Source organism: Falsirhodobacter halotolerans (assembly GCF_022899245.1).
In the GTDB taxonomy this organism is placed as follows: domain Bacteria; phylum Pseudomonadota; class Alphaproteobacteria; order Rhodobacterales; family Rhodobacteraceae; genus Falsirhodobacter; species Falsirhodobacter halotolerans.
On record NZ_JALJAZ010000001.1, the window covers coordinates 2,062,714 to 2,117,892 of the forward strand.

Here is a 55,179-nt window from a genome sequence, read left to right on the forward strand (position 1 = left end):
GGCCAGCACCTCTGCCCCGCCAGCCAGCAGCGCGCGGGCGGTGGCCAAGCCCGAACGGCCAAGGCCCAGAACCGCGATCCGTTGCCCCTGAACCCCCTGAACCGGAATCATCAGCGCACCTTCAGCGTGGCCAGACCGATCAGCGCCAGGATCAGCGAGATGATCCAGAACCGGATGACGATCTGCGGCTCGGCCCAGCCCTTCTTCTCGAAATGATGGTGGATCGGGGCCATCAGGAACACGCGCCGTCCGGTCTTCTTGAAATACAGCACCTGAATGATGACGCTCAACGCCTCCACCACGAACAGGCCGCCGACGATGGCCAGCACGATCTCATGCTTGATGCAGACGGCCATAGCGCCCAAGGCGCCGCCCAGCGCAAGGCTGCCCGTATCGCCCATGAACACCGCCGCCGGGGGTGCGTTGTACCACAGGAACCCAAGGCCCCCGCCGACCAGCGCCGAGACGAAGATCAGCAGCTCTCCCGTTCCCGGCACGTAATGGATGCCCAGATAATCGGTGAAGTCCACCCGCCCCACGGCATAGGCGATGGCCCCCAAGGTGGCCGAGGCGATCATCACCGGCATGATCGCCAGCCCGTCCAGCCCGTCCGTCAGGTTCACGGCATTCGCCGCCCCCACGATCACGATCATCCCGAACGGCACGAAGAAAATCCCCAGATCGATCAGCGTGCTGACGAAGGGCAGCGCCAGATTGTTCGTCAGCCCCGGCGGATGGAAGCTGGCCGCCGCAAAGGACGCGATGAAGGCGATCAGGATCCCGAGGCCCATCCGCACCTTGCCCGACACGCCCGCGACCGTGTGCTTGGTCACCTTGGCGTAATCGTCCGCAAAGCCGATCAGGCCGAAGCCCAGCGTCACCAGCAGCACGATCCAGACATAGGGGTTGGACAGTTGCGCCCACAGCAGCGTGGAGATCACAAGCGAGGTCAGGATCAAAAGCCCCCCCATCGTCGGCGTTCCGGCCTTTGAGAAGTGGGTCGTCGGCCCGTCCGAGCGGATAGGCTGGCCCCGCTTCTGCTTCACCCGCAGGAAATTGATCAGCGGACGTCCGAAGACGAAGCCGAAGATCAGCGCGGTGAAGAACGCGCCCCCCGCCCGGAAGGTGATATACCGGAACAGGTTGAAGACGTCGCCACCGTCCGAAAGTTGCGAGAGAAGGTAGAGCATCCGAATTCCCTATTCCGAAGCGGCAGGGCCTTGCCCCAGTTTGCGCAGGGCGTCAACCACAAGGCTGACCTTGATCCCCTTCGACCCCTTGACCAGCACGATATCGCCCGCATCGACCAGCGATCGGGCCTCCCGCGCCAGATCGGCGGCATTTTCCACCCATTCGCCCTTCTGGCGGCGGGGCAGCGCGTCGTACAGGGCGCGCATACGTGGACCCACGCAATGGACCAGCGCAAAGGCGGCAAGGTTCGCATCCTTGGCGATGTCGGCATGGAATGCGGTTTCCAGCGCCCCAAGCTCCAGCATGTCGCCCAGAATGGCGATGCGGCGGCCGTTGCCGATGCGCCCGATCCCGTGTTCGGGCTGCATCTGCGCCACAAGGTCCAGGCTTGCGGCCATCGAGGCGGGGTTGGCGTTGAACGCGTCGTCCACCAGATCGAACCGCGCCCCGTCGATGGGGTCGAGCACGATTGCCTCGCGCGTGCCACGGCCCGAGGGCGGGGCCCAATGGCCCAGATCGGCCAGCACCAGTGCCATGTCCAGACCTTCGGCCCGCGCCAAGGCCACCACCGCCAGCGCGTTCCGCGCAAAATGCCGCCCGGGCGAGGCAATCTTGTAGACGAACGTCTCCGCCCCGTGTTCGGCCTTCACCACGGTCGCGATTTCGGACTGGCGGATCTCGGTGGCGCGCAGGTCGCCCGCCGTCTCGCCAAAGGTCAGGACATGAGCCCCCGCCGCCGCGCGCAGGATCGGCGTGACCGCCAGATCGGCGGGGAAGATGGCGATGCCGCCCTCCACCAGCCCCTCGAAGATCGCGGCCTTTTCCTGCGCGATGGCCTCCACCCCGTCGAAGGCCGCAAGATGGGCGGGCGCGACGGTGGTGACGATCGCCGCATGGGGGGCGGCCAATCGAGCCAGCGGCGCGATCTCTCCGGGGTGGTTCATGCCGATCTCGATGATGGCGAAATCGGTGTCCGCCGGCATCCGCGCCAGCGTCAGCGGCACGCCCCAATGGTTGTTGTAACTCGCCTCCGCCGCGTGGATGCGCCCCTGCGAGGCCAGCGCCGCGCGCAGCATCTCCTTGGTGGAGGTCTTGCCGACCGATCCGGTCACCGCGATCACCCGCGCGCCCGTCCGCGCCCGCGCCGCAGCCCCCAGCCGTTCCAGCGCAGCCAGCACATCCGGCACGACCAGCAACGGCGCATCGGCGGCCACGCCCTCGGGCCGGTGGGTGACCAGCGCCGCCGCCGCCCCCTTGTCCAGCGCCTGGGCAACGAAATCATGCCCGTCCCGTTCGGCCTTCAGCGCGACGAACAGATCGCCGGGGCGCAGCGTGCGCGTGTCGATGGACACGCCCGTCGCCACCCAGGTTCCCGTCACGCCGCCCGTGGCCGCCGCCGCATCCGCCGAAGTCCACAAGCTCATATCACGCCATCCAGTGCCGCCACGGCCACCGAGGCCTGTTCCACATCGTCGAACGGGAACACATCGCCCCCGACGACCTGCCCCGTCTCGTGCCCCTTGCCCGCGATCAGCAGCGCGTCGCCCGGCCCCAGGGCGTCCACACCGCGCAGGATCGCCTCGGCCCGGTCGCCCACGTTCATGGCATCGGGACATCCCGCCATCACCTGCGCGCGGATCGCCGCAGGGTCTTCGCTGCGCGGGTTGTCGTCGGTCACGAAAACCACATCCGCATTCTGGGCCGCCGCAGCCCCCATCAGCGGGCGCTTCGTCCGGTCGCGGTCGCCGCCCGCGCCCATCACGATGACGATCCGGCCCAGCACATGCGGGCGCAGCGCGCGCAGCGCGGTCGCGATGGCGTCGGGCGTATGGGCGTAATCCACAAAGACCGCCGCCCCGTTCGCGCGGGTCGCGGCCTTTTCCATCCGGCCCCGCACCCCGGTCAGGGCGGGCAGCACGGCAAACACCTCCCGCGCGGGGGCGCCGGCCCCGATCGCAAGGCCCGCCGCCAGCATCACATTCGCCGCCTGAAAGCCGCCGATCAGGTTCAGCCGCACCTGATGCGCCACGTCCTTCCACATCAGCCGCAGGTCCTGCCCCGTCGCATCGAACCGCTGCGCCATGATCCGCAGGTCGGCCTTGTCCGACACGCCCACCCCCATCGTGGCGATCCCGCGTTCGGCGGACAGACGTGCCAGCTCCGCCCCGCGCGGATCGTCCAGATTGATGACCGCCACGCCATCGGGCGGCAAAAGGCGGGTGAACAGCCCCGCCTTGGCGGCGAAATAGTCCTCAAGCCCCGCGTGGTAATCCAGATGATCCTGCGTCAGGTTCGTGAACCCCGCCGCCTTCAGATGCACCCCGTCCAACCGCCGCTGGTCCAACCCGTGGGAGGACGCCTCCATCGCCGCATGGGTCACGCCCGCCGTCGCGGCTTCGGCCAGCATCCGGTGCAGGGTCACGGGTTCGGGCGTGGTGTGGGGCGACGGCGCGGTCCACGCCCCCTCCACCCCCGTGGTGCCGATGTTGATCGCGGCGAGATCCAGCGCCTGCCAGATCTGTCGGGTGAAACTCGCGACGGACGTCTTGCCGTTCGTTCCCGTCACCGCCACCACATGCGCCGGCTGACGACCGAACCACAGCGCCGCCGCACCGGCCAGCGACTGGCGCGGATCCTCGGCCACGATCACCGCCGCATCCACCGCCCCCAGTCGCGCCGCGCCCTCGGCGTCGGTCAGGATCGCGGCGGCCCCCAGCGTCAGGGCCGCCTCCGCGAATTCGATGCCGTGAATGATGCTGCCCGGAAGGGCCGCGAACAGGAAGCCGTCGCGCGCCTGCCGGCTGTCGACTGTGATGCCGGTGATCCGCGCCTCGCGCCCACCCCGTGCGGTCAGGCCAAGATCGGCCAGCGATGTATTGCGTCGCGCCATGAAACCTCCGTCATTCGCCGACCGAGGCCATCTGGTCGCCCCGCGTGTCGTCTTGATCGCGCCGTTCGCCTTCGGGCGCAACCGGGCGCAGGCCCATCAGGGGGGCCACACGGCGGATAACCTCCGCCGCGACGGGCACGGCCGTCCACCCGGCGGACCGGCGCGGCTGGGACAGGGTATTGTCGGACGGTTCGTCCAGCGTGACGATCAACACGTATTGCGGCGCGTCCGTGGGGAAAATGGACGCGAAGGTGTTCACCACACGATCGTTGTAATAGCCGCCGCGCGGGTTCGGCTTGTCCGCCGTTCCGGTCTTGCCGCCCACCGCATAGCCCGGAATGCGGGCATAGCTGGCGGTGCCCAGCGTCACCACTTCGCGCAGCATCTGCAGCGAATCGCGGGCGGTGCTCTCGCTCATCACCCGTTCGCCCACGGCGGGGCCGTCACGGCGCAAAAGCGTGGGCGTCACGCGGATGCCGCCGTTGGCAATGGCGGCATAGGCGGTGGCCAGGTTCATCGGGCTGGCCGCGATCCCGTGGCCATAGCTGGTGGTGATCGTCACGATCTCGGGCCAGCGGACGGGCACGATGGGCCGCGCGCCCGGCGCCTCCACCAATTCGATGGGCGACGGGTCGAACAGGCCCAGACGTCGCATGAAGGTCTTCTGCCGCTCGGCCCCCACCTCCAGCGCGATGCGCGCCGTGCCGACGTTGGAGGAATGCTGGATCACCTCGGACACGGTCTGGATGCCGTAGTTCTTGTTCTGGAATTCGCGGATGCGGTGCTTGCCCCAGATCAGCGGTGCGTTGCCGTCGATGATCGTGTCCTTGCTGACCAGACCCAGTTCGATGGCGTTCGCGGCGGTGAATATCTTGAAGGTGGAGCCCAGCTCGTACACGCCCTGCACCGCGCGATTGAACAGCGGGCTGTCGCCCGGATCGCCGGTCAGCACCGGGGCAGGCCGGTCGTTCGGATCGAAATCGGGCAAGGAGACCAGCGACACGATCTCGCCCGTGTGGACGTTCATCAGGATGCCGGCCGCCCCCTTGGCGTTCATCATCCGCATCCCGGCGTCCAGCACGCTGGTCATCGCCTGCTGCACCGTCACGTCGATCGACAGTTGCAAGGGTTCGGTATGGGCCGGATCGCGCAGGCGGTCGTCCAGCGCGCGTTCGATCCCCGCCGTGCCGATCACCTCGGCCGAGGAGACGCCTTCGGCCCCGAAGGTCGATCCGCCCAGGATGTGCGAGGCCAGATGCCCGTTGGGATAAAGCCGCATCTGGCGCGCACCGAACAGCAGGCCCGGATCGCCGATGTCATGCACCGCCTGCATCTGTTCGGGCGACAGCTTGCGCCGGATCCACATGAACTTCCGCCCGTCGGTGAAACGGGCGCGCAGGTCGGCCTCGTTCATGTCGGGAAAGAGTTCGGCCAACTGGCGCGCCACGCGGGCCGGGTCGATCATGTCCTGCGGGTGGGCATAGAGGGCATAGGTCGACAGGTTCGTCGCCAGCACCCGCCCCTCGCGGTCGGTGATGTCGGCGCGATTGGCCGAAATCTCGGACCCCGGAAGGGCCAGGCGCGGCTCGGTCGGTTCGGTGGAGGCAAGGCTGCCCATCCGCACCCCGATCACGGTGAACACCATAAAGAACGCAAGGCCCATGAACAAAAGCCGCCCTTCGGCGCGCGTGCGGGCCTTGTCGCGCTGCGATTCGTGCCGCAGGCGCAGGTTCTCCCGTTCGATCGTGTCGGGGTTTTCGCCGCGCTGGCGGGCCTGAAGAATACGGGCCAAGGGGCGGAGGGGCACTCGGATCATGGGATCAACTCGTCCTGGGCGGCGTTGGGGTCGATGGTGAGCCCGAACAACGGTTCGGGCGGATAGGTGACTTGCTGCGGGGTGCCGAACTGTTCGGCCTGAAACGGCAGAAGCTGCAGCCGGTCGAAGTTCGCGTTCACCAACTGCTGCAACCGTTCGGGGCGGTTCTGATACGCCCATTCCGCCTTCTGGATGTCCAGCGTGGCGCGCAGGTTCGCGATCTGGCGGTTCAGGCCCGACACGTTCTTCAGAAGTTCCTGCGTGGCGTAATTCTCGCGATACGCCCAGAAAGCGGCGACCAGAACGGCCAGAAACGAGGCGATGTAGATCAGCGGCCGCATCAGCGCCCGCCCTTGGTGGGCAGGCGCGGCACGGCCAGCGCATCGGGATCGACCGTGCCCGCGGGCGCGTCGGTGCGCCGCGCCACGCGCAGCTTGGCCGACCGTGACCGGGGGTTCAGCGCCAGTTCCTCGTCATCGGGGCCGACCGCGCGCTTGGTCACCAGCGTGAAGCGCGGGGCGTCCACCACCTGCGCGGGGGCATAGCGGCTGCCGCCGCCTTCGGTCTTCGCGCGGGACTGCATGAACCGCTTGACGATCCGATCCTCCAGCGAATGGAAGGTGACGACGGCCAGCTGCCCATCCGGGGCCAGCGCGCGTTCCGCCGCCTCCAACCCTTGCACAAGCTGAGAGAACTCGGCGTTCACGGCGATGCGGAGGGCCTGAAAGCTGCGGGTGGCGGGATGGCTCTGCCCCGGCTTCGGACGCGGCAGGCAGGCGGCGACAATCTCGGCCAGGGCCAGCGTGGTGCGGATCGGCGCGGTCTTGCGGGCGCGCACGATCGCCCCCGCGATGCGGCGCGAGGCACGCTCTTCGCCGTAATGATACAGGATGTCGGCCAGCGCCGCATCGTCCAGCGTGTTCACCAGATCGGCGGCGGAGGGGCCGTCCGCCCCCATCCGCATGTCCAAGGGCCCGTCGCGCAGGAAGGAAAACCCGCGTTCGGCCATGTCCAGCTGCATCGAGGATACGCCCAGATCCAGCACGACACCGTCCAGAGGCCGCCCCGCATGACGGTCGAGCTCGGAGAAGGTCCCCTGCACCAGCGTCAGACGGTCGCCCCAATCCTGCCGGGCGGCCATCTCCACCGCCAAGGGATCGCGATCGACGCCGATGACGTGATCGGCGCCCGCATCCAGCAGACCGCGCGCGTATCCGCCCGCGCCGAACGTGCCGTCCAACCAGACGCCGCGCACCGGGGCCACCGCCTCAAGCAGCGGTTTCAGCAGGACGGGAATATGGGGGGTGGCCTCCATCGGATCACTCCTTCGGGGGCAGCAGGGTCAGCATGTCGCGGCCATCGGCCAGCAGGGCCATGTCCTCGGCCTCCTGGGCCGCCAGATTGGCCTCGAACGCGTCGCGTTTCCAGATCTGGAACGTGTCGAGTGCGCCGGCGAACACCGCCTCCACCGAACCCTTGATCTCATCCGCCGCCATGCCAAGCTTTTCCCGCACCCGGGTGGGCAGGACGATGCGGCCATCGTCGTCGATCTCGACCGTGACGGACAGGGTGATGAAGTTCCGCTCCAGCACGCGGCGTTCGACGCTGCCGCGCGGCAGGCTGGCGATGGCCTCTTCCAGGCGGGCCATTTCGGCCATGGTGTAGCATTCGACGAATTTGCGACGTTCGTCGCCATAGACCATGATGAAACGGGTGCGTTGGCCTTCGGCGGGATCGCCCGCGTCCAGAACACGGCGAAAGGCCACGGGGATCAGCGCCCGCGCCTTTGCGTCAACCTTCTGGTTGAACTCGCCTCTGAACGCCTCTGCCACGGTCCTGCCGCTTCCTGCTTACGGTCCGGGGGGGATCCCCGAACGTAAAAGGCGGATCGAGCGGCTGCCACTGCCCGATCCGCCGGTCTGTCCCATCGTATTGGGTGTCCAGCTGCGCGCGCCCACCTGGGGGATGTCTGCTCGGCCGCGCGCCGGATCTGTTATGTGGACGAGGGTGTGCCTGTATGAAACCTGAAAGGTCTGCGCCTGTCGGGGTCTTAGCGCCCCTGATCACGTGTTCCCTCGTCGTCGTGGGATATGGATGACATGGGATAAGGTGGGACGTAAAGGAAAAAGATGGGAGCGCGGCCCGGGCATCGGCGCATCTTCGCGCGCCTTGATCTTGCGCCCCTGCGGAATACGCCGTGGCCGCCGCACATATATCGAAATGCGGGCAATCAACCCCACCATATGTAGTATCCCACCGCATCCCGATGCGTTTGATTCAAACCCGACAGAACCCTGAGGATATCCCTACTCCGCCGATCCTTGCGGCACATCTGCAACAGATCGGCCGGGTCTCAGGCGAATCGCGGGACCGTGAAGCGGGCGTGATCCGGGCGGTTTCCCAGATCATCCCGTCTTTCCCACCTTGTCCCGTCAGGCAAGGTCGCGGGCGACCAGAGCGGCGGCCAGATCGGCATAGGCGCGGGCGATCTCGCCCTCCCCCGCCGCCACGGGAACGCCCGAATCCCCGGCCAGCCGCACCGACAGGTCCAGCGGCAGCGCGCCCAGAAACGGCAAATCCAGCCGCGCGGCCTCTGCCTGCACGCCCCCTTGCCCGAAGATATGCGATTCGTGGCCGCAGCACGGGCAGACGAACGAGGACATATTCTCCACCAATCCCAGAACCGGCGTTCCCAGACGCTTGAACATGTCCAGCGCCTTGCGCGCATCCAGAAGCGCCACGTCCTGCGGGGTGGACACGACGATCGCGCCGGTCAGCTCGGTCTTCTGGCACAGGGTCAGCTGCACATCGCCCGTCCCCGGCGGCAGGTCGATCAGCAGGATATCCAGCTCCCCCCACTCCACCTGATGCAGAAGCTGCTGCATCGCGCCCATCAGCATCGGCCCGCGCCAGACGATCGCCTCCGCCTCCGGCACCATCAGGCCCAGCGACATCATCGTGACGCCATGCGCCCGCGGCGGGATGATCGTCTTGCCGTCGGGGGATCCGGGGCGCTTGGACACGCCCATCATGCGCGGCTGCGAGGGCCCGTAGATGTCGGCGTCCAGCAGGCCGACGCGCCGTCCCTGCCGCGCCAGCGCCACGGCCAGGTTCGAGGACACGGTGGACTTGCCCACCCCGCCCTTGCCCGACCCCACGACCACGATCCGCGCCACGCCCGGCACCGGCTGCGGGCCCGCCTGCGGCGTCGGGTGACGCCCGATCTTCAGGCTTGGCGCCGCCTGCGGGGCCACCAGCGCCACCGAGACGGCGGTGACGCCCGGCATCGCCTCCACCGCCGCCTGCGCGGCGGTGCGCAGCGGCTCCATCACCTGCGCGGCTTCGGCGGACGGGGCCTCGATCACGAATCGCACGGACCCCCCATCGACCCCAAGCGCGCGGATCATGTCGCGCGACCGCAACGTGCCCCCCGGCACGGCGATCCCATCCAGAACGGCCAGAACGGCCTCGCGGGTAACGGTCATGACAGCCTCCTTGCTTGCCCCACAGGTCGGGCAGATCGCCGCAAAGCACAAGTGCCCACCCCGGATCGTTCGCACGCCGCCCTGAAATCGGGCAAGTCGCCCCGGAATAGGCATGCAGTCCTGACCTAGCCATGCGGCAAGCGCATGGCGGTATTGCCAAGAACCCGGATTGTGCCGGACGGCGGTTCGCACCAAATTGTCCTCAACAGCGCGAACCAAGGAATGGGCCAAGGCCAGCGCGGTTGATAACATGATGTGAGGTCGAGATGGCACAAGCAGTTTATGGCGTTGAAAATGCTGGCGTTCGCGTTGAAGGCGGGTTCCTGTCCATGATCAAGACCGCGCTGCACCGTCGCGCCGTCTATCGTCAGACGGTGGCCGAGCTGAACGCCCTCTCCACGCGCGATCTTGCCGATCTGGGAATGTCCCGGTCGAGCATCCGTGAAGTGGCATTTCAGGCCGCTTATAGTAAGTAAGGTCTGACGCCGGACATACCGGCACAGGTTTCGGGGCCACGGCCCCAACGATGTACGGACGGCCCCTCCTCCTCCCTGGGCCGATCGGACCCGCGGCGACCCTCTCCTCCTCCCTGGGGTCGCCGCACCAGTTTCGTCCCGGCGGCCCCTCCTCCCTGGCCGCTGCGGGCAAAAGGCGATGTCTCTCCCTCCTCCCTGGGGCATCGTCACCCTCTTCGGTCACCCCTCCTCCTCCCTGGGTGGCCGCAAGACTGGAACGTTGCCGCTCCTCCTCCCAAGGCGGCGTTCCACAGGCTCCGCGGCTCCCCCTCCTCCCTTGGGGTCGCGTGACGCGAAAAAGACGGCGACGCCCCTCCTCCTCCCTGGGCGTCGCCGTTTTTTTATGTCCGAATGTCAGGTTTTCGAGCGGCCGAAGGCGCAGCCCGGATCAGAAGGGCACGTCGTCCGCCTGATCCGCCGCCACGACATAGCTGGCGACGACCTTTTTCAGCCCCGCCTTTTCAAAGGCCACGTCCAGCTTGTCGCCCTCCACCCCCTGCACCAGGCCGTAGCCGAACTTGGTGTTGAACACGCGATCCCCGACCGCGAACTTCGCCACGGCCGTCATGTCGATCACCACGCCCCGCGCCTCGCGCGGCTGGTTCACGGGGCGTGAGGTCGCCCGGTCCTGCATCCGCTTCCAGCCGGGGGAGTTGTAGACATCGGCGCTGGCCACCCGCTGATCCATCGCGGTGGCCGCAGCCCCAAACCCGCCGCCATACAGGCCAGGCGGGGTCAGCACGTCCACATGCTCCTCGGGCAATTCGTCGATGAACCGCGACGGCAGGGCGGATTGCCACTGACCATAGACGCGGCGGTTGGCGGCAAAGGATATGGTGCACAGCGTCTCGGCCCGCGTGATGCCGACATAGGCCAACCGCCGCTCCTCCTCCAAGCCCTTCAGCCCCGATTCGTCCATCGCGCGCTGCGAGGGGAACAGGCCATCCTCCCACCCCGGCAGAAAGACCGCCGGAAATTCCAGCCCCTTGGCCGCGTGCAGGGTCATGATCGACACCTTCTGCTCCGCCTCTCCCTGTTCGTTGTCCATGATCAGCGCGACGTGTTCGAGGAAGCCCTGAAGGTTCTCGAACCCCTCCAGCGCCTTCACCAGTTCCTTGAGGTTTTCCAGCCGCCCCGGCGCTTCGGGCGTCTTGTCGTTCTGCCACATGGCGGTATAGCCGGATTCGTCCAGAATCACCTCGGCCAGTTCGATATGGTTGCGCCCTCGCTGAATGTCGGCATGCCAACGGTCGATCCCGTCGATGAATTGCCGCAGCTGCGCCGCGCCCTTCCCGCCGATCCCCTTGGCCGCAAGCAGCGCCCGCGCGCCCTCCAGCAGCGGCACATCGGCTTCGCGCGCGGTGCGCTGGATGGTCTGCTGCGCCTTGTCGCCCAAGCCGCGCTTGGGGGTATTCACCACCCGCTCGAAGGCCAGATCATCCTCGGGCGAGATGACCAGCCGGAAATAGGCCATCGCGTCCCGGATCTCCAACCGCTCATAGAATCGGGGGCCGCCGATCACGCGATAGGGCAGACCGATGGTCAGGAACCGATCCTCGAACGCGCGCATCTGATGGGACGCGCGGACCAGAATCGCCATGTCGTCCAAGCCTGTGCCCTTACGGGACAGGCGCTCGATCTCCTCACCGATCCAGCGGGCCTCCTCCTCGCCATCCCAGTGGCCGATCAGGCGCACCTTTTCGCCGCCCGTCGCATCGGTCCACAGCGTCTTGCCCAGACGCCCCGCATTGGTGGCGATCACGCCGGAGGCCGCACCCAGGATATGTTCGGTGGAGCGGTAGTTCTGCTCCAGCCGGATGACCTTCGCGCCGGGGAAATCCTTTTCGAAACGAAGGATGTTGCCGACCTCGGCCCCGCGCCAGCCATAGATCGACTGGTCGTCATCCCCCACGCAGCAGATGTTCTTGTGCTGCTGCGCCAGAAGCCGCAGCCACAGATACTGCGCCGCGTTGGTGTCCTGATATTCGTCCACCAGAATATAGGGCAGCCAGCGCTGATATTGCGCCAGCACGTCGGGATGGTCCTGAAAGATCGTCAGCACATGCAGCAGCAGATCGCCGAAATCCACGGCATTCAGATTTTTCAGCCGGTCCTGATACTGCTCATAGATTTCCGTCCCACGGTGGTTGAAGGCCCCCGCCTCGACCGCGGGGACGCGGCGCGGCGTCCAGGCGCGGTTCTTCCAGCCGTCGATGATTCCCGCCATCATCCGCGCGGGCCAGCGCTTTTCGTCGATGTTCGCGGCAACGATCAACTGCTTCAGCAGGCGGATCTGGTCGTCGGTGTCCAGAATGGTGAAATTCGATTTCAGGCCCACCAGCTCGGCATGGCGGCGCAAGATCTTGACGCTGATTGAATGGAAGGTGCCCATCCAGGGCATCCCCTCGATCCCGCCGAGCATCCGGCTGACGCGGTCCTTCATCTCGCGCGCGGCCTTGTTGGTGAAGGTCACGGCCAGAATCTCGTTCGGGCGCGCTCGTCCCGTGGTCAGCAGGTGAACGATTCGCGAGGTGAGGGCCTTGGTCTTGCCCGTCCCCGCCCCCGCCAGCATCAGGACGGGGCCGTCCAACGCCTCCACCGCCGCGCGCTGCGCGGGATTCAGGTCGTCCAGATAGGGGGCAGGCCGCGCGGCCATCGCGCGACGGCTGAGCGGCACGGCGGCCTCGAACGCGTCATCATCGTCAATCATGCCATGAGGTTAGCGCCCTTGCGCGGCAAAGGAAAGCGTTCCCAATCTGTTCCTGACAGTTTTTCTTTTGCAAACCCGACCATTTTCCTTGCCGCAAATCCCCAAGTGAAACAGTCAACCATATGTTTTTATTGGATTATTTTCTTGACCCTGCCGGGCGGCCGATCTAGAACTATTCCAAGGAAGGCCGAACGCCTCCGCCACATTATGGAAGGACCTCGGATATGAGCCATCACAACCATTGCGCCGATTGCGCGTTCTTCGAAGATCACGCTGCCAATGCCCAGGCCGTTGCGAACGATGCCGGCCTGTGCCGCTTCAATCCGCCGGTGACCCAGCCTTCGGCCGATGCCAAGGGGTTCTGGCCGGTCGTGGGCGCCAACGACTGGTGCGGCCACTTCTCCACCCAAGCGGCGGAATAAGCGCGCCAGCCCGCCATGGGGCCCCGGCCCCTAGCCAGCCCGCAAGCCCAAAGGGCGGTGCCACGCGCACCGCCCTTTTCTTTTGGTTCGCCCTGATTTTTTCCCTTGCGTCCGCCGAAGCAACGGCCTAAATCCCGCCCATCCAGACGGTGCGGGCGTAGCTCAGGGGTAGAGCATAACCTTGCCAAGGTTAGGGTCGGGCGTTCGAATCGCCTCGCCCGCTCCAACTGGATAAATGGAGTGCGGGCGTAGCTCAGGGGTAGAGCATAACCTTGCCAAGGTTAGGGTCGGGCGTTCGAATCGCCTCGCCCGCTCCAGACATCATCGACATTGCGAAAACCGGATCACCGCCCTATAAGGCGCGGAGATCATGGGACATTGCAATGCGCCACGCCGACATCACCCGCAAAACCGCTGAAACCGACATCACCCTGTCCGTCAATCTGGACGGCACGGGCGTCTATGACGTGAAAACCGGCGTCGGGTTCTTCGACCATATGCTGGACCAGTTGTCGCGCCATTCGCTGATCGACATCACCCTGCGGGCCACGGGCGATACGCATATCGACGATCACCACACGGTGGAGGATTGCGGCATCGCCCTGGGTCAGGCGCTGGCACACGCCTTGGGCGACAAGCGTGGCATCCGGCGGTATGGCAGCTTTCACCTCGCGATGGACGACGCGCTGGTGCGGTGCGCGCTGGATCTGTCCGCGCGCCCCTATCTGATCTGGAACGTGCCCTTCCCGACCGAGAAGATCGGCACCTTCGACACCGAACTGGTGCGCGAATTCTTTCAGGCGCTGTCCACCCATGGCGGCATCACGCTGCATGTGGACATGATCCACGGGATCAACAGCCATCACATCGCCGAGGCGGCGTTCAAGGCCGTCGCCCGCGCCCTGCGCGAGGCGGTGGAGCCGGACCCCCGCGCGACCGGAATCCCCTCCACCAAGGGGGCGCTGTGATGCTGACGGTTCTGGTCGATTACGACAGCGGAAACCTGCATTCAGCGGAAAAGGCGTTCCAGCGGATGGCGGCGGATGTGGGCGGGACGGTGATCGTCACCGACCGGCCCGAGGATGTCGCCCGCGCTGACCGTATCGTCCTGCCGGGCGACGGGGCGTTTCCGGCCTGCCGCCGCGCGCTTGGCGAACGCGGCGGCCTGTTCGAAGCGATCGAGGAGGCGGTGACCGCCCGCGCCCGCCCCTTTCTGGGCATCTGCGTGGGGATGCAGATGATGGCGACCTGGGGCCGCGAATACGACGACACCCGCGGCTTCGGCTGGATTGGGGGCGAGGTTGCGCGCATTACGCCCGACGACGCCGCGCTGAAGGTGCCGCATATGGGCTGGAACGATCTGGTGATCGATCATCCGCATCCGGTGCTGGAAGGGATCTCCTCCGGCGATCACGCCTATTTCGTTCATTCCTACCACTTCCGCGTCGCCGATCAGGCCGAACGGCTGGCGCATGTGGATTATGGCACGCCCGTGACGGCGATCATCGGGCGGGACAACATGGTGGGGACGCAGTTCCACCCGGAGAAATCGCAAGCCACCGGCCTGCGCCTGATCGCGAACTTCCTGCGCTGGCGCCCTTAATCCAGCCGCAGCCACGTTCCGGCGGATCGGCAGATGGCAAGGATGCAGCCCCCCACATCCAGCCGGTCCCCATCAAGGATCAGCCGCGCGGCATAGCTGTCGCCTGTTTCGGGGTTCACGATCCGCCCCTTGGAATAGCGCGCGCCTTCCGGCACCACGTCCCGAAACACCTGCGTCCCGCTGTGCGGCCCCTGCACCGCCGTGCCGCAGAACCCCGCCCCGCAGGCCGCGATCCGCACCTGCCCCGTCACCCCGTTGCGGTCGGGCTGGGTCTGCCACACCCCTTCGATCGGGTCGGCCATGGCCGGAGAGGCCAGCAGCAGAAGCGCCAAAAGTCGGATCATCGGATCTCCTTCCATTTGCGCCCCGCGCCCCGCCGCGCTAGGACGGCAGGGACAATCACCGGAGCGCCGCCATGATCCTCTATCCCGCCATCGACCTCAAGGACGGTCAATGCGTCCGCCTGCTGCGCGGAGAGATGGAGGAAGCGACCGTCTTCGGCGACGATCCGGCGGCGCAGGCGCTGGCCTTTCAGGAGGCGGGATGCGAATGGATCCACCTTGTCGATCTGAACGGCGCCTTTGCCGGCCATCCGGTGAACGCGGACGCGGTGGAGGCGATCCTGTCCCGCGTGACCGTTCCCTGCCAGCTGGGCGGCGGCATCCGTGACATGGACACCATCGCCATGTGGATCGAAAAGGGCCTGTCGCGCGTGATCCTCGGGACCGTCGCGGTGGAAAACCCCGCGCTGGTGCGCGAGGCCGCGCTGGTGTTTCCCGACCGCATCGCCGTGGGAATCGATGCCCGTCAGGGCCGCGTGGCCACGAAAGGCTGGGCGACCGAAACCGACGTCATGGCAACCGACCTTGCCAAATCCTTCGAGGACGCGGGCGTCTGCGCCATCATCTATACCGACATCGACCGCGACGGCGCGATGGCCGGCCCGAACATCGAGGCGACCGAAGCCTTGGCCCGCGCGGTGTCGATCCCCGTCATCGCCTCGGGCGGGGTGTCGCGGATGGGCGATCTGACGGCCCTGCGCGACACCGGCGTCATCGCGGGCGCAATTTCGGGCCGGGCGCTCTATGACGGCGCGATCGACCTTGCGGCAGCCTTGGCGGCCCTGAAATGCTGAAGACCCGCATCATTCCCTGTCTGGACGTGGCCGATGGCCGCGTGGTCAAGGGCGTCAACTTCGTTGATCTGATCGACGCGGGCGATCCGGTCGAAGCCGCCCGCGCCTATGACGCCGCAGGCGCGGATGAGCTGTGTTTTCTCGACATTCACGCCACGCATGAAAACCGCGGCACGATGTTCGATCTGGTGACACGCACAGCCGAGCAGTGCTTCATGCCGCTGACCGTGGGCGGCGGCGTCCGCACGCCCGAGGATGTGCGCGCCCTGCTGCTGGCGGGGGCGGACAAGGTGTCCTTCAACTCGGCCGCCGTGGCCGATCCCGACGTGGTCGCCCGCGCGGCCGATCGGTTCGGCAGCCAGTGCATCGTGGTCGCCATCGACGCCAAGACCGTGGCCGATGGACGGTGGGAGATTTTCACCCATGGCGGGCGCAAACCGACCGGCATCGACGCCGTGGACTTTGCGCGCACCGTCGCCGCCAAGGGGGCGGGAGAGATCCTCCTCACCTCCATGGACCGCGACGGCACGCGCGCCGGGTTCAACCTGCCGCTGACCCGCGCGATTTCTGATGCGGTGAGCGTTCCCGTCATCGCCTCGGGCGGGGTGGGCACGCTGGACCATCTGGTGGAAGGTGTGACGGAGGGCGGCGCATCCGCCGTGCTGGCCGCGTCGATCTTCCATTTCGGCACCCACACCATCGGCGAGGCCAAGGCCCATATGGCCGCCGCCGGCATTCCCATGAGGATGTCATGACCGCGCTGACCCGCCTTGATGCCACGATCCAGGGCCGCAAGGGGGCCGATCCCGACACGTCCTGGACCGCGAAGCTGCTGGCCAAAGGCCCCGAAAAATGCGCCGAGAAGTTCGGCGAGGAGGCGGTGGAAGCGATCATCGAAGCGGTGAAGGGCGACCGCGACCGGCTGACCTCCGAGGCCGCCGATGTTCTCTATCACCTGCTGGTGATGCTGGCCGCGCGGGACGTGACGCTGGACGACGTGCTGGCGGAACTGGAACGGCGCGAAGGCACCTCCGGCATCACCGAGAAAGCGCGCCGATAAGGCGCGGGATCTCGATCGCGGGGCAGCGGTTTTCGATCACCCCAAGCCCGTGGCGTTCGGCCAGCGCGCGCGCCTCCGCATTCTCGATCCCCAGCTGCATCCAGATGGTTCGGATTCCCGGCACCTGCACGGCCTGCTCCACGATGGGCAGAACGTCGTCCGACCGGCGGAAGATGTCGACCATGTCCACAGGTTCCTCCAACGCGGTCAGATCGGGGATCACGCGTTCGCCCAAGGCCATCTGCCCCGCCTGCCCCGGATTGACGGGGATCACGCGATACCCCTGATTTTTCAGATAGGCCGCCACCCGGTGGCTTGCCCGATCCGGGTTGGCGGACCAGCCGACCACCGCCACGCTGCGCGTGGACAAAAGAACGGATCGGATCAGGTCTTCGTCCATGAGGCACCTTTACATACAGCAGACAAAAAAACGCCCGGTCACAGGGGACCGGGCGCGAGTTACGGAACGAGGGACAGTGAAGTCAGGAAACGGGGGTTCCGGCCCCGTCCTCCTCAACAACATAGCAAATCGAATTTTGTTTCATAGTCACTTCGCGATTCTGTGATTTTTTCGCAGATTTATTTCGCCATGAGTCAATCACGTGTGTCACCGGCATCGAAAAATGTGCTTTTTCGGCCACTCAGCCCCGCGCAGCCGTGGCATAAAGCGCAATGGCCGCCGCATTTGAAACATTCAACGATCCCACGCTGTCGCGGAACGGGATGCGCACAAGGCGATCGCACGTCTCGCGCGTCTTGTCGCGCAGGCCCGGACCTTCCGCCCCCATGACAAGGGCGACGGGGCGATCCCCCACCTCGGCCAGCGCCTCGCCGATGGTCGCCTCCGCTTCGCCGTCCAGCCCCAGAAGGGTGAAGCCCATGCCGCGCAGGTCTTCCATCGCGTCCGCCAGGTTCTGCACCCGAAGATAGGGCTGCCGTTCCAGCGCGCCCGAAGCCGTCTTGGCCAGTGCCCCGGTTTCCGGCGCCGAATGACGGTGCGGAGCCACGACGGCCCGCGCCCCGAACACCTCGGCCGAGCGCAGGACCGCGCCCACATTGTGCGGGTCGGTCACACGGTCCAGCAGCACGACCAGCGGCGCCCCCTCGCCCCCGGCGCAAACCTCGGCCAGCGACCCCCAGTGCAGGGGCTTCACTTCCAGCGCAGCCCCCTGATGCACGGATTCGGGGTCGATCGGCACGTCGAACTTGCGCGGATCGACGATTTCCGGCTCCAGCCCGGCGGCGGTCACGGCCTCCTCCAGGCGGTCGAACGCGTTCTTGGTCAGGACCAGCCGCAACTTCTGCCGCGCCGGGTTCATCAGCGCGTCGCGCACCGCGTGAATGCCGAACAGCCACACCGTTTCCGCGGCTGAGGCCCGGCGCGCGCGTTCCTTGTCGATCACCCAGGAGGGTTTCTTGCTCATTCTCGCACCTCGATTGCAGGGGGGGACAATCGCCCCGACGCCCTCCGCGCGCAAGTGGAACTTTCCCGCTTGACGCCCCCCAAGGGGATATATATGTCCCGCCCTCAGTGGGCGACGTGCTGCAAGGTGCGGCAGCGGACTGTAACTCCGCCGAGGCGACTCATGCCTGGTTCGATTCCAGGGTCGCCCACCATCTTCCTGAAAACCCATGGTTTCCGAAGGGCCTGCCGCAGCAGGCCCCCCGTGTCATGCCCGCGGATCGTCCTCAGTCTGCCGCGCCATGTAGTTGGCGAACAGCGCCCCCGAAATATTGTGCCACACGCTGAAGATGGCGCTCGGCACCGCCGCCAGGGGCGAGAAGAAGGCCGTGGCCAGCGCCGCCCCCAGCCCCGAATTCTGCATCCCCACCTCGATCGCGATGGCCTTGCGTTTGGCCAGGCTGAGGCCGAAGGCCCGCGCGGCAAAAAAGCCGACCATGTATCCCAGCCCGTTATGCAGCACGACCACGGCAAAGATCGTCAGGCCCGACTGGACGATCGCCCCCTTGGACGCCCCCACCACCGCCGCGACGATCAGCACGATGCCCGTCACGCTGACCAAAGGCAGCGCCGGAATCGCCGCCCGCACGAAGGAGGGCAGCAGCTTCTGCGCCAGAAAGCCCAAGGCCAGCGGCAGCAGGACGACCTTGACGATCGACAGGAACATCGCGCCCGCGTTCACGGGAAGATACTCGCTGGCCAGCATCAGGACGAGGAACGGCGTCACAAGGGGCGCCAGCAGCGTCGTGACGCTGGTGCAGGCCACCGACAGCGCGACGTCCCCTTTGGACAAATAGGTCATGACGTTGCTGGACGTGCCGCCGGGGCAACACCCGACCAGGATGACCCCCGCCGCCACTTCGGGCGGCATCGGGATCAGCCTGGTCAGCAGCACCGCCAGCAGCGGCATGATCAGGAACTGCGACAGCACGCCCACACCCACATCGAACGGACGCCGCGCCACCTCGCGGAAATCATCGGCCGAGATGGTCAGCCCCATCCCGAACATGATGATCCCCAAAAGCGTGACGATCCATGGCGTCAGCTGGCGGAACGTGTCGGGCAGAAGAAAGCCCAGAACCGCGAACAGAACCACCCAGAACGCAAATGTCTTACCCACGAACGCCGATATCTTGGCAATTGACGACATATCTCCCCCCATATGCGCAACACTATTACGCGGCCATAGCGGGGCGGGGGAATGAGATCAAGGCGTGATCACGGACAAGGGCACGTCACCCGCCCGCCACAGCACCCCGCCCCGGGGCATCTGCGCTGTTTGTGCGGCCCCCGCAACACCCTATAAGGGATACAGAATCACCCGACCCGGAGGCGTGACATGGCGCGTCAGAAGTTCAACATCCTCGCCATCGGTCAGGCCGGACGGCTGGAGCATGAGGCGATCATCCTCGCCACCTCGCTCCGTCTGGCCGACCCGAGCTTTCCCGGAACGCTGTTCATCGCCGAACCCCAGCCCGGCCCCCTGTGGCCCGAAGACCCGCGGATGAGCCGCCAGACCCGCGCATGTCTTGAGGATCTGGGGGCCGAGATCCTGCCCTTCGACAATCAGGTCTTCGGCGCCGCCTATCCCAACGGCAACAAGATCGAGGCCCTGTCCGCTCTGCCCGACAAGCCTTTCCTGTTTCTGGACACCGACACGATCGTCACCGGCAGCTTTTCCAAGGTGAAATTCGACTTCAAACGCCCCTCCGCCTCGATGAAGCGGGAAAACACCTGGCCGGTGGAGGAACTGTATGGCCCGACCGTGGGCCAGACGTGGCAGGCGCTTTACGACCATTTCGGCATCCCCTTCCCCCCCACCGAAGATCCCGACGAGCCGCCCGATTACTGGCAACGCTATCTCTATTTCAACGCGGGCTGGTTCTTTCACAAAAGCCCCAAGGCGTTCGGCGCGAAGTTTCTGGAAATCGCCACGACCCTGTGGCGCGACCGCCCGGACCCCGTGGCCTTGCAGACGTTGGAACCGTGGCTGGATCAGGTGGCCCTGCCGCTGGTGATCGCGTCCTTGGGCGGGGGACGTCCGGGGCCGGAACTGGCGGGACTGGACGGCGATGTCACCTGCCACTGGCGCGTCCTGCCGCTGATGTTCGCGCGCGAAAGCGACGCGGCGGTGGACATGATGAAACGCGTCGCCGCCCAGAAGGACATTCGCCCGCGCCTGCAGAAATACGGCGCGGCGCGCAAGATGCTGTACGAAGGGGCGGGCGACAAGGTGCGCGCCATGTTCGACCGCGACGACCTGCCCCGCAAGGAGCAGGCCATCCGCAACCGCATCAAGCGCGAAGGGTTGTGGGCGCGGTAACCGCCGCGATCAGTTGCCGGGGCCGCCTTCCCGCTTCATCTCGTCGATCTCGAACACGATGGTCACCTGCGCATCGCGGGTGATCTCGCCCGCCGAAACGGGGGTCGAGGCCGCCTCCGCCGCCATGCGATACATCGGCATCGGCACCGACACGTTGCCCCCTTCGCTGATCCGCTCGATATTGCCCAGACGGACGCCGGCCGCCTCGGTCATCAGCTGCGCCCGCTCCACCGCGTCGGCCACGGCGCGCTTGCGGGCTTCGTCCATCGCGGGTTTCGGGTCGGCCAGATCGAAGGCGATCCCGTTCAGCGTGTTGGCCCCGTCGGCCACGGCGGCATCCAGCACACCGCCCAGACCGTCCAGCTGGCGCACCTTGACGGTGACCATGTTCTCGGCGGTGTAGCCGTCGATCCGGCGGGCCTGGTTTTCACCCTCGGCCCAGTTGGGGTTGAGTTGCAGGCCGGTGGTCTGCACATCCGCCTCGGCAATTCCGGCACCGGTCAGACGCTCCATCACGCGGGTCAGTTCGGCGGCATTCGCCTCCATCGCCGCCTGGGCGGTGTCGCCTTGGGAGGTGACGCCCAGGGTGACCGTCGCCATGTCGGGCGCGATGGACACCTGTCCCTGCCCCGTCACCTCGATCTTGCCATCGGCCAGGGCGGCCATCGGCAATGTCAGGGCCGTTCCCAATACGCAGGCTTTCAACAGTTTCATGGATCCTCCTTGGCATTCCAGACGCAGACTCGCGATATATAGCGTAAATTTGCCAGCGGTCGGGGTTCTCCTTCCTTTCGGCGGAAAGCTGCTTTAGAGTTTTGGCAAAACGGGGGCTAACCCCGATCCCCAGAGCAGTGTGTCCCCTCCGATGATCCCAGGTTTCGCCCTTCTGTTCCATGACGATGCCGTCGCCCTCCTGCAGCGGACCGAGGCGGGGTGGTCCCCGCTGGGCCAGGCCGCGCCCGATGACGCCGATGCGCTCGCCTCCTTGCGCGAACAGGCCGAGGCGCTTGCGCCGGACGGGGTCACGACGGTCATCGTTCTGCCCAATTCGCAGGTCCTCTACACCTCCGCCCCCCTGCATGAGGGGGAGGAAGACGCCCAGATCCTCGCCGCGCTGGATGGGCTGACCCCCTACGATGTGGGCGATCTGGCCCATGACTGGGTGCGCGACGGTGCCCGCGCGGCGCTGGCCGTCGTCGCCCGCGAAACCCTGGACGAGGCGGAGGGCTTTGCCACCGACCACGGCTTCAACCCCATCGGCTTTGCCGCCCGCGCCCCCGAAGGTCGCCAGCCGGAACAGCCGTGGTTCGGCGCGACCATGGTCGCCACCCGGTTTCTGGGGGACGAGGCCGCGAACCCCGCCTTCCCGATCCTGCCCAGCCCCGCCCCCACGGCCGAGGTGGCCCCCGCCTTCGTCGAAGACGGCTATGCCGAGCCGGAGATCGAGACCCCCACCGCGCCTTGGGATGACACCCCGGCGTGGGATGAGAACCCGCAGACCATCCATGATGAGGCGGCGGCCACCAACGCCCTGCCCGAACAGGACACGCCCGAGGAGCACGCCGATCCGGCCCCCGTGACCGAGCCGGACCCGGTCTGGGCCCCCGAGCCTGAACGCGAGCCTGAGCCTGAGCCTGAGCCTGAGCCTGAGCCTGAGCCTGAGCCTGAGCCTGAGCCTGAGCCTGAGCCTGAGCCTGAGCCTGAGCCTGAGCCGATCGTGGCCGCACCCGTGGTGCAAGCACCAAATCCCGTGCCCGCGCAGAAATCTGCCGCCGATGCGGCCACGCCGTTGGTCGGCGCGCCGGTCTTCGATCACCCGTCGTTCCAGCCCGCCCCGGCGGTCCCGACCCTGCGGGCCGAGCGTCCGGCTGCCGCGCCCAAACCGATCAAACAGGACCCCGGCATTGGGCGGCAGGAGCCGTCGCTGAGCCGTCCCGCCACCGTGGGGGCCTCCACACCCGAGGATCTGACGCCACCACCGCTGCGGGTCATGCAGAATCGTCCGACGCCCAGGAAAACGGCGACGGAGGCACCTCCGCCCCCGAAATCGCGCCGTCCCCGCTATCTCGGTCTGATCCTCACTGCGCTTCTTCTGCTGGTTCTGGGGATCGTGGCGGCGGTGTCGGCCTATTCCGACCGGCAGCCGCCTGCGGTGTCGGCGCTGGCTCCCCCCGCCTCCTATGCCGCGGTCCAATCCCTGCTGACCCCGCAGGCACCCCGTGACGGCGCCTATCGGGCGACGCTTGCCCTGCTGACGCCCGCGGCGCCGGCGACGACCGTCGCCGAAGCGGCCCCGGAGAAGGTTGTGCCCCCGGTGATCGCCAGCGTCGAGCCGCCTGTCGCGGAGACCGTCGCTGCGGTCCCGACCCCCGCCCCTGTTCCGACCCCCGAAGCCGTCGCGGCGGATGATGCGGTTGCGTCGTCGCCCCCCGGAGAAGCTGTGGCAACCGCCGCTCCTGCCCCAGAAACCTCCGCCCCCGAAGCCCCCGCGCCCGCAACCGTCGTCGCGGATGCGCCCGAAGCGGTCCCCGCCCCCCCCGCCATCCCCGCGCGCCGCCCCGAATCTCGCCCCGAGACGGCGGCTGCGGTGATCGCCGAGGTGGCGCTGCCCGATACGCGGCCGCAGGCCCGCCCCGCCGCGCCCGAAGCTCCGGCCGCACCGGCCGAGCCGACGGTGGAGGAACTGACCGAAGCCGAGGATGCCGAGGGCGCGTTGACCGCCAGCCTGCGCCCCGCCCTGCGCACCCCTGCCCCCGCACCAGCGGAGGACGCGTCGGCCGCCTCCATCGTGCCCGACGCCAGCGATGTCGGCACGCCGCTGGCCGTCATCGCGTCGCAACGGCCGGAGATGCGACCCTCGGGCATTTCGCGCGATGCGGTGCAGGCGGCGCTGACGGCGGCGATGGCCCCCGCACCGGTGCAGACGCCCGTCGCGGCGCCCCCGGCGCAACAGGCGGCGATCCGTGCGCCACAACCGCAGACGCAGCCCGCCCAGGTCGCCCGGGCCGAACCCGAAGCGGATGATGAACCCGAGCCGACCCCTCGCGCGCCCAGCATCCCCACCCGCGCCTCCGTCGCGCAGCAGGCGACGCAGACCGCCGCCATGGCGCTGAACCAGACCAACGTCATCAGCATTTCGGGCAGCGATTCGAACCGCACGGCGCTGGTGCGGCAGTCCAACGGGCGCATCGCCCGTCTGCGCGTGGGCGACCGGATGGATGGCGGCGTGGTGGCGGCCATCACCGAGAATGCGGTGCATTACCAAAAGGGCAGCCGCCTGTTCGCCCTGGAAATGCCGCGGGGATAAGAAAAGGCCGCCTCCTTTCGGAGACGGCCTTTTACGTCACACCGATCTTGATCAGGCCGCGCGGTTCGTCAGAACCTCGCCCACCTGCCGCTGCGCGCCCGCTTCGTCCGTGCCGGACACCGCCGCGACCTCACGGGTCAACCGCTCCAGCGCCGATTCATACAGCTGACGTTCGGAATAGGACTGCTCGCGCTGATCGTCCGAACGGTGCAGGTCGCGCACCACCTCGGCGATCGACATCAGATCGCCCGAGTTGATCTTCTGTTCGTATTCCTGCGCGCGGCGCGACCACATGGCGCGCTTGACCCGCGCCTTGCCCTTCAGCGTATCCAGCGCCTTGGCCACCACATCGGGGGCCGAGAGCGACCGCATCCCGATCTCGGTGGCCTTGTGGGTGGGCACGCGCAGGGTCATCTTGTCCTTCTCGAACGACACGACGAAGAGTTCGAGCTTCAGCCCCGCGATCTCCTGCTCCTCGATCGAGATGATCTTGCCCACGCCATGCGCGGGATAGACGACGAAATCATCGGGACGGAATTCGGGCTTCTTGGCTTTGGTCATGCGTTTCCTCGACACTCGCCCGCCAACGACATCCCCTCCCGACAGCAAGGCTTCGGGGGGAGAGATGGAATGTCGATGGAAAACGGGCCTTTTTCACCATGAGGCGTCTGAAAGGCGCCCCGGACATCAGATCTTGCCCAAGGTATACCACAGAATTCGGGCGATTCCAACATCCCCGCCGCGGAGGGTCAGTTGCCCTCGCCCGGTGCGGGATCGAAGTATTTCTCCAGCTTGCCCGCCTCGCCGTCCCGCGCCTCGTGATCGGGCAGCGCGTCGCGCTTTTGGGTGATGACGGGCCACTGCTCGGCATACTTGCGGTTGAACTCCACCCATTTCTCCATGTCCGGCTCGGTGTCGGGGCGGATCGCATCGGCGGGGCATTCGGGTTCGCACACGCCGCAATCGATGCATTCGTCGGGATGGATGACCAGCGTGTTCACACCCTCATAGAAGCAGTCGACCGGACACACCTCGACACAATCGGTGTATTTGCAGGCGATGCAGTTGTCGGTGACGACATAGGTCATGGCAAGGCTCCGGCGGGATGATCGCCGCGACATTTATGCCGGTCGGGGCCAAAGGGCAAGGCGGGCCGGGCGGGAAAGACGACCTTACAGGCCAGAGCCCCGGGGGCGGAACATCAATCCGACAACGCGTCGGGCGGTGGAACGGCGTTCAGGTCCAGATACAGGCCCTGGGCCTCGGATGCCGGGCCGCGCCGTTCGGCCAGACCCATCACCCGCACCACCCGAATCCGGTTGCCCTGAGGGAAGGTCAGCGTGTCCCCCTGCCCCACATGGGCCGAGGGTTTGGACGCCTTTTGCCCGTTGATGCGGACATGCCGCGCCGTGATCACGGCAAGGGCCAGGCTGCGCGTCTTGAAGAACCGCGCCTGGACCAGCCATTTGTCCAGGCGCGTGGTCGGACGGTCGCCGATCAACCCTTTTTCAGCGCGGCCAGAACCGCGAAGGGGTTGTCGGGATCGATCTTGGCGGGCCGCTCGGGGCGCGCTTCGAACTGACGGGGCTTGTCCTTGCGGTCCCCCCGGTCCGGTCGGTTGCCCTTGGGCTTGCCGCCGTCCTTGCGCGGGGCGCGGTCGCCGTCCTTCTTCGGCGGGCGATTGCCCTGCGGGCGTTCGGGCCGCGGGGCGGGATCGCGACGGCGGGGCGCCCATGTGAAGATATAGAACGCCTCCATCTCGGGGGCGGCCTCCTCCTCGGGGGCGGCACCGGCGGTCTCCTCCTCCGGGATCGGGTTTGCGGGGGCCTCGGGATCGGTCGCGACCGGCGGGGTCGTGCGGGTCTTGGCACGTTCGCCCTTTTCGGCCTTGTAGCCGAGACCGCCCATCAGGTCGGCGAACTGGTCCAGCGTCATGCCGGTGATCGACAGCATGTCCGGCGTCGCCTCGAACCCGGCGCGGCTGTCATGGTTGCGCAGAAGATCGGCCAGACGTTCCAGCATGTCGATGCGGATCGCCCGCGCCCCGGCGGGGTGATAGCCGGCCAGCATGTAATGCTCGCGCGGGACGCCCTCGACATTGGGGATCGTGACCAGACCGGGGGGCGGGCTTTCGGGAAACTCGTTCAGACCCTTGGACAGCGACCACAGCACCAGACGCAGGCGCGTCGGCGCGGGTTTCAGCATCAGGGGCAGGAACACCGTGAACTGCCCGAACCGCACGCCATGCTTGCGCAGGGCAGAGCGCGCCTCCTGGTCCAGCGCCTTCACCTCGGCGGCGATGCCGTCGCGGGGCAGGACGCCCAAACCTTCGACCAGGCGGAAGGCGAACCCGCGGGCAAGGCCCGTCAGCGTCTCGTCCCGGCCCATGTTCGTCAGCGGTTCGAACAGGGCCGCCACGCGGCGGTCGATGAAGTGCTGCAGGCGACGCTTGACCTTCTCGGTCACGTCATGGCCCGCTTCCTCGTCCACGAAGGCCTCCACCTGCGGCTTCAAGGGGTCGCTGCCCGCGACCAGCTTGCCCACCGCCTGATCGCCCCACATCAGGCCACCCTGTTCGGTGAAGTCCATCTCGGTATCCGGCGCGTTATAGAAACGATCCGCCCGCAGGTGGAACTCCGGCCGCAGCGCCTGATAGGCGGCCTGCGCCAGCGTCTTCGCCTCGTCCGGGGAGCTGGACGCATCCTGACGGAAACGGAACCCCTCAAGTCGGCCGACGAATTCGCCTTCGACCGTCACTTCGCCTTTGTCGTTCACCTCGGCCACGAGGGTCTCCTTCTGTTTCAACCGGCGCATCAGCACGGATGTGCGCCGATCGACAAATCGTTGGGTCAACTGCGCATGCAGCGCATCCGACAGCCGATCTTCTACCGCGCGAGTCTCCTCCCGCCAATGGGATTCGTTCTCCACCCAGCCCTTGCGCTGCGCGACATAGGTCCAGGTGCGAATATAAGCCAACCTGCGCGAGAGGGTGTCAATATCCCCCTGCACCCGATCGATGCGACCGATTACCCCGGCCAGCCAGTCCTGCGGCACACGCCCCCCCTGCAGAAAGCCGAAGATCTTCGACAGCAGGCTGGTATGTTCGCCGCCCGATTTGCCCCGGAAATCGGGCACGCAGCACACATCCCACAACAGGCGCACCGCCTGCGGGCTGCGGACGCGGTCGGCGATCTCCGGCATGGCGACCAGCGCCTTCAGCGCGTGCAGATCGTCCGCCTCGCGCGTGCGGGTCAGCCACGGGTTCTGGGTGGAGGCCTCAAGGCTGGCGATCAGCCGGTCCACGGTGCCGAACTCCAGCGCCTCGTTGCGCCATTGCAGCTTGCGGATGGGGGCGAAGCGGCTGTCCTCGATGGCGGCCACCACCTCCGGCTCCAGCGGTCCCGCCTCGCCCGTGACGCCGAAGGTGCCGGGTTCGGTGTGCCGCCCCGCGCGCCCCGCGATCTGCGCAAGTTCGTGCGGGAACAGGGGGCGCATCCGGCGGCCGTCGAACTTTTCCGTGGCCGAAAACGCCACATGCTTCACGTCGAGGTTGAGCCCCATGCCGATGGCGTCCGTCGCCACCAGATAATCCACGTCCCCGTTCTGATAAAGATCGACCTGCGCGTTGCGCGTGCGGGGCGACAGTGCGCCCATCACCACCGCGCACCCGCCCTTGGTGCGGCGGATCAGTTCGGCGATGGCATAGACGTTGTCCACCGAAAACCCGACGATGGCGCTGCGCGGCGGCATCCGGCTGATCTTCTTCGACCCGGTATAGGTCAGGGTGGAAAACCGGTCCCGCCGCAGAAACTCCACCCCCGGCACCAGACCGGCGATCGCCCCGCGCATCACCTCCGACCCCAGGAACAGCGTCTCGTGCAGGCCGCGGGCGCGCAGCAGGCGGTCGGTGAAGACATGGCCGCGTTCGGGATCGCCGCACACCTGAATTTCGTCGATGGCGACGAAATCGGCGCCGATGTCCATCGGCATCGCCTCCACCGTGCAGACCCAATACTGGGTCCGTTCGGGAACGATGCGCTCCTCCCCCGTCACCAGCGCCACGACCGAGGGGCCACGTTGCGCGACGATGCGGTCATAGACCTCGCGCGCCAGAAGGCGCAGCGGCAGGCCGATGACACCGGTGCGGTGGCCCAGCATCCGCTGGATGGCGTAATGGGTCTTGCCGGTGTTGGTCGGCCCAAGGACCGCCGTGACCCGCCCGTTCTGACGCATCTGTCTTAAATCTCCGGACCGTCGGTGGTGGCGCGCAGCCGGTCGATACCGGCCTGCGCCTCGGTCGCATTGGGGTGGATGGTCAGGATCAACTCATAGGCGTCGATGGCCTGTTCGGGGCGGTTCATGTCTTCCATCATCACGGCCAGTCCCAGAATGGCCCCGAAATGGCGGGGGTCGAGGATCAGCGCCCGCCGCAGGTCGGCCAGCGCGGGGCCGGTCTGGCCCAGTTGCGCCAGCGCAAGGGCCTTCATGCTCCACCCTTCGGCAAAGTCGGGCGCGTGATCGGTCAGCGCGGTCAGGTGCGGCAACGCCCCGCCCGGATCGCCCAGATCCAGCGCCGCGCGCCCGCGTTCCAACAGCAGATCCATCGCGGCCGAGCCGGAGCGGGACCATTCAGCCTCCACCTCGGCCTGAAGGCGCGGGGCGTCTTCGGGGGGGGCCGTGCGCAGCGCGTCGTAAAGATCGTCCAGCGGCGCGGCCCCCACGGGGGCGGCGGCCAGACATACCGCCAGCGAAAGGTGGAAAATCGGATTGCGCGCGTTCATATTCCCAAGGTAACGCCGAATGTGGAAATTACCAGACGGGGGAATGCGCGCATGGCACGGGTGATCGACAAGGCGGTGGACCGTCTGGGCGCACGGCTGGCCTCGTTCGACGGCACGGCGAAATTCGTGGTGCTGGGCGAAGGGACGATCCTGGCCGACGCCACCGGCGTGCGGGAGGGCGAGGGCCCGGCGGAGGTCACCCTGACCGCCAGCGCCGACGATTTCCGCGCGCTTCTGGAAGGGCGGCTGAAGCCCGCCACCGCCTTCATGACCGGACGGCTGAAGGTGGACGGCCCGATGCCCGCCGCCATGCGTCTGGGGCAGGCGCTGAGTTGATCGCGCTGCGCACCGAGGACGGGGTCAACATCCGCGCCCAAAGGTGGGAGGGCGGGCCGGACACCGTCCTCATCCTGCAGGGCCGCAGCGAATATATCGAAAAATACCACTCCGTCATCGACCATCTTCAGGCGCGCGGGTTTTCCGTGGTCACCTTCGACTGGCGGGGGCAAGGTGGGTCGGACCGGGCGCTGGCCGATCCGATGATCGGGCATGTGCAGGATTTCGACCAGTATCAGCGCGACCTGCGCGCCGCATTGACCCTGGTGACCGGGCGCGTGTTCGTCATCGCGCATTCCATGGGCGGGTGCATCGCGCTGCGCTGGCTGGTCAATGGCGCGCGCCCCGCCGCCGTGGCCTTCAGCGCACCGATGTGGGGGCTGCCGATGGCAGGCTTCGTCCGCCCCTTTGCGCCCTTGATGGCGGGCAGCGGGCGGTTGGTCGTGCGGGGGCATGTGCCGATCCCCGGCTTGGGGGCGCATCCCTATGTGCTGGATGCGCCTTTTGCGGGCAACATCCTCACCTCCGACGCGACGGTGTTCGAGCGTCTGCGCGAGGAGGCGCGGACCATGCCCGACCGGATGGTGGGCGGCCCCAGTCTGGGCTGGCTGAGCGCGGCCCTGCGCGAGATGCGGGCGCTGGCGCGGATGAAATCCCCCGCCATCCCCGCGCTGGCGATGGTGGGCAGCCACGAACGGGTGGTCCACGTAACGTCGATCCGCGCGCGCATGGCCCGCTGGCCCGGCGCGGGCTTCACCCTGCTGGACGGGGCGGAGCATGAGGTGATGATGGAACGCGAACCCCTGCGGTCGGCCTTCCTGACCGCCGCCGAGGATTTGTTCAGACGGTGATCCGCACGAACGCGTCGCGCAGCGCGATGGACCACGCCTCCGACATCTCGCGGAAGACGGGGTCGCCCGCCTCGATCCGCTTGTGTTCGGCCACGCGGCACTCGTCCTTCTTGATCAGCGCCATATCCAGCGGCATCCCCACCGACAGGTTCGACCGCAACGTCGAATCCATCGACAAAAGGACCGCCTTCCTCGCATCGGCCAGCGAGGTCTGGCGCCGCACCACACGGTCAAGGATCGGCTTGCCGTATTTGTGCTCGCCGATCTGGAGATAGGGGGTATCCTCGGTCGCCTCGATGAAATTCCCCTCGGGATAGATGAGGAACATCCGCATGTCCCCGCCCGCACGTTGCCCCGCGACGATCATGCTGGCCGACGCGCTCTGGTCCATCGCCGCGAACTTCTCGTCCACATCGGCCCGCACTTCGGCCAGCATGTTGCCGATGATCTCGGCCACTTTCAGCATGGTCGGCGCCTGCATGATGGAGGTGGTGGCATCCGCGTCGGGATCGCTGATCTGTTCGCGCAGACGGGCCAGCGTCGTCTGCGTGATCGAAAGCGATCCTGCGGTCATCACCGCAATCACCCGTTCGCCCGGTTCCTCGAACACGAACATCTTGCGGTAGATGGCAATGTTGTCCAACCCCGCATTGGTTCGGGTGTCGGACAAAAGCACCATGCCCTCATTCAGAAGAAGGCCCACGCAATAGGTCATCACAGCTCCGCAGTCGTCAGGTCCGCGACATTATTGCTGTGCCTGCCGGACCGCAACCGTCACATCCAGCGTTTCCTGACCACCTCCGCGTGATGAGCCGCGGATCGGGGCCGCGTCCTGCGCGTCAAGCCCCGAGGCCAGGCGGATGTAATTCGCGTTCGGGCAACAGGCGTTGGCCGCATCGAACCCGACCCAGCCCAGACCGCCCACATACAGCTCGGCCCAGGCATGGGCGGCATCCTGCACATTCTCGGCCAGAAGATAGCCCGAGACATAGCGGGCGGGAATGCCCACATGGCGCGCGACGGCGATCACCGCATGGGCGTGGTCCTGACAGACCCCCTTCCCCCGCGCCAGCGCCTGCGCCGCCGTGGTGCCCGCATCCGTCGCCCCCGGCGTCCAGACGATCGCCCGGGCCACCCGCTCGGCCAGCGCATGGGCCGCCTGCAGTTCCGGCATCCCCTCCACCGCGTCGCCCATGGCACGCAATTCGCGGTCGGGGCGGGTGAAGGGCGTTTCGCGCAGATAACATTCGGGCCGCACCGTCTCGCGCAGCCCGCGCAGGACGCCGGCGCGATCCTCGGTCCGCACCCGGCCGGACACGCGGATCTCCACCTCCGACACCGGGCCGCTGACCGACCAGCTTTCGTTCAGATCGCCCGCCCCGTCGCGGAAACTGCCGCCGCGCAGCCCATCGGTGACCGTCACGTCCCAGTCCAGCACCGTCTGCCCGTCATGGTCCGACGGGCGCAGGCGGTGGCTTTGCACCAGCCCCCGCATCGGCATGTCATAGACATAGCGGGTGACATGTTCGACCGTCAGGATCATCGGGCATCCCCCGTCAGATAGGTGGCCGCGACCGACGCGCTGAGCCGGCCGGCGTCGTTGATGAAGCGGGTGACGAATTCGTGCATCCCTTCGTCGAAGATCGCGTCGGGGTCGGTGGCGGACAGGTCGGCCAGCATCCGGCGCGCGCAATCCTGCGCCTCCGTCTCGCGGCCATAGGCCTTGGCGATGCGGTCCAGCGCCATGTTCACCGCCTCCATGCTGGTGGTCAGCGCGCGGGGGTTCTGCGGGTTCAGGATCAGGAAATCCGCGATCTTCCGGGCCGTCAGATCGCCCGCATAACTCCAGTTGAACGCCCGGTGCAGCGACAGCGCGCGCAACAGCGTCATCCACTGGTAATTGTCGAGGCCGGAGCCCACGAACTCCACCCGCGGCAGCAGGACGTAATACTTCACGTCGATCAGCCGCGCCGTCGCATCCGCCCGCTCCAGCGCATAGCCGAGGTTCAGGAAATCCCACCCGTCGTTGCGCAAAAGCGTCGCCATGATCGCGCCGCGCACGGTGGCGGTCTTCTGCGTGACCCATTCCGTCATCTCGGTCAGGTCAAGTTCCGACCGGGGCCGCCGTTCGATCTGCTTGAGTTCCTGAAACGCGGTGTTCAGCGCGTCCCAGACCTGCGTCGTCAGGGCGGTGCGGACGATCCGCGCATTCTCCCGCGCCTGTTTCAGGCAGGAGGCGACCGAGGACGGGTTCCCCGGATCGAAGAACAGATAGCTTTCGATGTTCCGCGCCACGGGATCGTCGTATTTCTGGGCAAACCCGTCCGCGCTGCCCGAGGCGCGCAGAAGGCTGTCCCATTCGTTGCGATACCCATGAACGGAGGGGATGAGCGAGATGCGATCCCCCACCTCCAGCAGGCGGGCGGTGTTTTCGGCCCGTTCCATATAGCGGGCGATCCAGAAGAGGTTGTCGGCGGTCCGGCTCAGCATGTCATCACTCCGCCAGAACCCAAGTGTCCTTGACCCCGCCGCCCTGCGACGAGTTCACGACAAGCGACCCTTCGGTCAGTGCCACGCGCGTCAACCCGCCGGGGACCAGTTCCACCCGCTCCCCCACAAGGCAATAGGGGCGCAGGTCCACATGGCGCGGCGCCACCCCTTCGTTGACGAAGGTAGGCGTGGTGGACAGCGCCAGCGTCGGCTGGGCGATGTAATTCTCGGGGTTGTCCGCCACCCGCGCGCGAAAGGCTGCGATCTGGTCGCCGGTCGATTTCGGCCCCACCAGCATGCCATAGCCGCCCGAGCCATGCACCTCCTTCACGACCAGATCGGCCATGTTGTCGAGGACATAGAGAAGCTCGTCCCGCTTGGCGCATTGCCATGTGGGCACGTTCTTCAGGATCGGCTCCTCCCCCAGATAGAACCGCACCATCTCCGGCACATAGGTATAGACGGCCTTGTCATCCGCCACGCCCGCGCCGGGGCAGGAACAGATGTTCACCCCGCCCGAGCGATAGACGTCCATCAGCCCCGGGATCCCCAACATGCTGTCGGGGCGGAAGCACAGCGGGTCGATAAAGGCGTCGTCGATCCGGCGATAGATCACGTCCACGCGCTTGGGCCCTTCGGTCGTGCGCATGAAGACGTATTCACCCTCAACGAACAGATCCTGCCCTTCCACCAGTTCCACGCCCATCATGTCGGCCAGAAAGCTGTGCTCGTAATAAGCGGAGTTGAAATGGCCGGGGGTCAGGATGACGATCGTCGGCTCCCCCTCGCATTTCTGCGGCGCGACCGAGGCGAGGGTGCGACGCAGAAGCGCCGGATAATTGTCCACCGGCTCGATCCGGTTTTCGCGGAACAGGTCTGGGAACATCCGCATCATGATCTCGCGGTTTTCCAGCATGTAGCTGACACCCGACGGCGTGCGGCAGTTGTCTTCCAAGACAAAGAATTCGTCCGGGCCGGTGCGGACCAGATCGATGCCGACGATGTGGGAATAGACGCCCTTGGGCGGCAGAAACCCCACCACCGCCTTTTCGAACGCGGCGTTGCGATATACCAGATGCGCGGGAATGCGGCCCGCGCGCACGATTTCGCCGCGCCCATAGACATCGACCAGAAAGGCGTTCAGCGCGCGGGCGCGCTGCTTGATCCCGCGTTCCAGCCGCGCCCATTCGGCGGCGGCAAAGACGCGGGGGAACATGTCGAAGGGGATCAGCCGATCGGGATCGCCGCCTTCGCCATAGACCGCAAAGGTGATGCCGATGCGGCGGAACAGCGCCTCGGCCTCGGCCTGTTTCATGTGCCGCAATTCGGACGGCATGGCGCGGGTCCAGCCATCCAGACCGACATAAGGCGCGCGCACCTGACCCCGGTCGAACATCTCGTTGAAATAGGCCGTCACTGTCCGCGAACCCCTGCTGGTATCACCAATATCTGGCTTGGTGTTCCCCGAAGTCTAACAGTGGATTGCGCCTTGGCACGGATTATTTCACCACGCATGGCGCAAGAACCGGTCCTGACCTTCACCGACCGCGGCATCTATTGTCCCGCGGGTGATTTTTTCATCGATCCGTGGCGTCCGGTGGACCGCGCGCTTATCACGCACGGCCATTCGGACCATGCGCGGGGCGGGCACAACCGCTATCTCGCGACGGATGTGGCGATGCCGGTGATGCGCCACCGTCTGGGCGCGATCCGGGGGGACACGGTGACCTTCGGCGAGGTGCGCCGCATCGGCGATGCCGAGGTCTCGTTCCATCCGGCGGGGCACCTTCCCGGCTCGGCACAGATCCGGGTTGAGGTGGGGGGCGAGGTCTGGGTCGTGTCGGGCGATTACAAAACCGAACCCGACGGGCTGTGCGAGACGTTCACCCCCGTGCGCTGCCACGCCTTCATCAGCGAATGCACCTTTGGCCTTCCGGTGTTCAACTGGCGGCCGCAGGCGGAGATCATGGCCGACGTGAACCGCTGGTGGGCGGCGAACGCGGCCCAAGGGCGGACCTCGATCATCGGGGCCTATTCGCTGGGCAAGGCGCAGCGCATCCTTGCGAATGTGGATGCGAATATCGGCCCGATCCTGACCCATGGCGCGGTGGAGGCGACCAACCGCGTGCTGCGGGATCAGGGGCTGGCCTTGCCTGACACCGTCTGGGCGGGGCCGGAGGTGACGGGGGCCACCCATCCCGGCGCGCTGGTCGTGGCGCCCCCATCCGCGCTGAACACCCCTTGGGCGGGGCGGTTCAAGGGCGCGGCGCAGGCCTTCGCCTCGGGCTGGATGGCGCTGCGCGGGGTGCGGCGGCGGCGGGGCCTCAGCCAGGGGTTCGTGCTGTCCGACCATGCCGACTGGACCGGCCTGAACGAGGCGATCCGCGCCACGGGGGCCGAACGCGTCTTCGTCACCCACGGCTATGTCCAGCCAATGCGCCGCTGGCTGGAGGAACAAGGCTACGACGCAGGCATTGTCGAGACGCAATACGAGGGGGACGAGACCGAGACCGAGGACGATGTGGAGCTTCTGGAATGATCCGCTTCTTCGCCCTGTTCGACGCGCTGGACCGCACGACCAAGACCACCGCCAAGGTCGCGGCCCTGGCCGATTATTTCCGCGAGGCGCCCGAGGCCGACCGCGTCTGGACCATCGCCCTTCTGTCCGGTCGCCGTCCAAAACGCGCGGTCAATTCCACCGAACTTCGCCAATGGGCCGCCGATGCGGCGGGCATTCCCCTGTGGCTGTTCGAGGAAGCCTATCCCATCGTCGGCGATCTGTCGGAGACGATCAGCCTTGTCCTGCCCCCCGCCACGCGGCGGTCGGATCGCCCGCTGGCCGACTGGATCGAGGACCTGATCGCCATCACCGGCGCACCGGCCGATCAGCGCCGCGCCGCGATCCTCGATGCGTGGGACCGGCTGGAGACGGGGGAGCGGTTCCTGTTCAACAAGCTGATCACCGGCGGGTTTCGCATGGGGGTCAGCCAGGGGCTGATGACCCGCGCGCTGGCGCAGGCGACGGGACTTGCCGAGACCGAGCTTGCCCACCGGCTGATGGGCGACTGGACTCCCGCCACGACCGACTGGGCGCGCCTGATCGAATGCGCCGATCCGACGGCCGAAGGGGCGCGCCCCTATCCCTTTGCCCTTGCCACCGCGCTGGACGATCCGGAGACGCTGGGCGATCCGGCGGACTGGCAGGCGGAATGGAAATGGGACGGCATCCGCGGCCAGATGATCCGGCGCGGCGACACCTTCGCCCTGTGGTCGCGGGGGGAGGATCTGATCACCGACCGCTTCCCCGATTTCGCCCCCCTGGCCGATTTCCTGCCCGACGGCACCGTGATCGACGGCGAGGTTCTGGCCTGGGACAAGACCCGCCCCTTCCCCTTCGCCCGCCTGCAACGCCGCATCGGGCGGCTGAACGTGTCGAAAAAGCTGATGGAGGAGGCCCCGGCCCATCTTCTGGCCTATGACCTCTTGGAACAGGGCGGGGTGGATCTGCGTCCCCTGCCTTTGTCCGACCGCCGCGCGCGGCTGGAGGCGCTGCTGGCCGCCCTGCCGAAGGGTCTGCCCATCGGCCCCTCGCCCACCGTGCCCTTCGACGACTGGGCGCATCTGGCGGGCATCCGCGCCACCGCGCGGGACAAGGTGTCGGAGGGGCTGATGGTGAAACGCCTGTCCTCCCCCTATCATGTGGGCCGCAAGCGCGGGGATTGGTGGAAGTGGAAGCTCGACCCGTTCACCGTCGATTGCGTCATGCTCTATGCCCAGTCGGGCAGCGGACGGCGGGCGAACCTGTTCACCGACTTCACCTTCGCCGTGCGCGACGGAGAGGCGCTGGTGCCCTTCACCAAAGCCTATTCCGGCCTGACGGATGCCGAGTTCAACGAGATCACCCGCTGGGTCCGCCGCAACACGCTGGAAAAATTCGGCCCCGTCCGCCGCGTTCCGCCCGAACAAGTGTTCGAGATCGCGTTCGAAGGGATCCAGGCCTCCCCCCGCCACAAATCGGGCATCGCCCTGCGGTTCCCGCGCATGTTGCGCTGGCGGCAGGACAAGCCGGTGGCCGAGATCGACACGCTGGACAGCCTGAAGGACCTGCTGGCCCAGCATTCCTGACACCCCTGCCCGGCTGCCCCTTGTGGCCTCGCCCCCCGTCGCCCTACATGATGGGCAAAAGCAAAGGATACGACATGACATTGCCCCTGCCCCGCCCCGTTTTCGATGCCAACACACGCGGCGGGGGCATGGGGCAGTTGCCGGAATGGAACCTGACCGACCTCTATCCCGCCCCCGACGCGGCAGAGGTGCGCGAGGATCTGGACCGGCTTCAGGCCGAATGCGTGGCCTTTGCCGACCGCTATCGCGGCAAGCTGGCGGATCTGGACGCGGCGGGCCTTCTGACCTGCGTCCGGGCCTATGAGGAGATCGACATCACCGCCGGTCGTCTCATGTCCTATGCCGGTCTGCGCTATTACCAGAACACCATGGACAGCGAACGCGCGAAGTTCATGGCCGACATTCAGGACCGGATCACCAACGACACCAGCGCGCTCGTGTTCTTCAGTCTGGAATTCAACCGTCTGGACGACGCGCATCTGGACGGGCTGCTGGCGGCGAATGCCGACCTTGCCCGCTATCGTCCGGTGTTCGAACGGATGCGCGCCATGCGCCCGCATCAGCTGTCGGACGAGATGGAGACGTTCCTGCACGACCAGTCCACCGTGGGCGCCGCCGCGTGGAACCGTCTGTTTGATGAAACCACCGCCGGCATGATGTTCACCGTCGATGGGGAGGAGCTGAACCTCGAATCCACCCTCAACCTTCTGACCGACACCGATCGCGCCAAGCGCGAGGCCGCCGCGCGGGCGCTGGCTTCGGTGTTCGACAAGAACGTCAAGCTGTTCGCCCGCATCCACAACACGCTGGCGAAGGAAAAGGAAATCGAGGACCGCTGGCGCAAGATGCCGACGCCCCAGACCGGCCGCCACCTGTCCAACCATGTGGAGCCGGAGGTGGTGGAGGCGCTGCGCGATGCTGTCGTCGCCGCCTATCCGCGCCTGTCGCACCGCTATTACCGGCTGAAGGCGAAATGGCTGGGGTTGGAGACGCTTCAGGTCTGGGACCGCAACGCGCCGCTGCCGACCGAGACCCCGCGCACGATCCCGTGGGACGAGGCGCGAGCGACCGTGAGCGAGGCCTATGCCGCCTTCGATCCGCGCATGGCCGAACTGGCGCGGCCCTTCTTCACCGATGGCTGGATCGATGCGGGCGTGAAGGCCGGAAAGGCCCCCGGTGCCTTTGCCCATCCCACCGTCTCCACGGTGCACCCCTATGTGATGCTCAACTACCTTGGCAAACCCCGCGACGTGATGACGCTGGCGCATGAATTGGGCCACGGCGTTCACCAGCGTCTGGCGGCGGATCAGGGGGAACTTCTGTCCTCCACCCCGCTGACGTTGGCGGAAACCGCAAGCGTGTTCGGCGAGATGCTGACCTTCCGCAAGCTGCTGGATGCCGCCAAGACCAAGGCCGAGCGCAAGACCCTGCTGGCGGGCAAGGTGGAGGACATGATCAACACGGTCGTCCGCCAGATCGCCTTCTATGATTTCGAATGCAAGCTGCACGCCGCGCGGGCGGAAGGCGAATTGACGCCCGACGACATCAACGCCCTGTGGATGTCCGTGCAGGCGGAATCCCTGGGCGACGCGTTCGAGTTCATGGAGGGGTATGAGACCTTCTGGTCCTATGTCCCCCATTTCGTGCATTCGCCCTTCTACGTCTATGCCTATGCCTTCGGCGACGGGTTGGTGAACGCGCTCTATGCCGTCTATGCCGAGGGCGAGCCGGGCTTTCAGGACAAATATTTCGAGATGCTGAAGGCGGGTGGGTCGAAGCACCACAAGGAGTTGCTGGCCCCCTTCGGCCTCGATCTGTCCGACCCCGCCTTCTGGGACAAGGGTCTGTCGATGATCACCGGAATGATCGACGAACTGGAAGCGATGGAAGAATGACAAAAGGGGCCGCAAGGCCCCTTTTTCACGCCGATCGGCGGTGTCAGGCGGGGATCGCCATCCCCTTGCCGCGCGCCAGATCGCGCATCTTGTTCTGCAGCTTTTCGAACGCCCGCACCTCGATCTGGCGGATACGCTCACGGCTGACGCCATAGACGTCGGACAGGTCTTCCAGCGTCACCGGATCGTCCGACAGACGGCGCTGGACCAGAATGTCCTTTTCACGGTCGTTCAGCACGTCCATCGCTTCCGTCAGCAGTTCGCGGCGGGTTTCCAGCTCGTCCCGCTCGGCATAATCGGCGGCCTGATCGCTGTCCTCGTCCTCCAGCCAGTCCTGCCACTGCGCGCCACCGTCTTCCGACCCCACCGTCGCGTTCAGCGAGGCGTCCGACCCGGCCAGACGGCGGTTCATGCTGATGACCTCGGCCTCGGTCACGTTCAGGTCGGTGGCGATGCGGGCGACGTTCTCGGGGCGCAGGTCGCCCTCCTCCAGCGCGCCGACCTTGGCCTTGGCCTTGCGCAGATTGAAGAACAGCTTCTTCTGGGCGCTGGTGGTGCCCAGTTTCACAAGACTCCACGACCGCAGGATGTATTCCTGGATCGAGGCGCGGATCCACCACATGGCATAGGTCGCCAGACGGAAACCCTTTTCGGGATCGAAGCGTTTGACCGCCTGCATCAGGCCCACATTCGCCTCCGAGATCACCTCCGCCTGCGGCAGACCGTAGCCGCGATAGCCCATGGCGATCTTGGCGGCCAACCGCAGGTGGCTGGTGACCAGCCGGTGCGCCGCGCCCGAATCCTCGTGGTCGACCCACCGCTTGGCCAGCATGTATTCCTCTTCCGGCTCCAGCAGGGGAAACTTGCGGATTTCCTGCATATAGCGGTTCAGGCCCTGTTCGGGGCTCGGGGCCGGAAGGTTGGTATAGCTTGCCATGGTCGGACCTCCATCACGCCGCCGGATGCGGCTGTTCTCTTATAACGCTCGATGCAGCCAAAACCGTCGAAAATGCGGTTTTGTTGCGCGCCCTCACGCGAACGTGGCCGATATGGGGTGGATATTTCAGATTTGTAAGGTGACGGCCGGGATTGTTTCGGCCCGTCAGCCCTGTTCCGCCCCCGCACGCAACGTCTCCAGCAGCGCCGCCATGTCCGCAGGCGGGGCGGATTCGAAGGCCAGGTCCTCTCCCGTCACCGGGTGCACGAAGCCCAGCGTCGCCGCGTGCAGCGCCTGACGGGGGAAGGTGGCCGCCGCCTCGGCGGCCGCGGCACCCAGCGCCTTGGCGGCCACCTTGCGCTTGCCGCCATAGGTCTGGTCGCCCAGCAACCCGTGCCCGGCATAGGCCATGTGCACGCGGATCTGGTGCGTGCGTCCCGTCTCCAACCAGCATTCCACCAACGCGGCCACGCCGAAATCCTCGATCACGCGGGCGCGGGTCACGGCGTGGCGCCCGCCGTGGAAGGTCACCGCCTGACGCTGGCGGTCGGTCCGGTGGCGGTCCAGATGGGTGGCGATGCGGACGATGCGCCCCGGCTCGAAGCTGATGCCCTGCAGCCCGCGCAGGCGCGGATCGGCCGCGTCCGGCACCCCGTGGATCAGCGCAAGATACCGGCGTGTGACGGTATGCGCCTCGAACTGGGCGGCCAGGCCATGATGCGCGCGGTCGGATTTCGCGACGACCAGCAGGCCCGACGTGTCCTTGTCGATGCGGTGCACGATGCCCGGACGGCGTTCGCCACCGATGCCCGACAGCGTGGCGCCGCAATGGGCCAGCAGCGCGTTCACCAACGTGCCCGAAGGCGATCCGGGGGCCGGATGCACGACCATGCCCACGGGCTTGTCCACCACGATCAGATCGTCATCCTCGTGCACCACCGTCAGCGGGATCGCCTCGGCCACCGTGTCCACGGCCTCGGGCGGGGCAAGGGTCAGGACATAGACCTCCCCCTCGGCCACGGGGGCCTTGGCGCTGGTCACGGGGATGCCGTCGCGCATCACGTCGCCTGCGGCGATCATCCGCGCCAGACGCGACCGCGACAGGGCCGCTTCCTCTGGCACCTCGCGCTGAAGGGCCTTATCAAGACGGTCGGGCGGATCCTCACCGATCGTGACCCGAAGTTGACCCGCAGGAAGGATGCCCATGACTGATGCTCCGCAAGGACTGCCGCCCGGTCTGGGCTTTTTGAAGGCGTTGGTGACCATCCTGACGATGGTGCTGATCGGTGGGCTGATAACCGTGATCTGGCTGCTTGTCACGCAGGTGCCGAAGATGGCCGCCGCCCCCGCCCTGCCCGCCGCCATCCGCCTGCCCGACGGCGTGGTGCCGCAGGCCGTGACGCTGGGGCGCGGTTGGACGGCGGTGGTGACCGAGGACAACCGCATCCTCATCTTCGGAACCGATGGCGCGCTGCGGCAAGAGGTCGAGGTGCAATGATCCTTTACCGTGCGCTGATGCTGCTGGCCTGGCCGGTGCTGGCATGGCGCGCGGCGCGGCGCGGGCATCTCGCCGCCCGCATGGGGCGCGAGGTCTGGCCCCGAGGCGCGGTCTGGGTGCACGGGGCGTCGAACGGAGAGGTGACCTCGGCCCGCGCGCTGATTGCCGCGCTGACGGGGCCGGTGGTCGTGACCTGCAACAACCCCACCGCGCGGGCGATGGTCGCGGGCTGGGCCTTGCCGCATGTGACGGCGACGCTGGCCCCGTTCGATCTGCCTTGGGTGGTGGCGCGGGTGATGCGTCAGGCCCCCAGCGCGCTGGTGGTGGTGGAAAATGAACTGTGGCCCGAACGCATCCTGACGGCCGCGCGCACGGTGCCGGTTCTGGTCGTGGGCGCGCGCATGTCGGCCCGGTCGGCCCGCCGTTGGGCCAGGGTGCCGTTGATCCGGCGGATGCTGGCCGCGCTGACCTTTGTCAGCGCGCAGGATCAGGCCAGTGCGGACCGTCTGGTGGATCTGGGCCTGCCGCCCGCGCGGCTGGGGCCGGTGGCGGTGCTGAAGGCCGCCGTCCCGCCCGACCCGCGCCCCCTGCCCGACGCGCCCGCGCCGCGCGACCGGACCCTGCTCGCCGCCTCCACCCATGAGGGGGAGGAGGCGCTGATCCTCGACGCCTTCGCGGCGCAGTCGCAGTTCGGGTGGCTGATCCTTGCCCCCCGTCATCCGGCGCGTGGGGCGGAGGTGGCGGCCCTGGCCGCCGCGCGCGGGCTGGTCGTGACCCGCCGGTCGGTCGGCGATCCGCCCGGTGGGCAGGTCCATGTCGCCGATACGCTGGGAGAGATGGGGCTGTGGTATCGCATGGCCGCCGCCACCCTGATCGGCGGCACCTTCGCCCCCGTGGGCGGGCACACGCCCTATGAACCCGCCGCCTTCGGGTCGGCCATCCTGCACGGGCCGGAGGTTGCGAATTTCGCACAGGTCTTCGCCGATCTGGACGCGGGCGGCGGCGCGGTGGCGGTGACCCCCGACACGCTGGCCCCCCTTCTGGATCTTCTGGACCCCGCCGCCACGGCGGAAACGGCCCGCGCCCTTCTGCCCGACACCGGCGCGGCTGACCGGGTCATTCGGATCGTGGCGGGGACGGTCTAGGGGCGCGGCCCGCCCGCCACATTGCCGCCCGCCCCAGAAGATGCGCCCCGATCGGCGCGGTCATCAAGAGGAACAGGATCGCAAAGCCCGCACGGCTGGCCGCGCTGACGCCGCCGATATCGACCGCCGCCGCCAGAAGCGCCAGCGCGCTGGCAAAGCTGCCCACCTTGGAACTGGCATGCATCCGGGTCAGCGCGTCGGGAAACCGCAGCACGCCCAACCCCGCCGCCAGCGCAAAGCCGCCCGCCAGAAGAGCGAGGAGTCCGGTCAGAACCTCAGTCATCGCAATCCCCCCGACGCACCTGCCGTTCGGCGTAACGGGCCAGCGCCACAACCGATAGAAAGCTGACAAGCGCCAACGCCACCGCGATGTCCAGAAACGCCTCGGCCCCCGTGCGGATGGCATAAAGACCGCAGACGGTGATGACGGCGGCGGTCACCATGTCCAGCGCCACCACGCGGTCCACCATGCGCGGCCCCCGGGCCAGCCGCAGGCAGGCCAGACAGATCGTCACGCCCACGCAGACAAGGCCGATGGTCACGCAAATTGCCTGAAAGGTTTCTGGGGTCATGCGCGGAATACCTTTCCGATACGATGTTCCATTCCCGACTTCAGCTCGTGGATCAGTGCCGCCTCGTCCGTGGCATAGATCGAATGGATGAGAAGGAAGCTGCGATCCTCGGCCACGTCCAGCGTCAGGGTGCCGGGGGTCAGGGTGATCAGGTTGGCCAGCAGGAAGATCTCGGCATCCGAATGGGCGTCGAGCGGCATTCGGACGATGGCCGGATGCAGGTTGGGCCGCAGGGCGAAACAGTCGCGGGCCACCATCACGCAGGATTTCACCAGTTCCTTTATGAAAAACCCCGCCAGCAGCAGGGATTGGGGAACGGCGCGGAAATAGTTCCCCTCCCCCACCCCGCGCAGCAGGTCGCGGGCGCACCACAGCCCCACGAAGCCCACGGCATACCCCATCAGCAGGTTCGGCAGCGAAAACCCGTTCCACAGCGCGGCCCAGCCGATGGCCATCAACAGGTTCAGCGTGAAAAGCTTCATGGTGCCACCTCGTTCATGCCGGCCTCCGGCAGCACGGTTCTGACGTAATCCGTCGGGTCCAGAAGTTGCGCGGCCCCGGTGGTCGCGAAGTCGAGGAAGGGCGCGGGGAACACCCCGATCACCACCGTCATGGCGGCCAGCGCCGCGATGGGGCCGATCATCTGCACCCGCGCGCCGCTCGGCAGATCGCTCAGCCGGGGTTGCCGCCCGTCGGGATGGGGTTTCCAGAACGCCTCGGCCCAGATCTTGGTCATGGAAAAGATGGTGAACAGCCCGACCAGCAGCGCCACCCCCGCCACCAGCCACGCCCCGATGTCGAGCGAGGCGCGCACGATCACGAATTTCGCCCAGAAGCCCGACAGGGGCGGAAACCCGGCCAGCGAGAATGCGGGGATCAGGAACAGAACCCCCAGAAGCGGCGCCGTGCGATAAAGGCCGCCGATGGCATAGAGATCGGACGATCCCGTCAGACGGCGCGACACGCCCGCGATCAGGAACAGGTTGGTTTTCACGATGATGTGGTGCAGCAGATAGAACACCGCCCCCATCAGCGCCAGCGGCGTCATCAGCGCCAGACCCAGCACCATGTATCCGATCTGACTGACGATGTGGAACGACAGGATCTTGCGGAAGTCGCTTTGCGCCGCCGCCCCCAGAACCCCGGTCAGCATGGTCAGAAGCGCCACCCACAAAAGGATCTGGTGGGTGTAGCCCACATCGTCGGTGAAGATCAGCGTGAACATGCGGATCAGGGCATAGACGCCCACCTTGGTCAGCAGGCCCGCGAACACCGCCGACACCGCGTAATGCGGCGTGTGATAGGCGGCGGGCAGCCAGAAGAACAAAGGAAACACCGCCGCCTTCAGGCCGAAGGCCACCATCAGCATCATCGCGATCATCGTCATCAACCCGCGATCGGGGGCCGCCGCCACCGCCCCCCGCAGGTCGGCAAGGTTCAACGTGCCGGTCGCGCCGTAAAGCAGCCCGGCCCCGCCCAGAAACAGCACGGTGGAGACGAGGTTCAGCGTGACGTATTTCACCGCCCCGTCGATCGCCGTCCGTTTGCCGCCGATGACCAGAAGCCCGAAGGAGGAGATGAGCAGAACCTCGAACCAGACGTAGAGGTTGAAGAGATCGCCCGTCAGGAAGGCCCCCGTCACGCCGCCCAGAAGGCATTGGAACAAGGTGTGATACCCGTGGCGCGCGGAGGTGGGGCCGATTTCCGCCAGCGCCCAGACCGCGACGGCCAACCCGACGATGGCGGTGATCAGCACCATCGCCACCGCCAGATGGTCGGCCACCAATGTGATGCCGAAGGGCGCGTCCCAACCGCCGATCTGGCCCGCCACGACCCCCGCCTCGATCACCCGGACCGTCAGCACCCCTGCGGCCAGCAACGCCGCCACCGACCCCGCGACGGAAACCCAGGCGCCAAGCCGCGACGCGCGCGTCAAGAAGGCGATCGCCGCCGCGGCGAACGGGATCAGGATGGGGAAAACAAGAACCCAGCTCATGTCATGTCCCCGCCGCGCGGGCTTGGCGGTTCGGCCAGACGCATGCGATCCACCTCCAGATGGCCGAAGGTGCGATAGGCGCGCAGCGTCAGCGCCAGCGCAAAGGCAAAAAGGCCGAACCCGATGACGATCGCCGTCAGCAGGAGCGCCTGCGGCAGCGCATTCGCCATCTGGTCGGGCGGAAGCGCCCCGGACCCGCCCAGAAGCGGCGGCGCGCCGGGCGTCAGCCGCCCCCCCGCCAGAATGGCCACATTGATCCCGTTGGACAGCAGCAAGAGCCCGAACAGGAACCGCAACAGGTTGCCCGACAGCATCAGCCAGATTGCGACGGCCACGAGAAATCCGGCCAGAACGGCCACAAGCGCTTCCATCAGCCCGCCTCCTCCAGCGCGAAGACAAGGGTCAGGATCGCCCCGAACACCGCCATATACACACCAATGTCGAAAAACAGCACGTTCGACAGGGCGACATCGCCCAAGGTGAACCACAGCCCGGTGAACGGCCCCGCGCCCGCAAAGGCCGATACCAGCCCCGACACCAGCGCAAGGATCATCCCCCACATGCCAAGCGTGCGCGGATCGACCCGCAGCGCCGCCCGCGCGGCCGACACCCCGGCGGAAAAGCCATACAGCACCAGCCCCGCCGCCCCAATGAGGCCGCCGATGAACCCGCCCCCCGGGCTGTTGTGCCCACGCAGCAGGACATACACGGAAAACAACAGAAACAGCGCCGTCAGGAACCGCGTGCCGACCGTCAGGATAAGTGAGTTCACGTCTTGCTCCGCCGTATGCGTTTCAGAACGGTAAAGGCGCCGAAGGACGCCAGAAGCACCACGATCACCTCACCGAAGGTGTCCAGGGCGCGGAAGTCCACGAGGATCACGTTCACCACGTTCAGGCCGTGGGCCAGAACATAGGAATTCTCCTCGAAATAGGTGGTGATGCTGCGGTCCATGGGCGTCGCCGAAATGGCGATGACGGTGATCGTGACCGACGCGCCGATGGCCCCCGCGACGATCGCGTGCACCACCTGACGCCCCCGCCCGCGCCGTTCCACGATGGCGGGCAGGCGCAAGGCGGCGATGGCGAACATGACGGCGGCCAGCGTCTCCACCATCAGCTGGGTCGTGGCGACATCGGGCGCGCCGAAATATATGAAGATCACCGCGACCCCGATGCCCATCGTGCCCAGACCGGCAATGGCCGCGATGCGCGACGCCGTGGTCAGCGACAGCGCCGCCCCCGCCGCCGTCACCCCGACCGTCAGCCACAAAAAGGCCGACGGGGCCGAGGACACGGCCAGCATGGGCGGCATCCGAACCAGCGTCGCGACGAACACCGCCGCGATGACGACGAACGTCACCAGCATATAGCGGGTCAGCCGCCCCGTCTGGATCACGCCCGTCTGCCACGCGGCAAAGGCGCGGAACCCGTCCAGCCCCCGGTCCCATGCGGCATCGGCCACTGGCAGGCGGGCGAACACCGCATCCAGTCCCGCGATGACCCGCGCCCGCAGGATATAGATCGCGACACCCAGCGCGAACGTCGCCAGACTGAGCGCGAGGGGCAGGTTCACCCCCGCCCACAGATGAAGGCCCGCCGCGCGATCCTGCGCCAGACTGCCGGTGACGGCGGTGCCGACCAGCGGGGCCAGAAGCGGTTCGGCCCACAGGCCCACCAGCGGGCCGAGGCAGGCCAGAACCACCGGCCCGGCCAGCATCTGCCACGGCGCCTCATGCGCCGGATGGGGCGTGGGGCGTGGCGCGCCGAAAAACGGGCGCAGGGCGATGATGCCCGCAACCGCGAACATCAGCGCATTGGCCGTCAGCGCGGCCACGATCACCAGCGGGGCCACGGTCATGGTGGTGGCCCCGGCATAGATCAACTCCTTGCCGATCCATCCGACCATGGGCGGCAGACCCGCCATGGAGGCGCAGGCCAGAACGGCCGCCACCACCGTGACCGGCATGGCATGGCGCAGGCCGCCCAGACGCGCCACCTCGCGCGTGCCGGTGCCGTGGTCGATCGCGCCCACCACCATGAACAGCGTCGCCTTGTAAAGCGAATGGACGATCAGGAACATCATCGCCGCCGTCAGGGCATAGGGCCCGCTGTCGGCCAGGCACATCGTGATCGTGCCCAGCGCCATCAACGTGGTATAGGCCAGCGCCTGCTTCATGTCCGTCTGGCGCAGCGCCAGAACCGAGGCGAGAACCGCCGTCGTGGCCCCCGCCACGGTCAGCGTCATCGTCCACGGCACCGTGCCGCCCAGGACGGGGTGCAGACGCGCCAGAAGATAGACGCCCGCCTTCACCATGGTGGCCGAATGCAGATAGGCCGACACCGGCGTCGGCGCGGCCATGGCATTGGGCAGCCAGACGTGGAACGGCACCTGCGCCGATTTGGTGAACGCCCCCAGCAGGATCAGCACCAGGATCCCGCCGTAAAGGCCGTGATCCTGCAATCCGGGCCCGGACAGGATCACCGCCAGATCGTATCCGCCCGCCGCCGTGCCGATCAGGATGAACCCCGCCAGCAGCGCCAGCCCGCCCCCCGCCGTGATCAGCATCGCCTGCAGCGCATTGCGCCGGGCGCGCGGAGTGTCGTGATCGAATCCGATCAGCAGATAGGATGTGACGCTGGTCAGTTCCCAAAACAGGAACAGGGTGATCAGATCGCGCGCCGTCACCAGACCCAGCATCGCCACCATGAAGGCGAAAAGATACAGTACGAACCGCCCGAAGCGCGGGTGATCGCCCATGTATCCCGTGGCGTAAAGGAAGATGAACGCCCCGATCCCACTGATCAGGAGGGCAAAGATCAGCGCCAACCCGTCGATCATGAACGCCAGCGAGATGCCCATCGACGGTGCCCAGCCGATCTCGGCCATGATGGTATCGCCCGCCAGCACGGTGGGCAGCATCGACGCGAACAGCATCGCCGCACCGGCCGCCACCAGGGCCGCAAGGTATCCGAAAATCCGATGGGCGCCGGGCGCGGCGGTGTGGGTCATCAAGCGGTCCGTCGGTGAAAAAGCGTTCGAGGGTGTTAAATGATATGGTGGGCATGGTAGGCAAATTGATATTCGAACGGATATCCATAGCCTGCGCCTATAAGGACGTGTCCCATGCCCACGCTGCAACAGTTGCGCTATCTTTCCGCCGTCGCCTCCACGCTGAATTTCAGCCGGGCGGCGGAACTGTGCAACGTGACCCAACCCACGCTGAGCCTTCAGATCCGCGAGTTGGAGGACCGTCTGGGCACCTGTCTGGTCGAACGGTCGCGCGCACGGGTCATGCTGACGCCGGTGGGGGCCGAGATCGCCCGCCGCGCCCGCCGCATCGCGGATGAGATCGACGACATCCGCACCATCGCCCGCGCCGACGATCCCCATGCGATGCAGGGCGTGCTGCGCATGGGGGTCGTGCACACGGTGGGCGCCTATGTCCTGTCCATCGCCATGCCCGCCCTGCGCCGCGCCTATGCCGAGACGCGCATCCAGGTGCGCGAGGATCGGCCCGCCGCCCTGCGCGACCATCTGGCCATGGGGGAATACGACATGCTGCTTCTGCCCGAGATTCCTCCCGATGCGGGGTTCGAGACAGCGCTGCTGATGCAGGAGGCGCTGCATGTCGTCATTCCGCGCGACCACCGGCTGGCGGGGCGGCCCACGCTCGACATCGCCGATCTGGCGGGCGAGACGGTTCTGACCATGGATTGCGGCAAGACCCTGACGGACGAGATCGCGCAGGTCTGCCGCCGGGCGGGCGCGGTGCAGGCCACCGAATATGCGGGCACGACGCTGGACACCCTGCGTCAGATGGTGGCGGCGGGCATGGGCATCTCGCTTCTGCCCGCGCTCTATGTCCGGTCGGAGGTGATGCGTGAGGAGCTGGTCGTCGCCGTCCCGCTGGCCAGGACGCCCCTGTCGCGGTCGATCTGCATGGCCTGGCGCACATCCTCGCCCCGGGCGGAGACATATCGCAACGTCGCGGGCCTGATCCGCGACTGCCTGGGGCCGTGGGCCCACGCCTGACGGGCGGCGAATCCTATGGGATTCCTATTTCACGGGCCCCTGCCCCGTCTCGAATTCCTATGCGGTTCGGCCCCATCTTACCGGCATGACGCGCGCCACGATCCCGTGGCCGCAGGGAAAAGGGAACGGGTATGACGTTGGACTATGTCTTGGGCGGCGCGGTCGCGGTTCTGGTGGCGGGCTATCTGGTCGCGGCCCTTCTTTACCCCGAGCGGTTCTGACCCCCCTTTTTCGATACCGGAGCTTCTGATGAGCCAGTCGAAACCTGCGGGCGTGCTGGACGCCCGCATCCTTGGGCCCGCCTGTCGCGGCGCCTTTGTCAAACTCGATCCCCGCATCCTGTCGAAGAACCCCGTCATGTTCGTCGTGGCGGTGGTGTCGGCGCTGTGCACGGTCCTGTTCCTGCGCGATCTGGTGACGGGGGCGCCCGGCCTGGGCTTCTCGCTCCAGATCGTGCTGTGGCTGTGGTTCACGCTTCTGTTCGCCAATTTCGCGGAATCGGTGGCCGAAGGGCGGGGCAAGGCGCAAGCCGCCAGCCTGCGCCAGACGCGGTCGGACACCAGCGCCAAACGGCTCGATGCCGCCGACAGCCGCCAGTGGCACGAAGTGGCGGGCGAGAGCCTGAAGGTCGGCGACATCGTCCTGGTCGAGGCGGGCGACATCATCCCTTCGGACGGGGAGGTGATCGAAGGCGTGGCCTCGGTGAACGAGGCGGCGATCACAGGCGAATCCGCCCCCGTCATCCGGGAAAGCGGGGGGGACCGGTCGGCGGTGACGGGGGGCACGCAGGTGCTGTCGGACTGGATCAAGGTCCGCATCTCGGCCGCCGCCGGATCGACCTTCATCGACCGCATGATCTCGCTTGTCGAAGGGGCGGAACGGCAGAAGACCCCGAACGAGATCGCGCTGAACGTGCTTCTGGCGGGTCTGACGCTGATCTTCGTTCTGGCCACGGTGACGATTCCGGCCTTCGCCGCCTATGCCGGCGGGGCGGTGCCGGTGATCGTTCTGGTCGCCCTGTTCGTCACGCTGATCCCCACCACCATCGGGGCGCTGGTATCGGCCATCGGCATCGCGGGGATGGACCGGCTGGTGCGGTTCAACGTGCTGGCCATGTCGGGCCGCGCGGTGGAGGCGGCGGGCGATGTCGACACCCTGCTCTTGGACAAGACCGGCACGATCACCCTGGGCAACCGGCAGGCGACCGAGTTTCGTCCGGTGCCGGGGGTGACCGATCGCGATCTGGCGGATGCGGCGCAACTGGCCTCGCTGGCCGACGAGACGCCGGAGGGCCGTTCCATCGTCGTGCTGGCGAAGGAGAATTACGGCATCCGCGCGCGCGACATGCAGGGGCTGGGCGCGACCTTCGTCCCCTTCACCGCGCAAAGCCGGATGTCGGGTGTGGATTTCGACGGCACCTCCATCCGCAAGGGATCGGTCGATGCGGTGCTGCGCCATGTCCAGGCCGCTGACAGCGCGGATGGGAACGTGGCGACCAAGGCGCGGGAGATCCGCGCCATCGCCGACGAGGTCGCCAAGGCCGGCGGCACGCCGCTGGTCGTGGTGCGCAACGGCCAGCTTCTGGGGGTCATCTATCTCAAGGACATCGTCAAGGGCGGGATCCGCGAACGGTTCGCGGAATTGCGCCAGATGGGCATCCGCACGGTGATGATCACCGGCGACAACCCGATGACCGCCGCCGCCATCGCCGCCGAAGCGGGGGTGGACGATTTCCTGGCCGAGGCCACGCCCGAACACAAGCTGGACCTGATCCGCGCCGAACAGGCCAAGGGCAAGCTGGTCGCCATGTGCGGCGACGGCACCAACGACGCCCCCGCGCTGGCGCAGGCCGATGTGGGCGTGGCGATGAACACCGGCACCGTCGCCGCGCGCGAGGCGGGCAACATGGTCGATCTGGACAGCGATCCGACCAAGCTGATCGAGATCGTGGGCATCGGCAAACAGCTTCTGATGACGCGCGGCGCGCTGACCACCTTCTCCATCTCCAACGACGTGGCCAAGTATTTCGCCATCGTCCCGGCCATGTTCACCGGCCTTTATCCGTCGTTGCAGGCGCTGAACGTCATGGGGCTTGCCACGCCGCAAAGCGCGATCCTGTCGGCCATCATCTTCAACGCGCTGATCATCGTCGTCCTGATCCCGTTGGCGCTGAAGGGCGTCGCCTACAAGGCGATCGGGGCGAACGCGCTGCTGCGTCGCAATCTTCTCATCTATGGCCTGGGCGGTCTGGTGGTTCCCTTCGTCGGCATCAAGCTGATCGATGTGACCGTCACCGCGCTGGGTCTGGCATAACAAGGGTCCGCATATGAGCTTCATCTATGTCATCCTCGGTCTGGCGGTGTTCGGCGCGCTTGTGGCGCTGACGCATGGCCTTGACCGGTCGTGATGCGGGGGGATCCGATGGATATCCAGACACTTCTTTTCGCATTCGTCCTGCTGGGGGCCACGGCGGCCCTGTCCTGGCCCCTGGGCCGGATGATGGCCGGGGCGATGGACCCCGCCGCCTCCGGCCGCATGACGCGGCTGTTCCAGGGGATCGGCGGGCGCATGGCCCGGTCCGATCAGGACTGGAAACGCTATGTTCTGGCGATGCTGGCGTTCAACGTCGTGATGTTCGGGACCGTCTTCGCGGTGCAGGCGCTGCAACCATGGTTGCCCCTGAACCCCGACGGGATGGGCCCGGTGCGCCCCGACCTGATGTTCCACACCGCCGCCTCGTTCACGACGAACACCAACCTTCAGCATTATTCGGGGGAAAGCACCTACAGCCATCTCACCCAGATCGTCGGGTTGATGTGGCTGCAATTCGTGTCGGCGGCCACGGGGATCGCGGCGCTGGCGGCGCTGGCGCGGGGGCTTGCGGGGCGCGCGATGGGCAACTTCTTTGTCGATGTGCAACGGGCGACGTTCCTTGTGCTGCTGCCGCTGGCGCTGGTCACCGCCGTTCTTCTGGTGCTGACGGGTGTGCCGATGACGTTTCAGGGCGCGGCCGTGGTCACCACGCTGGAAGGGGTGCAGCAGACCATCGCGCGCGGCCCCGTCGCGGCCTTCGTCGCGATCAAGCAGCTGGGGACCAATGGCGGCGGGTTCTTCGGCCCCAATTCCACCCACCCGTTCGAGAACCCGACCTTCTGGTCGAACCTGATCCAGATGGCCGCGATCCTGCTGATCCCCATGGCCTGCGTGTGGATGTTCGCGCGGCTGATCGGACGGATGCGGCACGGGGCCGTCATCTTCGCGGTGATGGCCGCCTTCCTGCTCGTGAAGGCCGCGGGCGCGCTGTATTTCGAAAGCGCGCCGACGGCGGCCTTCGCCGATCTGGCGATCGCGCAGGATGTCGGCAACCTTGAGGGGAAGGAGCTTCGTCTCGGGGCGGCCACCGGACCGCTTTGGGCGGTGATCACCACGGCCACGTCGAACGGATCGGTGGGGGCGATGCATGACAGCCTGAATCCCCTGACGGGCCTGATGCCGATGATCGGCATGTGGCTGGGCGAGACGTTCGGCGGCGTTGGCGTCGGCATGATCAACATGTTCCTCTATATCATCCTTGGGGTGTTCGTGGCGGGCATGATGATCGGACGGACGCCGGAATATCTGGGCTGGCGGGTGGAGGCGAAGGAGGTGAAGCTGGCGCTCTTCGCGCTTCTGGCCCATGGCGCCTTCATCCTGGGCGGCACGGCGATCTTCGCCGCCACACCCTGGGGGATGGACGCGCTGAACAACGCGGGCCCCCACGGGTTCAGCGAGATCCTCTACGAATTCTCCTCCGCCGCTGCCAATAACGGGTCAGGGTTCGAGGGTCTGGGCGACAACACCGTGCCGTGGAACGTGGCGACCGGCCTGGTGATGCTTCTGGGGCGGTTCATCCCGATCATCCTGCCTTTGGCCATCGTGGGATCGCTGGCCGCCAAACGCCGCGCGCAGGAATCCCCCGGCACGCTGAGCGTGGAGGGCGGCGTGTTCGCCGCGATGCTGGGCGTGACGGTCATCGTCGTCGGCGCGCTCACCTTCTTTCCGGCGGCGACCCTTGGCCCGATCGCCGACCATCTGACCGCCATCGACACGTATCGGTAAGGAGCGTTCCATGTTGCTCAATCTTCTTTCCTCGTTGCGGATCGCGACCCTGACGCTGGCGATCTGCGCGGGCGGCTACACCACGCTGGTCTGGGCCTTTGCCCAAGGGGCCCGGCCCTTCACCGCCAACGGCTCGATCCTGCGCGATGCGGCGGGGGCGGCCGTGGGGTCGCGCCAGATCGCGCAAGGGTTCACGCAGGCGGGGTATTTCTGGCCCCGCCCCTCGGCCGCGGATTACGACGGCATGGCGGCGGCGGGGTCGAACCTGTCCCCCGCCGGGGCGGACGTCCGGGCGCGGGCCGAGGAGACGGTCGCGCGTTACGGCGCGACATCCCAAGCCCCCCTGCCCGCCGATCTGGCCACCGCCTCGGGCGGCGGGCTGGATCCGCACATCTCCGAAGCGGCGGCGCTGTATCAGGTGCCCCGCGTGGCGGGGGCGCGGGGGCGGGATGCGGCGGCCGTGCAGGCGCTTGTGCGCAGCCTGGCCCAGGCACCGGGCGGGCCGCTGACCGCGGGACGGATCGTCAATGTGCTGGACCTGAACCGCGCCATCGACAACATGTAGGATCGAAGGCGGGCCGCCCGTCGGCCCGCCCGCGCCGAAAGGAACCCTTGCACATGCCGGAGCCCGGCCTTGACACGGACCACCGCCCGTCCCCCGACGCCCTGCTGGAACGCGCGCGGCAGGAAACGCGCGGGCGGTTCAAGATTTTCCTTGGCGCCGCCCCCGGCGTCGGCAAGACCTATGAGATGCTGCAATCGGGCCGCAACCGGCGGCGCGAGGGGGTGGATGTCGTCGTCGGCGTCGTCGAAACGCATGGGCGGGCTGACACCGCCGCCATGGCGCACGGGTTCGAAACGGTGGACCGGCGGATCATCGACTATCGCGGGCAGCGGCTGGACGAAATGGATCTGGACGCGATCCTGACCCGCCGCCCCGCGCTGGTGCTGGTGGATGAACTGGCCCACACCAACGCCCCCGGATCGCGCCACCCCAAACGCTATCTGGACGTGCTGGAACTGTTGGAAAACGGGATCGACGTCTATTCCACGCTGAACATCCAGCATGTCGAAAGCCTGAACGACGTGGTGGCCAAGATCACCCGCATCCGCGTGCGCGAAACCGTGCCCGACAGCGTGATCGACCGCGCCGACGATATCGAGATCATCGACCTGACCCCGGACGATCTGATCAAGCGCCTGCATGAAGGCAAGGTCTATCTGCCGAAAACCGCCAGCCGCGCGATCCGCAACTACTTCGCGCCGGGCAACCTGACGGCCTTGCGCGAACTGGCGCTGCGGCGCACGGCACAGCGGGTGGATCAGCAGCTGCTTCACCACATGCAGGCCAACGCCATTCGCGGAAGCTGGCCGTCGGGGGACCGGTTCCTGGTCTGCGTCAACGAAAGCGCCCGTGCGCCGGAACTCGTCCGCTATGCCAAACGGCAGGCCGACCGGATGCGCGGCCCGTGGACCGTGGTGAACGTGGACCTGCCGCAGGCGGCCCGGTTCGGGGATTCGCAAAAGGACCGATTGGCCGCCACCATGCGCCTGGCCGAACAGTTGGGCGCACAGACCCTGACCCTGCCGGGGCAGGACGTGGTGCATGAAATCCTGACCTATGCCCAGTCGCACAACATCAATCACATCATCATCGGACGGGTGGAAAAGCCGCGCTGGCGCGAATGGATGGAGCCTCCGGTCTCATCCGAGCTTCTGCGCAAGGCGGGCGACATCAGCGTCCACGTCATCTCGGGGCGCGGGACGGCGGCGGGGCCACGCATCCCCCGCGCGGCGGCGGATCGCGCCCCGTTCAGCCTGCGCCCCTATGCCTTGGCCACCTTCTATGTCGCCGCGGCGCTGGGGTTGGGATATCTTCTGTCGCAGACGCTGGACGTGCAGAACATCGCCATCGTCTTTCTGATGGCGGTCCTGACCTCGGCCGTCACGGCGGGGCGGTGGCCCGCGCTCTATGCCTCCGGTCTGGCGGCGCTGGTGTTCAATTTCTTCTACCTCGACCCCCGGCACACGTTCACGATCCGGGATCCCGAAAGCGTCGTCGCGCTGTTCTTCTTTTTCGGGGCGGCGCTGCTGACGTCGAACCTGACGGCGCGGGTGCACAGTCAGGCCGCCGCCGCACGGGCACGGGCGCGCATGACCGAGAACCTGTTCCTGTTTTCCAAACGCCTGACCGTGGCGGGCACCCTTGATGACGTGCTGTGGGTGTCGGTGAATCAGATCGCCTCCATGCTGCATCTGAACACGGTGATCCTGTTGCCCGAAGGCAGCACGGTGACCGTGCGGGCGGGATTTCCGCCCGATGACACGCTGGTCGATGCCGACATCGCCGCCGCCCAATGGGCGTGGGAGCACAACCGTCCGGCCGGACGCGGGGCAGAGACGCTGCCGGGGGCCAAGCGCCTCTATCTTCCGCTGCGCACGGGGCGGATGACCGTGGGTGTGATGGGTCTGGACAGCGACCGGCCCGGCCCCCTCCTGAC

55 protein-coding genes and 3 tRNA genes (2 of these 58 cut by a window edge) are annotated in these 55,179 nt (G+C 67.0%); 25 read left to right on the forward strand and 33 right to left on the reverse strand.

Annotated features, from left to right (window positions below):
• From murD to MU449_RS10770, 9 genes are all read right to left on the reverse strand, one after another.
• Positions 1-111 carry the 5' end (the start) of a UDP-N-acetylmuramoyl-L-alanine--D-glutamate ligase gene (murD, locus tag MU449_RS10730; protein WP_244738077.1) on the reverse strand. 1,302 nt of this gene lie to the left of the window's left edge, so 111 of the gene's 1,413 nt are visible here — the first part of the coding sequence; the start codon lies at positions 109-111; its stop codon lies beyond the left edge, outside the window.
• On the reverse strand, positions 111-1,190 hold the full coding sequence (gene mraY, locus MU449_RS10735) for a phospho-N-acetylmuramoyl-pentapeptide-transferase (protein ID WP_244738078.1): 1,080 nt from the start codon (positions 1,188-1,190) through the stop codon (positions 111-113). The genes murD and mraY overlap by 1 nt, the downstream gene beginning before the upstream one ends.
• 9 nt (positions 1,191-1,199) lie before the next feature.
• Positions 1,200-2,615 carry a UDP-N-acetylmuramoyl-tripeptide--D-alanyl-D-alanine ligase gene (locus MU449_RS10740; protein ID WP_244738079.1) on the reverse strand — a complete coding sequence of 472 codons (1,416 nt, stop codon included), beginning with the start codon at positions 2,613-2,615 and terminating at the stop codon, positions 1,200-1,202.
• Entirely contained in the window at positions 2,612-4,081 is a 1,470-nt protein-coding gene (locus MU449_RS10745) for a UDP-N-acetylmuramoyl-L-alanyl-D-glutamate--2,6-diaminopimelate ligase (protein WP_244738080.1), read from the reverse strand. The genes MU449_RS10740 and MU449_RS10745 overlap by 4 nt, the downstream gene beginning before the upstream one ends.
• 10 nt (positions 4,082-4,091) lie before the next feature.
• Positions 4,092-5,897: a peptidoglycan D,D-transpeptidase FtsI family protein gene (locus tag MU449_RS10750; RefSeq protein WP_244738081.1), complete on the reverse strand. Its 1,806-nt coding sequence runs from the start codon at positions 5,895-5,897 to the stop codon at positions 4,092-4,094.
• Positions 5,894-6,238 carry a cell division protein FtsL gene (gene ftsL / locus MU449_RS10755; protein ID WP_244738082.1) on the reverse strand — a complete coding sequence of 115 codons (345 nt, stop codon included), beginning with the start codon at positions 6,236-6,238 and terminating at the stop codon, positions 5,894-5,896. Before ftsL ends, MU449_RS10750 begins: the two co-directional genes overlap by 4 nt.
• Complete coding sequence (rsmH, locus tag MU449_RS10760; protein ID WP_244738083.1) at positions 6,238-7,212, reverse strand: 16S rRNA (cytosine(1402)-N(4))-methyltransferase RsmH; 975 nt, start codon at positions 7,210-7,212, stop codon at positions 6,238-6,240. Before rsmH ends, ftsL begins: the two co-directional genes overlap by 1 nt.
• A 4-nt stretch (positions 7,213-7,216) precedes the next feature.
• Entirely contained in the window at positions 7,217-7,729 is a 513-nt protein-coding gene (gene mraZ, locus MU449_RS10765) for a division/cell wall cluster transcriptional repressor MraZ (RefSeq protein ID WP_244738084.1), read from the reverse strand.
• A 600-nt stretch (positions 7,730-8,329) separates the two neighbouring features.
• Entirely contained in the window at positions 8,330-9,382 is a 1,053-nt protein-coding gene (locus tag MU449_RS10770) for an Mrp/NBP35 family ATP-binding protein (protein ID WP_244738085.1), read from the reverse strand.
• 266 nt (positions 9,383-9,648) lie between these two features.
• Here MU449_RS10770 and MU449_RS10775 point away from each other — a divergent pair, with 266 nt between their 5' ends.
• Positions 9,649-9,858, forward strand: a complete 210-nt coding sequence (locus MU449_RS10775) for a DUF1127 domain-containing protein (RefSeq protein WP_244738086.1) — start codon at positions 9,649-9,651, stop codon at positions 9,856-9,858.
• 427 nt (positions 9,859-10,285) lie between these two features.
• Here MU449_RS10775 and MU449_RS10780 read toward each other — a convergent pair whose 3' ends face one another.
• Complete coding sequence (locus MU449_RS10780) at positions 10,286-12,607, reverse strand: ATP-dependent helicase (protein WP_244738087.1); 2,322 nt, start codon at positions 12,605-12,607, stop codon at positions 10,286-10,288.
• Positions 12,608-12,831: 224 nt separating this feature from the next.
• Between MU449_RS10780 and MU449_RS10785 the strand changes: the two genes are divergently transcribed.
• The 5 genes from MU449_RS10785 (at position 12,832) to hisH (ending at position 14,632) form a co-directional block, all read left to right on the forward strand.
• Entirely contained in the window at positions 12,832-13,029 is a 198-nt protein-coding gene (locus MU449_RS10785) for a hypothetical protein (protein WP_244738088.1), read from the forward strand.
• A 151-nt stretch (positions 13,030-13,180) separates the two neighbouring features.
• A tRNA-Gly gene (locus MU449_RS10790) sits at positions 13,181-13,255 on the forward strand.
• Positions 13,256-13,271: 16 nt separating this feature from the next.
• A tRNA-Gly gene (locus MU449_RS10795) sits at positions 13,272-13,346 on the forward strand.
• Positions 13,347-13,412: 66 nt separating this feature from the next.
• A complete protein-coding gene (gene hisB / locus MU449_RS10800) occupies positions 13,413-13,997 on the forward strand; it encodes an imidazoleglycerol-phosphate dehydratase HisB (protein WP_244738089.1) in 585 nt (194 codons plus the stop codon).
• Positions 13,997-14,632, forward strand: a complete 636-nt coding sequence (gene hisH / locus MU449_RS10805; protein WP_244738090.1) for an imidazole glycerol phosphate synthase subunit HisH — start codon at positions 13,997-13,999, stop codon at positions 14,630-14,632. Before hisB ends, hisH begins: the two co-directional genes overlap by 1 nt.
• On the opposite strand, the gene MU449_RS10810 is transcribed toward hisH, so the two are convergent.
• Complete coding sequence (locus MU449_RS10810) at positions 14,629-14,976, reverse strand: DUF2147 domain-containing protein (RefSeq protein ID WP_244738091.1); 348 nt, start codon at positions 14,974-14,976, stop codon at positions 14,629-14,631. The genes hisH and MU449_RS10810 overlap by 4 nt on opposite strands.
• 71 nt (positions 14,977-15,047) lie before the next feature.
• On the opposite strand from MU449_RS10810, the gene hisA reads away from it, so the two are divergent.
• The 3 genes from hisA to MU449_RS10825 are packed head-to-tail and all read left to right on the forward strand — an operon-like array spanning position 15,048 to position 16,827.
• Positions 15,048-15,767: a 1-(5-phosphoribosyl)-5-[(5-phosphoribosylamino)methylideneamino]imidazole-4-carboxamide isomerase gene (gene hisA / locus MU449_RS10815; protein WP_244738092.1), complete on the forward strand. Its 720-nt coding sequence runs from the start codon at positions 15,048-15,050 to the stop codon at positions 15,765-15,767.
• The gene (gene hisF, locus MU449_RS10820) at positions 15,761-16,522 is read left to right on the forward strand and encodes an imidazole glycerol phosphate synthase subunit HisF (protein ID WP_244738093.1); all 762 of its coding nucleotides are present in this window, start codon (positions 15,761-15,763) and stop codon (positions 16,520-16,522) included. Before hisA ends, hisF begins: the two co-directional genes overlap by 7 nt.
• Entirely contained in the window at positions 16,519-16,827 is a 309-nt protein-coding gene (locus MU449_RS10825) for a phosphoribosyl-ATP diphosphatase (RefSeq protein ID WP_244738094.1), read from the forward strand. Before hisF ends, MU449_RS10825 begins: the two co-directional genes overlap by 4 nt.
• On the opposite strand, the gene MU449_RS10830 is transcribed toward MU449_RS10825, so the two are convergent.
• Complete coding sequence (locus MU449_RS10830) at positions 16,805-17,227, reverse strand: CoA-binding protein (protein WP_244738095.1); 423 nt, start codon at positions 17,225-17,227, stop codon at positions 16,805-16,807. The genes MU449_RS10825 and MU449_RS10830 overlap by 23 nt on opposite strands.
• Positions 17,228-17,468: 241 nt before the next feature.
• A complete protein-coding gene (gene rlmB, locus MU449_RS10835; protein WP_244738096.1) occupies positions 17,469-18,251 on the reverse strand; it encodes a 23S rRNA (guanosine(2251)-2'-O)-methyltransferase RlmB in 783 nt (260 codons plus the stop codon).
• Between the two features lie 109 nt (positions 18,252-18,360).
• On the opposite strand from rlmB, the gene MU449_RS10840 reads away from it, so the two are divergent.
• A tRNA-Tyr gene (locus MU449_RS10840) sits at positions 18,361-18,444 on the forward strand.
• Between the two features lie 53 nt (positions 18,445-18,497).
• Here MU449_RS10840 and MU449_RS10845 read toward each other — a convergent pair.
• A complete protein-coding gene (locus MU449_RS10845; RefSeq protein ID WP_244738097.1) occupies positions 18,498-19,409 on the reverse strand; it encodes a bile acid:sodium symporter family protein in 912 nt (303 codons plus the stop codon).
• Between the two features lie 219 nt (positions 19,410-19,628).
• Here MU449_RS10845 and MU449_RS10850 point away from each other — a divergent pair, with 219 nt between their 5' ends.
• Positions 19,629-20,612 (forward strand): hypothetical protein, encoded by a 984-nt coding sequence (locus MU449_RS10850; protein WP_244738098.1) that lies wholly within the window; start codon positions 19,629-19,631, stop codon positions 20,610-20,612.
• Between the two features lie 9 nt (positions 20,613-20,621).
• Here MU449_RS10850 and MU449_RS10855 read toward each other — a convergent pair whose 3' ends face one another.
• A complete protein-coding gene (locus tag MU449_RS10855) occupies positions 20,622-21,326 on the reverse strand; it encodes an SIMPL domain-containing protein (RefSeq protein WP_244738099.1) in 705 nt (234 codons plus the stop codon).
• A gap of 151 nt (positions 21,327-21,477) precedes the next feature.
• On the opposite strand from MU449_RS10855, the gene MU449_RS10860 reads away from it, so the two are divergent.
• Positions 21,478-23,919 carry a hypothetical protein gene (locus MU449_RS10860; protein WP_244738100.1) on the forward strand — a complete coding sequence of 814 codons (2,442 nt, stop codon included), beginning with the start codon at positions 21,478-21,480 and terminating at the stop codon, positions 23,917-23,919.
• A gap of 51 nt (positions 23,920-23,970) precedes the next feature.
• Here the strand turns inward: MU449_RS10860 and MU449_RS10865 are convergent, their stop codons facing one another.
• From MU449_RS10865 to MU449_RS10885, 5 genes are all read right to left on the reverse strand, one after another.
• Positions 23,971-24,480 carry a CarD family transcriptional regulator gene (locus tag MU449_RS10865; protein ID WP_244738101.1) on the reverse strand — a complete coding sequence of 170 codons (510 nt, stop codon included), beginning with the start codon at positions 24,478-24,480 and terminating at the stop codon, positions 23,971-23,973.
• A 188-nt stretch (positions 24,481-24,668) separates the two neighbouring features.
• Positions 24,669-25,007 (reverse strand): ferredoxin FdxA, encoded by a 339-nt coding sequence (fdxA, locus tag MU449_RS10870; protein ID WP_244738102.1) that lies wholly within the window; start codon positions 25,005-25,007, stop codon positions 24,669-24,671.
• A 113-nt stretch (positions 25,008-25,120) separates the two neighbouring features.
• Entirely contained in the window at positions 25,121-25,420 is a 300-nt protein-coding gene (locus MU449_RS10875; protein ID WP_244738103.1) for an RNA-binding S4 domain-containing protein, read from the reverse strand.
• Positions 25,417-28,152 carry a helicase-related protein gene (locus tag MU449_RS10880; protein ID WP_244738104.1) on the reverse strand — a complete coding sequence of 912 codons (2,736 nt, stop codon included), beginning with the start codon at positions 28,150-28,152 and terminating at the stop codon, positions 25,417-25,419. Before MU449_RS10880 ends, MU449_RS10875 begins: the two co-directional genes overlap by 4 nt.
• A gap of 5 nt (positions 28,153-28,157) precedes the next feature.
• Positions 28,158-28,700: a tetratricopeptide repeat protein gene (locus tag MU449_RS10885; protein ID WP_244738105.1), complete on the reverse strand. Its 543-nt coding sequence runs from the start codon at positions 28,698-28,700 to the stop codon at positions 28,158-28,160.
• A 51-nt stretch (positions 28,701-28,751) separates the two neighbouring features.
• Here MU449_RS10885 and MU449_RS10890 point away from each other — a divergent pair, with 51 nt between their 5' ends.
• Positions 28,752-29,036: an SCP2 sterol-binding domain-containing protein gene (locus MU449_RS10890; RefSeq protein ID WP_244738106.1), complete on the forward strand. Its 285-nt coding sequence runs from the start codon at positions 28,752-28,754 to the stop codon at positions 29,034-29,036.
• Complete coding sequence (locus MU449_RS10895) at positions 29,033-29,887, forward strand: alpha/beta fold hydrolase (RefSeq protein WP_244738108.1); 855 nt, start codon at positions 29,033-29,035, stop codon at positions 29,885-29,887. Before MU449_RS10890 ends, MU449_RS10895 begins: the two co-directional genes overlap by 4 nt.
• Here MU449_RS10895 and MU449_RS10900 read toward each other — a convergent pair.
• The 4 genes from MU449_RS10900 to MU449_RS10915 are packed head-to-tail and all read right to left on the reverse strand — an operon-like array spanning position 29,877 to position 33,773.
• Positions 29,877-30,602, reverse strand: a complete 726-nt coding sequence (locus MU449_RS10900; protein WP_244738109.1) for a proteasome-type protease — start codon at positions 30,600-30,602, stop codon at positions 29,877-29,879. The genes MU449_RS10895 and MU449_RS10900 overlap by 11 nt on opposite strands.
• Positions 30,603-30,632: 30 nt before the next feature.
• Positions 30,633-31,430, reverse strand: a complete 798-nt coding sequence (locus tag MU449_RS10905; RefSeq protein WP_244738110.1) for a transglutaminase family protein — start codon at positions 31,428-31,430, stop codon at positions 30,633-30,635.
• Positions 31,427-32,377: an alpha-E domain-containing protein gene (locus MU449_RS10910; protein ID WP_244738111.1), complete on the reverse strand. Its 951-nt coding sequence runs from the start codon at positions 32,375-32,377 to the stop codon at positions 31,427-31,429. Before MU449_RS10910 ends, MU449_RS10905 begins: the two co-directional genes overlap by 4 nt.
• A gap of 4 nt (positions 32,378-32,381) precedes the next feature.
• Positions 32,382-33,773: a circularly permuted type 2 ATP-grasp protein gene (locus MU449_RS10915; protein ID WP_244739044.1), complete on the reverse strand. Its 1,392-nt coding sequence runs from the start codon at positions 33,771-33,773 to the stop codon at positions 32,382-32,384.
• A gap of 117 nt (positions 33,774-33,890) precedes the next feature.
• Here MU449_RS10915 and MU449_RS10920 point away from each other — a divergent pair, with 117 nt between their 5' ends.
• The 3 genes from MU449_RS10920 to MU449_RS10930 all read left to right on the forward strand — a co-directional run bounded on the left by MU449_RS10920 (position 33,891) and on the right by MU449_RS10930 (position 38,397).
• Entirely contained in the window at positions 33,891-34,916 is a 1,026-nt protein-coding gene (locus MU449_RS10920; protein WP_244738113.1) for a ligase-associated DNA damage response exonuclease, read from the forward strand.
• The gene (locus tag MU449_RS10925; protein ID WP_244738118.1) at positions 34,913-36,502 is read left to right on the forward strand and encodes an ATP-dependent DNA ligase; all 1,590 of its coding nucleotides are present in this window, start codon (positions 34,913-34,915) and stop codon (positions 36,500-36,502) included. Before MU449_RS10920 ends, MU449_RS10925 begins: the two co-directional genes overlap by 4 nt.
• 74 nt (positions 36,503-36,576) lie before the next feature.
• A complete protein-coding gene (locus MU449_RS10930) occupies positions 36,577-38,397 on the forward strand; it encodes a M3 family oligoendopeptidase (RefSeq protein ID WP_244738119.1) in 1,821 nt (606 codons plus the stop codon).
• 43 nt (positions 38,398-38,440) lie between these two features.
• On the opposite strand, the gene rpoH is transcribed toward MU449_RS10930, so the two are convergent.
• Complete coding sequence (gene rpoH / locus MU449_RS10935; protein WP_244738122.1) at positions 38,441-39,334, reverse strand: RNA polymerase sigma factor RpoH; 894 nt, start codon at positions 39,332-39,334, stop codon at positions 38,441-38,443.
• 165 nt (positions 39,335-39,499) lie between these two features.
• A complete protein-coding gene (locus tag MU449_RS10940; RefSeq protein ID WP_244738123.1) occupies positions 39,500-40,540 on the reverse strand; it encodes an RluA family pseudouridine synthase in 1,041 nt (346 codons plus the stop codon).
• Here MU449_RS10940 and MU449_RS10945 point away from each other — a divergent pair.
• Both MU449_RS10945 and MU449_RS10950 read left to right on the forward strand, forming a co-directional pair.
• Entirely contained in the window at positions 40,539-40,832 is a 294-nt protein-coding gene (locus MU449_RS10945; RefSeq protein ID WP_244738124.1) for a DUF6476 family protein, read from the forward strand. The genes MU449_RS10940 and MU449_RS10945 overlap by 2 nt on opposite strands.
• Positions 40,829-41,977: a 3-deoxy-D-manno-octulosonic acid transferase gene (locus MU449_RS10950; RefSeq protein ID WP_244738125.1), complete on the forward strand. Its 1,149-nt coding sequence runs from the start codon at positions 40,829-40,831 to the stop codon at positions 41,975-41,977. Before MU449_RS10945 ends, MU449_RS10950 begins: the two co-directional genes overlap by 4 nt.
• On the opposite strand, the gene MU449_RS10955 is transcribed toward MU449_RS10950, so the two are convergent.
• The 7 genes from MU449_RS10955 to mbhE are packed head-to-tail and all read right to left on the reverse strand — an operon-like array spanning position 41,949 to position 47,557.
• Positions 41,949-42,260, reverse strand: coding sequence for a cation:proton antiporter (locus MU449_RS10955; RefSeq protein ID WP_244738127.1), 312 nt, complete (start codon positions 42,258-42,260; stop codon positions 41,949-41,951). The genes MU449_RS10950 and MU449_RS10955 overlap by 29 nt on opposite strands.
• A complete protein-coding gene (locus tag MU449_RS10960; RefSeq protein ID WP_244738128.1) occupies positions 42,253-42,549 on the reverse strand; it encodes an MrpF/PhaF family protein in 297 nt (98 codons plus the stop codon). The genes MU449_RS10955 and MU449_RS10960 overlap by 8 nt, the downstream gene beginning before the upstream one ends.
• The gene (locus MU449_RS10965; protein ID WP_244738129.1) at positions 42,546-43,031 is read right to left on the reverse strand and encodes a Na+/H+ antiporter subunit E; all 486 of its coding nucleotides are present in this window, start codon (positions 43,029-43,031) and stop codon (positions 42,546-42,548) included. Before MU449_RS10965 ends, MU449_RS10960 begins: the two co-directional genes overlap by 4 nt.
• A complete protein-coding gene (locus MU449_RS10970; protein WP_244738130.1) occupies positions 43,028-44,545 on the reverse strand; it encodes a Na+/H+ antiporter subunit D in 1,518 nt (505 codons plus the stop codon). The genes MU449_RS10965 and MU449_RS10970 overlap by 4 nt, the downstream gene beginning before the upstream one ends.
• Positions 44,542-44,916, reverse strand: coding sequence for an NADH-quinone oxidoreductase subunit K (locus tag MU449_RS10975; RefSeq protein WP_244738131.1), 375 nt, complete (start codon positions 44,914-44,916; stop codon positions 44,542-44,544). The genes MU449_RS10970 and MU449_RS10975 overlap by 4 nt, the downstream gene beginning before the upstream one ends.
• Positions 44,916-45,317 (reverse strand): MnhB domain-containing protein, encoded by a 402-nt coding sequence (locus MU449_RS10980; protein ID WP_244738132.1) that lies wholly within the window; start codon positions 45,315-45,317, stop codon positions 44,916-44,918. The genes MU449_RS10975 and MU449_RS10980 overlap by 1 nt, the downstream gene beginning before the upstream one ends.
• Positions 45,314-47,557 carry a hydrogen gas-evolving membrane-bound hydrogenase subunit E gene (gene mbhE, locus MU449_RS10985; protein ID WP_244738133.1) on the reverse strand — a complete coding sequence of 748 codons (2,244 nt, stop codon included), beginning with the start codon at positions 47,555-47,557 and terminating at the stop codon, positions 45,314-45,316. Before mbhE ends, MU449_RS10980 begins: the two co-directional genes overlap by 4 nt.
• A 114-nt stretch (positions 47,558-47,671) precedes the next feature.
• On the opposite strand from mbhE, the gene MU449_RS10990 reads away from it, so the two are divergent.
• The 6 genes from MU449_RS10990 to MU449_RS11015 all read left to right on the forward strand — a co-directional run.
• Positions 47,672-48,580: a hydrogen peroxide-inducible genes activator gene (locus MU449_RS10990; protein ID WP_244738134.1), complete on the forward strand. Its 909-nt coding sequence runs from the start codon at positions 47,672-47,674 to the stop codon at positions 48,578-48,580.
• A gap of 131 nt (positions 48,581-48,711) precedes the next feature.
• Complete coding sequence (gene kdpF, locus MU449_RS10995; RefSeq protein ID WP_244738135.1) at positions 48,712-48,801, forward strand: K(+)-transporting ATPase subunit F; 90 nt, start codon at positions 48,712-48,714, stop codon at positions 48,799-48,801.
• Positions 48,802-48,829: 28 nt separating this feature from the next.
• The gene (kdpB, locus tag MU449_RS11000; RefSeq protein WP_244738136.1) at positions 48,830-50,893 is read left to right on the forward strand and encodes a potassium-transporting ATPase subunit KdpB; all 2,064 of its coding nucleotides are present in this window, start codon (positions 48,830-48,832) and stop codon (positions 50,891-50,893) included.
• 108 nt (positions 50,894-51,001) lie between these two features.
• Positions 51,002-52,678, forward strand: a complete 1,677-nt coding sequence (gene kdpA, locus MU449_RS11005; protein ID WP_244738137.1) for a potassium-transporting ATPase subunit KdpA — start codon at positions 51,002-51,004, stop codon at positions 52,676-52,678.
• A 10-nt stretch (positions 52,679-52,688) separates the two neighbouring features.
• Complete coding sequence (locus MU449_RS11010; RefSeq protein ID WP_244738138.1) at positions 52,689-53,243, forward strand: potassium-transporting ATPase subunit C; 555 nt, start codon at positions 52,689-52,691, stop codon at positions 53,241-53,243.
• Between the two features lie 53 nt (positions 53,244-53,296).
• A protein-coding gene (locus tag MU449_RS11015) for a sensor histidine kinase (RefSeq protein WP_244738139.1) crosses the window boundary here: on the forward strand, positions 53,297-55,179 show its 5' portion. It continues 823 nt past the right edge of the window; 1,883 of the gene's 2,706 nt are visible here — the first part of the coding sequence; its start codon is at positions 53,297-53,299; its stop codon lies off the right edge, out of view.

Coding starts and splice junctions, on each gene's coding strand:
- mraY (WP_244738078.1), bottom strand. CDS start 1,190: ATGCTCTACCTTCTCTCGCAACTTTCGGACGGTGGCGACGTCTTCAAC.
- MU449_RS10740 (WP_244738079.1), bottom strand. CDS start 2,615: ATGAGCTTGTGGACTTCGGCGGATGCGGCGGCGGCCACGGGCGGCGTG.
- MU449_RS10745 (WP_244738080.1), bottom strand. CDS start 4,081: ATGGCGCGACGCAATACATCGCTGGCCGATCTTGGCCTGACCGCACGG.
- MU449_RS10750 (WP_244738081.1), bottom strand. CDS start 5,897: ATGATCCGAGTGCCCCTCCGCCCCTTGGCCCGTATTCTTCAGGCCCGC.
- ftsL (WP_244738082.1), bottom strand. CDS start 6,238: ATGCGGCCGCTGATCTACATCGCCTCGTTTCTGGCCGTTCTGGTCGCC.
- rsmH (WP_244738083.1), bottom strand. CDS start 7,212: ATGGAGGCCACCCCCCATATTCCCGTCCTGCTGAAACCGCTGCTTGAG.
- MU449_RS10770 (WP_244738085.1), bottom strand. CDS start 9,382: ATGACCGTTACCCGCGAGGCCGTTCTGGCCGTTCTGGATGGGATCGCC.
- MU449_RS10775 (WP_244738086.1), top strand. CDS start 9,649: ATGGCACAAGCAGTTTATGGCGTTGAAAATGCTGGCGTTCGCGTTGAA.
- MU449_RS10780 (WP_244738087.1), bottom strand. CDS start 12,607: ATGATTGACGATGATGACGCGTTCGAGGCCGCCGTGCCGCTCAGCCGT.
- MU449_RS10785 (WP_244738088.1), top strand. CDS start 12,832: ATGAGCCATCACAACCATTGCGCCGATTGCGCGTTCTTCGAAGATCAC.
- hisB (WP_244738089.1), top strand. CDS start 13,413: ATGCGCCACGCCGACATCACCCGCAAAACCGCTGAAACCGACATCACC.
- hisH (WP_244738090.1), top strand. CDS start 13,997: ATGCTGACGGTTCTGGTCGATTACGACAGCGGAAACCTGCATTCAGCG.
- MU449_RS10810 (WP_244738091.1), bottom strand. CDS start 14,976: ATGATCCGACTTTTGGCGCTTCTGCTGCTGGCCTCTCCGGCCATGGCC.
- hisA (WP_244738092.1), top strand. CDS start 15,048: ATGATCCTCTATCCCGCCATCGACCTCAAGGACGGTCAATGCGTCCGC.
- hisF (WP_244738093.1), top strand. CDS start 15,761: ATGCTGAAGACCCGCATCATTCCCTGTCTGGACGTGGCCGATGGCCGC.
- MU449_RS10825 (WP_244738094.1), top strand. CDS start 16,519: ATGACCGCGCTGACCCGCCTTGATGCCACGATCCAGGGCCGCAAGGGG.
- MU449_RS10830 (WP_244738095.1), bottom strand. CDS start 17,227: ATGGACGAAGACCTGATCCGATCCGTTCTTTTGTCCACGCGCAGCGTG.
- rlmB (WP_244738096.1), bottom strand. CDS start 18,251: ATGAGCAAGAAACCCTCCTGGGTGATCGACAAGGAACGCGCGCGCCGG.
- MU449_RS10850 (WP_244738098.1), top strand. CDS start 19,629: ATGGCGCGTCAGAAGTTCAACATCCTCGCCATCGGTCAGGCCGGACGG.
- MU449_RS10855 (WP_244738099.1), bottom strand. CDS start 21,326: ATGAAACTGTTGAAAGCCTGCGTATTGGGAACGGCCCTGACATTGCCG.
- MU449_RS10860 (WP_244738100.1), top strand. CDS start 21,478: ATGATCCCAGGTTTCGCCCTTCTGTTCCATGACGATGCCGTCGCCCTC.
- MU449_RS10865 (WP_244738101.1), bottom strand. CDS start 24,480: ATGACCAAAGCCAAGAAGCCCGAATTCCGTCCCGATGATTTCGTCGTC.
- fdxA (WP_244738102.1), bottom strand. CDS start 25,007: ATGACCTATGTCGTCACCGACAACTGCATCGCCTGCAAATACACCGAT.
- MU449_RS10880 (WP_244738104.1), bottom strand. CDS start 28,152: ATGCGTCAGAACGGGCGGGTCACGGCGGTCCTTGGGCCGACCAACACC.
- MU449_RS10885 (WP_244738105.1), bottom strand. CDS start 28,700: ATGAACGCGCGCAATCCGATTTTCCACCTTTCGCTGGCGGTATGTCTG.
- MU449_RS10890 (WP_244738106.1), top strand. CDS start 28,752: ATGGCACGGGTGATCGACAAGGCGGTGGACCGTCTGGGCGCACGGCTG.
- MU449_RS10900 (WP_244738109.1), bottom strand. CDS start 30,602: ATGACCTATTGCGTGGGCCTTCTTCTGAATGAGGGCATGGTGCTTTTG.
- MU449_RS10905 (WP_244738110.1), bottom strand. CDS start 31,430: ATGATCCTGACGGTCGAACATGTCACCCGCTATGTCTATGACATGCCG.
- MU449_RS10910 (WP_244738111.1), bottom strand. CDS start 32,377: ATGCTGAGCCGGACCGCCGACAACCTCTTCTGGATCGCCCGCTATATG.
- MU449_RS10915 (WP_244739044.1), bottom strand. CDS start 33,773: ATGTTCGACCGGGGTCAGGTGCGCGCGCCTTATGTCGGTCTGGATGGC.
- MU449_RS10920 (WP_244738113.1), top strand. CDS start 33,891: ATGGCGCAAGAACCGGTCCTGACCTTCACCGACCGCGGCATCTATTGT.
- MU449_RS10925 (WP_244738118.1), top strand. CDS start 34,913: ATGATCCGCTTCTTCGCCCTGTTCGACGCGCTGGACCGCACGACCAAG.
- MU449_RS10930 (WP_244738119.1), top strand. CDS start 36,577: ATGACATTGCCCCTGCCCCGCCCCGTTTTCGATGCCAACACACGCGGC.
- rpoH (WP_244738122.1), bottom strand. CDS start 39,334: ATGGCAAGCTATACCAACCTTCCGGCCCCGAGCCCCGAACAGGGCCTG.
- MU449_RS10945 (WP_244738124.1), top strand. CDS start 40,539: ATGACTGATGCTCCGCAAGGACTGCCGCCCGGTCTGGGCTTTTTGAAG.
- MU449_RS10940 (WP_244738123.1), bottom strand. CDS start 40,540: ATGGGCATCCTTCCTGCGGGTCAACTTCGGGTCACGATCGGTGAGGAT.
- MU449_RS10950 (WP_244738125.1), top strand. CDS start 40,829: ATGATCCTTTACCGTGCGCTGATGCTGCTGGCCTGGCCGGTGCTGGCA.
- MU449_RS10955 (WP_244738127.1), bottom strand. CDS start 42,260: ATGACTGAGGTTCTGACCGGACTCCTCGCTCTTCTGGCGGGCGGCTTT.
- MU449_RS10960 (WP_244738128.1), bottom strand. CDS start 42,549: ATGACCCCAGAAACCTTTCAGGCAATTTGCGTGACCATCGGCCTTGTC.
- MU449_RS10965 (WP_244738129.1), bottom strand. CDS start 43,031: ATGAAGCTTTTCACGCTGAACCTGTTGATGGCCATCGGCTGGGCCGCG.
- MU449_RS10970 (WP_244738130.1), bottom strand. CDS start 44,545: ATGAGCTGGGTTCTTGTTTTCCCCATCCTGATCCCGTTCGCCGCGGCG.
- MU449_RS10975 (WP_244738131.1), bottom strand. CDS start 44,916: ATGGAAGCGCTTGTGGCCGTTCTGGCCGGATTTCTCGTGGCCGTCGCA.
- mbhE (WP_244738133.1), bottom strand. CDS start 47,557: ATGACCCACACCGCCGCGCCCGGCGCCCATCGGATTTTCGGATACCTT.
- MU449_RS10990 (WP_244738134.1), top strand. CDS start 47,672: ATGCCCACGCTGCAACAGTTGCGCTATCTTTCCGCCGTCGCCTCCACG.
- kdpF (WP_244738135.1), top strand. CDS start 48,712: ATGACGTTGGACTATGTCTTGGGCGGCGCGGTCGCGGTTCTGGTGGCG.
- kdpB (WP_244738136.1), top strand. CDS start 48,830: ATGAGCCAGTCGAAACCTGCGGGCGTGCTGGACGCCCGCATCCTTGGG.
- kdpA (WP_244738137.1), top strand. CDS start 51,002: ATGGATATCCAGACACTTCTTTTCGCATTCGTCCTGCTGGGGGCCACG.
- MU449_RS11010 (WP_244738138.1), top strand. CDS start 52,689: ATGTTGCTCAATCTTCTTTCCTCGTTGCGGATCGCGACCCTGACGCTG.